The organism is Kribbella sp. NPDC058693, from assembly GCF_042715335.1.
Taxonomy (GTDB): Bacteria; Actinomycetota; Actinomycetes; order Propionibacteriales; family Kribbellaceae; genus Kribbella; species Kribbella jiaozuonensis.
This window is the reverse complement of the sequence record NZ_JBHXSQ010000002.1, coordinates 1,307,101-1,364,771: the sequence shown is the minus strand read 5'-3', so window position 1 is coordinate 1,364,771 and position 57,671 is coordinate 1,307,101. Positions and strand designations below refer to the sequence as shown.

Sequence of the window (57,671 nt, the reverse complement as noted above, 5' to 3'; positions counted from 1 at the left end):
GTTGGGTGGAGCTGCCAGTACTACCGGCCGGCGGCTCCGTTCTCCAGCAACTACGTCTACCGCCTGTGCTTCGCCGACGGCGCGCTGGTCGCCAAAGCAGTCGTCCAGAGCGGCTCGGTCGCACCAACCCCGGAGGCCAACGGATGATCAGGGTGATGCTCGCCGACGACGAGGCGATGGTGCGGGCCGGAGTCCGCGCGATCCTCGGGACCGACGACGAGATCGAGGTAGTTGCCGAGGCAGCCGACGGCGTCGAGGCCGTCGACGCGGTACGCCGTCATCGGCCGGACGTCGCCGTACTGGACATCCGGATGCCGCGGATGGACGGACTGGCTGCGGGCGCAGAGATCCGGAGGACCGTGCCGGAGACTGCCGTCGTCATCCTCACGACCTTCTCGGAAGATGCCTACATCGCCCGCGCGCTCGGCGACGGCGCGAGTGGGTTCCTGCTGAAGTCGGGGGACCCTCGCGAGCTCATCGCCGGTCTCAAGGCCGTGGCCGACGGCGCCGCCTACCTGTCTCCTAAGGTCGCGCAGCGGGTGATCGCCGAGCTGAGCGCCGGGTCCGGCGGTGGCGCGATGGCGCGGGCGGCGGCTGCCAAGGAGCAGGTCGCCGTACTGAGCCCGCGGGAGCTCGACGTACTCGGACTGGTCGGTGCGGGCCTGTCGAACGCCGAGATCGCGGCCCGGCTGTACCTGGTCGAGGGGACGGTGAAGGCCTACGTCAGCGCAGTACTGCTGCGGCTCGGTGTGAAGAACCGGGTGCAGGCTGCGATCGTGGCCCACGAGGCCGGACTGGTCACCTCCTGACCTCGGTCACGTGAACGCTCCGGGTGGTGACGTTGTGAGGACACCGGGTCATGGGATAGTGGTGCCTCCCGGAGCCCTCACCCTCCGGACCACCCAGCAGCCTCCAGGGGCCACCGCCCCCTCACAGAATCGGGGATCCAGGTCGTGACCGACTCGCACAACTCCGGACAGCACAAGGACCGGGAAGCGGCGGCGGCCGAGGTCCGGAGAATGTGGCAGCCGACCCCCTCCTGGACCCAGCCGGACCCTAACGACACCGAGACGGCCGAGGAGAAGGACGAGCAGCAGCCCGACGCTCTGTCCCAGGAGTTCCCTGCCGACACGTGGTCCACACCGGCCGCCGACGAGCCCGTCGACCAGCCCGCGCCATGGACACAGCCGGCACAGCCGACCCCGCCGGCCCCGTCCTGGACGCAGCCGGTCGCCGAGTCCGCCGCGGCGTCGTGGACGCAGCCGGAGGAGTTCGACGAGGAGCCTGTCCACGAGTCGCCGGCAACCGACGCGACCGAGCAGTCCGCCGAGAGCCCGGAGCAGACCCCAGCAGGCCCGAACAGCCCGGTCTTCGGCGGTTCCTCCTTCCATGGCTCGGGTTCCGGCGCGCCTGGGCAGCCCCAGCCCGGTCAGCCGGCTCAGCCCGCGCCGCAGCGTGGTCCGGGTGGTCAGGGCGGTCAGCCGCTCTCCCCGGCGGCGCAGCACTTCTTCCCGCAGGGCATCCCCGGCCAGCAGCCCCAGCAGCCGCCGCAGAACCTGTCGTTCCGCACGGACGACCTGATCCAGGCCCTGCCGCTGCCGCGGGAGGCTCCTGCCGAGCGTGGTGTCCGGAGCATGCTGAAGCTGCGTCCGGGCAGCTCGGAGCGGTCCGAGCGGATCGCGCGCGCGACCGCCGCGACGGCGTTCCGGCGTCCGGTGACGATCGTCGTGGCCAACCCGAAGGGCGGCTCCGGCAAGACGCCGACCACGCTGCTGCTGTCCGGTGCGCTCGGGCAGGCCCGTGGTGGCGGTGTGGTCGCGTGGGACAACAACGAGCTGCGCGGCAACATGCACCTGCGCACCCACGACACGAACTCCCGGTCCACCGTGACCGACATGCTGCAGGCGATGCCGATGCTGACCCAGCCGGACGCCCGCCTCGGCGACGTCGCGGCGTACCTGCGGCACCAGGTGTCCGGTCAGTACGACGTGCTGACGTCGGCGACCACGACGTACGCGCAGATCGAGGCGAACGACTTCGACCTGATCCACCGGTTGCTGAGCCGGTTCTACAAGGTGCTCGTGATCGACACCGGGAACAACGAGGGCTCCAGTAACTGGCGCGAGGCGATGAAGGCGGCCGACGCCCTCGTCATCCCGATCAAGTGGAAGAGCCTGTCCTGCGCGGCCGCCGTGCAGATGCTCGAGGAGCTCGACAACCAGGGTCCCGAGGCGCAGCGGCTGATCCGCCGGGCCGTGATCGCGGTCTCGAACGGCCCCGGCGACGTCAACAAGGAGGTCGAGAAGCAGCTCCGCCCGTACTTCGAGTCGCGCGCAGCCGCGGTCATCGACATCCCGACCGACATGCACATCGCGGCCGAGGGGCCGATGGACCACTCCGCGCTGCAGCCGGCCACCCGGCGCGCTGCGCTCGAGCTGGCGGCCCGGGTGTCGGAGCAGGTGACGATCGCGCTCAACGCTCCGCGCTGAGCACCGCAAGACTCAACCGGCTGAGGCGGTCCGGATCGGCAACCACGTCGTACGACGTGATCCGGTCCGCCTCACTGGTGAAGGTGATGGCGAGGAACAGCTTGCCCCCTGGCGCGAGCACAACGCCGACCTCGCCGTTGACCAGAGCGAGCTCGGCCAGCTGAGAGCGGTCCGATAGGGCCGCAATACCCTCGGCGACCGCGCGTGCTCCACGCAGTTCGGCGGCCATGCCGGGCGCCAGTGCTGCGGCGTCGACCCGGCGGACGACATCCGGGTCCAGCACGTCCAGGATCGCTGGTAGGTCACCGGCTCGAGCAGCGTCGAGGAAGGCCGAGACCACGCGCCGCTGCCGGGCCAGCTCAGCAGTCGGCACCGATGGCGTGCCCTGTACCTTCTGCCGAGCCCGGCTGGCCAGCTTCTTCGTCGCGACCGGGTTCCGCTCGACGATCGGTGCGATCTGCGCGAACGGTACGGCGAACATGTCGTGCAGCACGAACGCGATCCGCTCCGCCGGCTCCAACGTGTCCAGTACGACGAGCAGTGCGCGGCTGACCGAGTCCGCGACCAGTGCCTCGTCCTCGGGCGTACGGCGTACTGCTGGTAACTGCTCCAGCTGATCGGGATCCTCCGGCGGGGCCTTGCGGCCGCGCAGCATGTCCAAGCAGATCCGTGTCACCACAGTGCGGAGCCAGCCGCCCAGATTGTCGATGCCGTCCGTGCGGTCGAGCCGGATCCAGGCCTCCTGCACCGCGTCCTCGGCCTCACTGTGCGAGCCCAGCAGCCGGTACGCCACCGCCTGCAGCTTGCTGCGCTCCGCCTCGAAGGCCTCGGTCAGCCCGTCCACCTGGTCACCTTTCCGCACCACCCGCCGTCACCCAGTCTGACGACCACGAGACGACGAAGGTGACCATGCTGTTGCATCTGGATTCCAGTGCCAATCGCTCCGACGAGTCGGTGACCAGGAGGCTGACCGGACTGTTCGCAGACCGCTGGCGGTCCATCCACGGCTCGACCGGCTATCGATACCGCGACCTCGCCGCGGACCCGGTGCCGCCCATCGACACGGCGTACTGCCAGCTCGGTCGGCGCTCAGAGCGAGAAGGAGTCGTACCGCTCGACCTGGTCGGTGCTCTGATCGAGAGCGAGGCAGAAGCCGATGCGTGGGCGGTGACCGAGCCGCTGATCAACGAGGTGATCGCGAGCAGCACCATCCTGATCGGAGCGCCGCTGTACAACTTCTCGCTGCCTGCCGCGCTCAAGGCCTGGATCGACCGCATCACCTTCCCCGGTGCATTGGCCCTGGGCGACACAGAGGTAGTGGTGATCACCAGCCGCGGCGGCGCCTACGGTCCGGGGACGCCGCGGGAGGGCTGGGACTACGAGCTGCCCTACCTGCGCGCGTACTTCACCAGCTACGGCGTCCGCGACGACAACATCCGGTTCATCACCGCCGAGCTCAGCCTGGCCGGGCTCGTCCCGCACCTCGCGCACCTGCGTCCGCTGGCGGAGCGGTCCCTGGCTGAGGCCATCTCATGCGTCGCGGCGGGTCAGCACGCGGCTGCCGAGCGCTAGGCCACCCACAGCCCACAGGACCAGGACGAGCGCGCTCAGGGTGGGGGACAGCGGGTCAGTGGTGCCGGTCAGGTAGTTCTGGCCGGCACCACCTGGCAGCAGCGCCCCGATCCAGACCAGTGCGCGCAACGAGCTCTGGCCGAGCATCAGCGGGACGACGAGGAGCAGCAGGAAGGCAGCCGTCAGCGTTCCCGCCGTACTGCGGACCACCCAGGCGATGCCGGCGGCGAACAGACCGGCAACGGTCGCATAGAAGGCGACCGACAGCAGATCGGCAACGAGTCCACTCGGGTCCCACTCGGCCCAGGAGCCCGCGGCCAGACCTCCTGTCACCGAGGCGATCGCAGCCAGCAGGAGTCCGTAGCAGAACAGGACGGGCGCCAGCACGACCGCCTTCGCGAGTACTACGTTCCGCCGTACCGGGGTCCACTGCAGGGTCGAGCGGATGCTGCCGGTCGCGTACTCGGACGTCACGCTGAGCAGCGCGAAGGCGGCCACGACCACCTGCACGATCAGGATCACCGAGGCGCCGAACTCGCCCACCGGCTGCGACTCGGCGTGCGCGCGATGGGAGTTGTCGTACGCGAGGCTGAAGCCGTACTGCGCCCCGAGCAGCGCGGTCAGCAGGACAGCCGCCACGATATTGAGCCAGCTCGACCGGACCGTCCACAGCTTCGTCCACTCCGACCGGACCGCGTTCATCGCCTGCCTGCTTCCACTGGTTGAGGGTCTACTTGAGCTTGAGGCTTTCGCTTGCGCAGCCGGCGCCGGACCAGCTCGACGATCACCGTCACGAGAAGCGCCAGTCCGATCCCGAGTACGACGCCCTTGAGCGGGTTGTCCTCGAAGGCTTTGCCGCCGATGAAGCCGACCAGCGTGCAGTACGCGCCCCAGCTGATCGCAGCGAGAGCCGCGAACGGGGTGAAGCTCCGGAGCGGGTAGCGGACCGAGCCCATGGTCAGGGTGACCGCAGTACGGCCGCCGGGGACATAGCGGGCGACCACGAGGACCAGTCCGCCTCGCTCGGCCAGTGAGCGCCGAGCCCAAAGCACTGCGGCCTGCCGCTTGGTCCCCGGCTTCACCCGGTCGAGGAGCCGCCCGCCGGCGCCGCGGCCGAGGGCGTACGAGACGTGGTCGCCGATGAAGGCGCCGACCGCCGCGACCACGATCACGGCGTACAGGTTGGGCTCACCGCTCGACGCGGCGAACTCGCCGGCCGTGACGACCAGCGTCTCGCTGGGGATCGCCGGGAAGAAGCCGTCCAGCGCCGCGAAGCCCCACAGCGCCAGGTAGATCCACCACGAGGACATCAGCTCGCCTGCGAAGTGCAGGATCGCGTCGCTCACGAGGCCACCCCGTACTCGACACTGTCGGCGGTCAGCTCCATGTACGCCTCCTCGAGCGACGCCCGCTCGGTGTGCAGCTCATGCAGCCGCACGCCGAGCTCGTGCGCGAGATCGCCGATCCGCTCGGCCGGTACGCCGGTCACGATCAGCCGGTCGTCGACGGACTCCACCCGCTCGGCCTCAGCCGTCAGCCGCTCCCGCAGTACTGCGTAGTGCTGCCGATCGGGGACGCGGACGGCGACCGTACTGCGGGACGAGCCCGCGATCACCTCCGCGACCGGTGCGTCGGCGATCAGCCGGCCGCGCCCGATCACGACCAGCTGGTCGGCGGTCAGCTGCATCTCGCTCATCAGGTGGCTGGAGACGAAGACCGTCCGGCCCTCGGCCGCGAGCGAGCGCATCAGCTCGCGGACCCAGCGGACGCCGTCCGGGTCGAGACCGTTCACCGGCTCGTCGAACATCAGTACTTCGGGATCCCCGAGCAGCGCGCCGGCGATCCCGAGGCGCTGGCCCATGCCGAGCGAGAACTGTCCGGCCCGCTTCCGGGTAACCGGGCCCAGGCCGACGGTCGACAGTACGGCGTCGACGCGGCTCACCGGGATGCCGTTGCTGCGCGCCATCGCGATCAGGTGGTTGCGCGCGGTCCGCCGCGGGTGCAGGGCCTTGGCGTCGAGCAGGGCGCCGACCTTGGTCAGCGGCGCGGGCCAATCGGCGTACGGACGGCCGTCGACGAGCGCGGCACCCTCGGTCGGAGCGTCGAGGCCGAGGATCATCCGCATCGTGGTCGACTTGCCGGCGCCGTTCGGGCCGAGGAAGCCGGTCACCCGGCCGGGGGAGACGGTGAGGTCGAGCGAGTCCACCGCACGGGTGCCGCCGTAGGTCTTGGTGAGTCCTTCAAGGGTGATCACGCTGTCGAAACTACGAATCCGGGCACCCTCGGCACATCGGACCAACGGCTGGCCCGACCCCCGACTTTCGTCAGGTACGGCGGGCCTGTGGATACGCCGTCGGGTCGGCGTCGCGATGTCGATACCATCTGTGGCGTGACCGGCAATCGGCCGGGAACCCGCATCTAAGGAGTGCACCGTGTCGGAAGTCAAGGTCCATCTGGTCGGCGTCGAGGGCGAGGCTGAGCGGAGTGTGACCGAGACGACGACGATCGGGGAGCTGTTCGCCGAGATCTTCGGTCAGGACCGCTCCGCCATCGCCGCCCGCGTCAACGGTGAGTTGCGCGACCTGTCCCGGGTCGTCGCCGACGGCGACCAGATCGAGCCGGTCAAGGCAGCGTCCGAGGACGGCCGCGCGATCATCCGGCACTCGACCGCACATGTCCTCGCGCAGGCGGTGCAGGACCTGTTCCCGGACGCCAAGCTCGGCATCGGCCCGCCGGTGGAGAACGGGTTCTACTACGACTTCGACGTGCCGACGCCGTTCACGCCGGAGGACCTGACCAAGCTCGAGAAGAAGATGCAGCAGATCATCAAGGAGCGGCAGCGGTTCAGCCGCCGGGTGGTCACTGACGACGATGCCCGCGAGGAGCTCGCGAGCGAGCCGTACAAGCTCGAGCTGATCGGCATCAAGGGCTCCGCGGCCGACGCTGCCGAGGGCGCAAGCGTCGAGGTCGGCGGCGGCGAGCTGACGATCTACGACAACGTCCGGCGCGACGACAGCGTCGCCTGGAAGGACCTGTGCCGCGGCCCGCACGTGCCCGCGACCGGATACCTGGGCAACTTCAAGCTGATGCGGACGGCGGCGGCGTACTGGCGGGGGAGCGAGAAGAACCCGCAGCTGCAGCGCATCTACGGCACGGCGTGGGAGTCCCGCGACGAGCTGAAGGCCTACCTGAACCGGCTGGAGGAGGCCGCCAAGCGCGACCACCGCAAGCTCGGCACGGAGCTGGACCTGTTCAGCTTCCCGGACGAGATCGGCTCGGGCCTCGCGGTCTTCCATCCCAAGGGCGGCGTGCTGCGGAAGGTGATGGAGGACTACTCCCGCCAGCGGCACGTCGAGGACGACTACGAGTTCGTCTACTCGCCGCACATCACCAAGGCGCAGCTGTTCGAGACCTCCGGCCACCTCGACTGGTACGCCGATGGCATGTACCCGCCGATGCACCTGGACGAGGAGCGCGGCGCGGACGGGCAGATCCGCAAGCAGGGCCAGGACTACTACCTGAAGCCGATGAACTGCCCGATGCACAACCTGATCTTCGCCGCCCGCGGCCGGTCGTACCGCGAGCTGCCGCTGCGGCTGTTCGAGTTCGGCACGGTCTACCGGCTGGAGAAGTCCGGCGTCGTGCACGGCATGACCCGCGCCCGCGGGTTCACCCAGGACGACGCGCACATCTACTGCACCCGTGAGCAGATGCGTGACGAGCTGCGCAACCTGCTGACATTCGTGCTCGGGCTGCTCGCCGACTACGGCCTCGACGACTTCTACCTTGAGCTCTCCACCAAGAACCCGGACAAGTTCGTCGGCTCCGACGAGGTCTGGGAGGAGGCCACCGAGACGCTCCGGGAAGTTGCCGAGGGCTCCGGTCTCGAGCTGGTCCCGGACCCGGGCGGCGCGGCCTTCTACGGCCCGAAGATCTCGGTCCAGGCCAAGGACGCCATCGGCCGGACCTGGCAGATGTCGACGATCCAGCTGGACTTCAACCTGCCCGAGCGGTTCGAGCTGGAGTTCACGGCTCCGGACGGTTCGCGGCAGCGGCCGGTGATGATCCACCGGGCGCTGTTCGGCTCGATCGAGCGGTTCGTCGCGGTCCTGACCGAGCACTACGCCGGCGCGTTCCCTCCGTGGCTCGCCCCGGTCCAGGTCATCGGCATCCCGATCACCGACGGGCATGTCGACTACCTGTTCGAGGTCGCCAAGCAGCTGAAGGCGCAGGGCATCCGGGTCGAGATCGACGCCTCCGACGACCGGATGCAGAAGAAGATCCGCAACGCGCAGAAGTCCAAGGTGCCGTACATGCTGATCGCCGGCGACGACGACATGGCGGCCGGCTCGGTCTCCTTCCGCTACCGCGACGGCGAGCAGAAGAACGGCGTACCGATCGCCGACGCCGTGGCCGAGATCGTCGAGGCCGTCAAGAAGCGCGTCCAGGTATGACACCGGACCACCCGGACTCGCCGTACCAGCCGGAGGAGCTGGTGCGGCAGGACGGGGTCGGGGAGCCTGACGAGTTCATGCGGCTGTGGACGCCGCATCGGATGGCCTACATCGAGGGCGAGAACAAGCCGACGAGTTCGGAGGCCGGCTCGGGCTGCCCGTTCTGCCGGCTGCCCAGCCTGCCCGACGCGGACGCGCTGATCGTGCACCGAGGCGACGCGGCGTACGCAGTACTCAACCTGTACCCGTACAACCCGGGCCACCTGATGGTCGTGCCCTACCGGCACGTCGCCGACTACACCGAGCTGACCGCCGCCGAGGTCACCGACGTCGCCGAGCTGACCCGCCAGGCCATGCAGGCGGTCCGCACGGTGTCGGGCGCGCAGGGCTTCAACATCGGCATGAACCAGGGCGAGAGCGCCGGTGCAGGCATCGCCGCGCACCTGCACCAGCACGTAGTCCCGAGATGGTCCGGCGACATGAACTTCATGCCCGTAATCGCCGGCACCAAGGTCCTCCCACAACTCTTGGCCGACACCAGAGCCCTACTCGCCAAATCCTGGCCCTAGTCGCCGGCCAGCCGCTCACCGCTGAACAACTGCCAGTGGAAGTAGACCGGGTCGGCGAAGGTCCCGGGCACCTTGCGGATCATCCTGATCGTCGTTGCGGCACCGTTGGCGTGACCAATTGAATACAGGTACGCGGACTTGGTGTCCTTGTCGATGCCGAGGAGCAGGACGCCGTTCCCGCACGTCGCCGCTACCAGCGATTCGAACCCTTGCCAGGTCGAGCCGCGCACCTGCTTCACGACCCCCGGGATGATGTGTCCGCCGGCCAGCGGGAGCCGCGCCGTGTAGAGCTTGCCGGACGTCAGCGTCATCAGGAACGTGTCGTATGTCGCCGTCTGGCTGATCAGCGTCATCGCCTTCACGCCCTTGTAGCCGGACTGCCACCCGGTGATCTGCCGGCTCGGCACCCCGTCCTTGTAGGTGACGTTCCGGCGATAGAGCGTGCCGTCGGTGTGCAGCGAGTACTCCGTGTCCCGCTGCTTGGTGGCGGTGACGTACGTCGACCGGTCCAGACTGCGGTACACCTGCCAGCCCGGCCCGACCCGCGTGACCGTCTTCTGCGAGACCGCCCCGGTACCGTCCGCCGTCAGGTAGCTGGTGTCGTACATCGTCGACCCCATGATCACCGGACCCTGATGAGCCATCCCGCCGACCTCAGCCGGCCCGTACCGGACCGTCGCGCTGAGCCGGACCTGCCCGTCCGGATAGATGTTCTTGGCAACGATCCGGTCGTCGGCGACAGCGCCTTCGGCCTGGATGGTCTGCATCCGGTGATCCCCGCCGGCAGTCACCGAGCCCAGATTCAGCAGACATTCACTCGGCGTGCTGCCGACCCTGCTCGGCTGCGCTGCTGCCGTCCCGCTCGCCAGCATCCCGGCGACGAGAGCCCCGGCGGAAAGAACCCCGCCGTACTCGAACCATCTCCTCATGACTTCCCCCAGTTCAACCCGCCGTACCTGAGATGGGTGTGCATTGCTACCACCCCCTTGGGAATGGGACGCCGGACTGGACCGGAAAGTTCTCAGCGCAGGAAGAGCGGCAGCATCGGGTCGACGATGTTGGTCAGTGCGTCGAGGGTGACCTCGCGTGGCGGGTTGGTCAGCGCGGACACGCGGACCACGCGCCGGCCCTGCCGGAACACGAGCTCACCCGCCTCGGGAATGTAGTACCCGGGCTGGCCGAGCGGGGCGAACCGCGGCGGCGGCACCCGCTGGGACTCCGGGATCGTCGCCTGGTCGAACGCCTCGACGATCGACACGGTCGCGTCGAACGTTCCCCAGATGCACGTCAGCGCACCCTTCACCCGATAGTCGCGCCGCAACTGGACATGCAGCTGGACGAACCGCTCCGCCTCCGGAGTCGACAGCTGACACGTCGAGTCCGACTGCCGGGCCGCACGCAGATTCTTCGGTACGGCGTCCCGCACGGCCAGCGCGATCGCAACCGCCTTGGCCCGGTCGATACCGTCCGCGTTGCTGCGGTCGATCCCGCCCGCCGGCGTGACCCGCACCGCGCGGTCACCCGCATGGAACACCAGTCGCGAATCGGCGATGAACGCGTCCGGCCCGAGCTCCGGCAGCGCCTTGAGGGCGCCCGCACCGTCCATCAGCCGGCTGACTGTGTCGGTCTGGCTGGGCAGCGCGCTGACGCCGACCGTCACGGCCCGGTCCTCGAGCATCAGCGTGCACAGGTCCATCGCGGGCAGGCCGCCGTCGTTCCAGGAGTTCGGCTTAGCGGTGACCGGGACCCGGAGCTTGGCGGCCAGCGTGCGGGTGATCGACGTACAGACCTGCGGTCCGGCGGCTCCCGCCGTACCGTCGAGGCCCTCGGGTTGCGGGGGAGCGATGACGGTGGGCACGACCGCCGTCGGGGGCGTCGGCGCCGGATGTGAGTCGTCGGCGCGCTGGGCGACCGTACAGCCGCTCGCCACCAGCACAACCGCGACCACGAGCAGACGCATGCACACCTCCTCACCTGGCTCCAGCATCGCGCGATTCCAGGTCTTCTGCAGGTGGAATCGGGTGGCATGTCACCGGAAGGTGATGCTTCTCGACTACGATCGCGCTGCCATGCTTAACAGATTCCGGCAGTTCTGGACCAAGGTGATCACGCCGATCGCCACCCTCCTGCTCAAGCTCGGCGTGAGCGCCGACGCGGTCACGCTGGTGGGCACCATCGGGGTGTCCGCCGGTGCGCTGATCTTCTTCCCGCGCGGCCACCTGTGGCTGGGCGTGGTCGTGATCACCTGCTTCGTCTTCTCCGACCTGATCGACGGCTTCATGGCCCGGACCTCGGGTACGTCGTCGAAGTGGGGCTCGTTCCTCGACTCGACCCTGGACCGGATCGCCGACGGCGCGATCTACGGCGGCCTGGTGATGTTCTACGCGAACTCGCGGGCCGGCAACTCGACGCTGATGGCGGCCGTGACGCTGTGGGCGCTGGTGATGGGCGCGGTCACGTCGTACGCCCGGGCCAAGGCGGAGAGCCTCGGCCTGAAGGCGAGCGGCGGCCTGGCCGAGCGCGCCGACCGGCTGGTGTTTACGCTGATCCTGGCGTTCTTCTCGGACGTGTTCAACCTGCCGATCCTGCTGGAGATCGTGATCTGGTACGTCGCCGCCGCGAGCACGATCACCGTCGTACAGCGGTCGCTCTCGGTCCGTAAGCAGGTCCTGGCCGACCCGGCGAACGCCGGCCTGGACACCCCGCCGCCGCCGCCGGCGGAGCCCAAGAACGACTGACGATGGACGGTCTGCGGCAGCGGGCGATCGACCTGGCCTTCGCGCTCGCCTGGACCCTGGTACGGCGCCTGCCCGAACGCACGGTCACCTGGCTGTTCCGGCAGGCCGCCGACCGCACGGTCCGTCGCAACGGTCGCGGCGTACGGCGTCTGCGCGGCAACCTGGCCGTCGTACGCCCGGAGGCGACCGAGGCTGAGCTGGACGCGCTTGTCCTCGCCGGAATGCGTTCGTACCTGCGCTACTGGCAGGAGACGTTCCGCCTGCCGGAGTGGTCGGACGAGGAGATCGTCGACACCGTCCGTACGGTCAACGAGAAGCTGCTCCGCGACGCGCATGCGGCCGGCCGCGGCGTCATCTGCGCGCTCCCGCACCTGGCGAACTACGACCACGCCGGAGCCTGGGCCGGCCTGACCGGGATGCCGGTCTCGACCGTCGCCGAACGGCTCAAGCCGGAGTCGTTGTTCGACCGCTTCATCGCGTACCGCAAGAAGCTGGGCATGGAGGTCCTCCCGCTGACCGGCGGTGACGACGACGTGACCGCCGTACTCGCGGACCGGCTGCGGGCCGGTGGCTTCGTCTGTCTGGTCGCCGACCGCGACCTGTCCGAACGCGGCATCCCGGTCACGTTCTTCGGCCGCGAATCGCGGATGCCCGTCGGCCCGGCCGCGCTGAGCCTGAAGACCGGCGCCCCGCTGATCCCGGCGACGCTGCACTACGACGGCCCGGACCTCGTCATCACGTTCCACGACGCGATCGAGCCCGACGACGGCGCGGCAGCGATGACCCAGCGCTGCGCGGACGCGTTCGCGATCGGCATCGCCGCTCACCCGCAGGACTGGCACATGCTGCAGAGGATTTTCCTGAACTAGCAACAACGGGGTGAGAATCGTCCTGTGAGGATCGGCGTGGTCTGCCCGTACTCGCTGGGCATCCCCGGCGGAGTACAGAACCATGTCCGCGATCTCGCCGAGGCGCTGCTGTCGCTCGGCCACGAGATCTCGGTCCTGGCACCGGTCGACGACTTCGACACGGCCCCGCCGTACGTCGTCTCGTCGGGCCGCGCGGTCGGCGTGCCGTACAACGGGTCCGTGGCGCGGGTGACCTTCGGCCCACGTACGGCGGCGCGGGTGAAGGGCTGGTTGGCGGACGGCGACTTCGACGTGGTCCACGTACACGAGCCGACCACGCCGAGCGCGTCGATCATCGCGCTCTGGTCGGCCGAGGGACCGTTCGTCGCGACGTTCCACACCTGGCAGGTCCGGTCGCGGGCGATGAGCGTGGCGTCGAGCCTGCTCCGGCCGGCGCTGGAGAAGATCGACGCCCGGATCGCGGTGTCCGAGAACGCCCGCTCGATGATGGTCCAGCACGTCGGCGGCGAGGCGGTCGTGATCCCGAACGGCCTCTACACCGCCCGGTTCAAAGGGAGTCCGCGCCCGGAGTGGATGGGCCCGGACGGCACGATCAGCTTCCTGGGCCGGTTGGACGAGCCGCGCAAGGGCCTCGGCGTACTGCTGAACGCCGTACCGCTGCTGCTTGCCGAGCGCCCGCACCTGAAGGTGCTCGTCGCAGGCTCAGGACAGGCGGACGAGGCGCGACGCTCGCTGCCCCCGCGGTACCGCGAGAACGTCCTGTTTCTCGGCGCGATCGACGACGAGGCCCGCGCCGACATGCTGGCCGGCTCGGACGTGTACGTCGCCCCGCACCTCGGCGGCGAGTCCTTCGGCATCGTCCTGCTGGAGGCGATGGCTGCCGGTGCACCGGTGCTGGCGAGCGACCTGCCCGCGTTCCGCCAGGTCCTTGACGGAGGCCGCCTCGGCGAGCTGTTCGACCCCGGCAACTCCGCCGAGCTCGCCACCCGCGCCCTGCGCCTGCTGGACCGCCCGCACGAACGCGAACACCTCCGGTCAGCGGGCCTCGTCGCCGTACCGCAGTACGACTGGTCGGTCCTGCTTCCGGAGCTCCTGTCCGTCTACGAACTGGTCGCTAGGTGAGCGTCGCGGCTGTGGCGTTGATCTCGTCCAGGTCTCCCGGGGTCGGGTGCCAGGGGAGCTGGAGGGGGTCGTCCTTGTAGCGGGGGATGACGTGCAGGTGGGTGTGGAACACCGACTGCCAGGCGTCGGCCCCGATACAGCTGAGCAGGTTGGCGCCGTCGGCGTCGAGACGCTCGATGACCCGGCCGACGAGCGACTGGGCGAGCAACGTGGCGGCCGTGAGGTCCTCGGAGGACGCCTCGCGCAGGTCGGTGGAGTGGGTCCGTGGGATCACCAGCAGGTGGCCGCGGGTCGCCGGGTTGATATCCATGAACGCGATCGCGCGGTCGTCGGACGCCACCTGGGTCGACGGGATGGTTCCGGCCACGATCCCGCAGAAGATGCAGTTCTCGCTCATCGGCACAGGCTATACACTGCGCGAGCATCACAGATTGCGGAGCCTGTCCACCCGAGGAGCCCGATGCCGGACGAACTTCTGCGCCCGACGATCGGCGCGGGTGTGGACATGTCCGTGCGCCCGTGGCGGTTGATGTCGCAGGCGTACGTCGCGTTCTTCGGCGGCGTGATCGCCTCGACGGCCGTTGCCTTCCTCAACTCGCGCCGACTCGGTGTCGACGCGGCCAAGCGGCGCCTGATCTTGCTGACCGGACTCGTTGGCCTGATCGCGGTCGTCGCGCTGTTCGTCCTGCTCGACGGCGACAGCCTGCAAATCAGCTCTCGCGTGGTGGCTGTGCTGTGCTTCCTGGTCCAGCTCCGGCTCCAGCGCCCGATGGATCGGGCGTTCCAGCTTCGCGGTACGGACTACGGATCGCTCTGGGTCGTGGGCATCGGGCTCACGATCGGCGGCGCCGTGTTCGAGGCTCTGATCCTGCTGCTGGTGACGGTGATCCGGTGAACGAACCGAGCGAAGCACGCCTGCAGATGGCGGCGCACTGGCTGCGGATCGGCCACCCGCAGCGCACTCTGGACGAGTTGCAAGGGCTGAGCGGCGAGACGGCCTCGACTACCGGGCGTACCTGTTCCGCGGTGCCGCTCTGCACTCGCTCGACCGGAACGCCGAGGCTGTCGACGTACTGCGTGACGGTTTGGCGCAGCATGGTCCGTTCCCGGCGATGCTGCATGTGCTCGGTTCGGCCCTGCGCTCGGAGGGCCGCCTGCCCGAGGCCGAGGCCGCGTTCCTCCAGGGCTTGAGCCTCGACCCGAACGATCCCGATCTCCTGCTCGGCTACGCGCGCGTCTGCCTGGCGGCCGGACAGGCCGAGAAGGCGGGCGCGCTGGTCGAGCGTGCCGCGTCGCATGCGCCGGAGAGCGCGGCCGTTTCGGCGGCTCGTGCGCAGGTGGCGTTTGCGCTCGGCAAGGACCGCGACATGCACCGCCACAGCACGGAGGCGTTGGCGCACGACCCGGAGGACCCGAACGCGCGAGCCCTGCACGGTACGGCGTCCATGCTCACCGGCGACTCGCGCTCCGGGTACACATCGCTCGCGTCCGCGGCGGCGTCCCAACCCGATGATGCGGACCTGCGCGCGGCGGCCCGTCAGGCGAAGCTGATGAACCATCCCCTGATGCTTCCGCTGCGTCCGTTCGCCCGGGTGAATCCGCTGGTCGTCTGGATCTGCGTCGTCGCGGTCATCTACGGTCTCCGCGCGGTCGGGCTAGGGCCGCTGTCCTTCGCGTTCGCCATGATCTGGTTGGTGTTCTGCGTGTACTCGTGGGTGGTCCCACCGCTGGTCCGCCGCTGGATCAACAGGAAGTGGGGTTCATGAGTAACGACCGCATCGACGCGCTGCGGAAGGCCGTCGACGCCAGCCCGGACGACGTGATGCTCCGGCTGCTCCTGGCCGAGTCGCTCGCCACTGCCGGCGAGAACGAGGAGGCGCTCGACCAGTACGTCGTACTGCTCGATCAGCGTGGCCTTCCGGACGACCAGTTCGTGCCGGTGGGCGAGCTCGCCGCGGCGAACGGGCGGCTGGCCCTGCTGCGGAACCTGCTCGAAGCGGCCCGCCAGCAAGGGGTGGTCGAGGGCACCGGCCGGCTGCAGCAGCTCGTCGACGGCATGATCGCCGAGCGCAGCGGCGTACGGATCAAGGTCGGTCCCGAGGCGGAGCCGGACCCGCTGGGCACCGACGCGCCGAAGGAGACGGCCACCTTCGACCAGGTCGGCGGGATGGAAGAGATCAAGCGGGTGATCCACCGGATGGTGATCCTCCCGCTGAGCCGGCCGGAGCTGTACGAGAAGTACGGGCGCAAGTCCGGCGGCGGCGTGATGCTCTACGGCCCACCCGGCTGCGGCAAGACGCTGCTGGCCCGAGCGACCGCGGGGGAGTGCGGTCTGCCGTTCATCAATGTCCGGATCGAGGACGTGATGGACCCGTACCTCGGGGTGTCCGAGCGCAATCTGCACGCCGCCTTCGAGCGTGCCCGCGCCAACGGTCCGTGCGTGCTGTTCCTCGACGAGTTGGACGCGCTGGCGTTCGCGCGGCACAAGCACGGTGGATCCGAGGCGCGGCGGCTGGTCGACGTACTGCTGCAGGAGCTGGACGCGATCGGCTCCGAGAACGACGGCCTGCTGGTGCTGGCCGCGACCAACGCGCCGTGGGACGTGGACGAGGCGATGCTCCGGCCGGGACGCTTCGACCGGGTGATCTTCGTACCGCCGCCGGACGAGCCGGCCCGCGCCGACATCCTGACCGTGCTGACCAAGGACGTGCCGGCCGACGGGCTCGACCTGAAGGGACTCGCCGCCCAGACGCCGATGTTCAGCGGCGCGGACCTGCGGGCGCTGATCGAGCGCGGCGTGGACAAGGTGATCGACGAGGCGCTCACCAGCGGTGGCGAGCCGCCGCTGGACATGCGTCACCTCACCGAGGCGCTGGCCGCGGTGAAGCCGTCCACGCTCGACTGGTTGCACCGCGTCCGCTCGTACATCGAGTTCGCCAACCAGAGCGAGCGGTACGACGATGTGGCGGCGTACCTCAAATCCCGCGACGTACGCCGCCGCCTGAAGCCCTGACTCACTTGAGTTTGGACGCCACCGAATCCGGCATCGCCTCGTACCTGGAGAACTCCCGGCTGAAGGTCGCCGCCCCGTGCGACAAGGACCGCAGATCGATTGTGTAGCGAGTGATCTCCACCTGCGGTACTTCGGCCTTCACCAGCGTCCTGTCGTCGCCGACCTTGTCCGTCCCGAGCAGCCGCCCGCGCCGCCCGGACAGGTCGCTCATCACCGCACCGACCAGGTCGTCCGGCACCAGGACCGACACCAGGTCGACCGGCTCGAGCATCGCGACCCGTGAAGCCGCCGCGGCCTCGCGCAACGCCAGCCCACCGGCCATCTGGAACGCCATGTCGGACGAGTCGACGCTGTGTGACTTCCCGTCCAGCAACGTGACCCGGATGTCGACCATCGGGTATCCGGCCGCGACGCCCTTCTCCATCTGCGCCCGCACGCCCTTCTCCACGCTCGGGATGAACTGCCGCGGTACCGCCCCGCCGACCACCTTGTCGACGAACTCGAACCCGCCACCCTGCGGCAGCGGTGCGACCTCGATGTCGCAGACGGCGTACTGACCGTGGCCGCCGGACTGCTTCACGTGCCGCCCGTGGCCCTTGGCCGACCCGAGGAACGTCTCCCGCAGCGGCACCCGTAGCTCGACGGTGTCCACAGTCACGCCGTACCGGCTGGACAAGGCATCCAGGACGACGTCCGAGTGCGCCTCACCCATGCACCACAGCACGATCTGGTGGGTCTCCGGGTTCTGCTCGATCCGCAGCGTCGGATCCTCGGCCGCGAGCCGCTGCAACCCGACGCCGAGCTTGTCCTCGTCGGTCTTCGCGTGCGCCTCGACCGCGATCGGCAGCAACGGCTCAGGCATGTTCCACGGCCTCAGCAGCAGCGGATCCGTCTTGTCGGAGAGCGTGTCACCGGTCTCCGCCCGAGTCAGCCGGCCGATCGCGCACATGTCACCGGCGACCACCTGACCCGCCGGCCGCTGCGTCTTGCCGAGCGGGAACGACAGGGAGCCGATCCGCTCGTCCTCGTCGTGGTCCTCGTGCCCGTGGGACGCACCGTTGTGCTCACCGAAGAACGACGTGAAATGGCCCGACACGTGAACCGTCGTGTCGGGCCTGATGGTGCCGGAGAACACCCGCACCAGGCTCACCCTGCCGACGTACGGGTCCGACGTCGTCTTCACCACCTCTGCCAGCAGCGGGCCGTCGGGGTCGCAGGCGAGTCCCTTGCGGGCGACACCGTGCGGGTTGAAGACGTCCGGGATGGTGTGCTCGGGCGGCGACGGGAACCCGCTGGTGATCACCTCGAGCAACTCGAACGTGCCGATACCGGACGCGCTGCAGACCGGGATGACCGGGAAGAACGAGCCGCGGGCGACCGCGCGCTCGAGGTCCTCGATCAGCACCTTCTGGTCGATCTCCTCGCCTTCGAGGTACCGGTCCATCAGGGACTCGTCCTCGGACTCCTCGATGATCCCCTCGATCAACGTGCCGCGCAGTACCTCGATCTCGTCCGCGTAGGCCGGGTCCGGCGCCGAGGTCGAACGTTTGCCTCCGGAGTAGGAGAAGAACGACTGGGAGAGCAGTCCGATCAGCCCGTCACCAGCGGGCAGATAGAGCGGGAGGACCTTGTCGCCGAACGCGTCCTGCGCAGTGGCGAGCGCGTTCTGGTAGTTGGCCCGGGCGTGATCGAGCTTGGTGATCACGACGGCTCGCGGCATCCCGACGTGGGCGCACTCCTGCCAGGCGGCCTTGGTCGGCTCGTCGACGCCCTCACTGGCCGAGATGACGAACAGCGCACAGTCCGCGGCTCGGAGGCCGGCGCGCAGTTCGCCGACGAAATCGGCGTACCCCGGGGTGTCGATCAGGTTGACCTTGACGCCGTCGTGCGGCAACGAGGCGAGCGACAGGCCCACCGAGCGCTGCTGCCGGAGCTCGGCGTCGTCGAAGTCGCACACGGTGGTTCCGTCCAGGACGGTGCCGGGTCTGTTCAGGACTCCGGAGGCCACCAGCAGGGCCTCGACGAGGGTGGTCTTGCCGGAGCCCGACGGGCCGACCAGGACCACGTTGCGGATGGCGTCCGGGCTGTCCACAGCGGGCGCGGCTCCGGTGCCTTGGGAAGCATTCGTCTTGTCTGCCATGACGTTCCTCCTGGTCCACCCACGATTCCCCTAACGGACACTTCGCACAAGAGTCTTCCGGTAGCGGATTCGTCCCGGAGGTCCCACGCCCGGACCCTCGCGCTCTGTAGTGTCCGGGGCATGCGTAGGGCACTCGGGGTCGTCATCACCATGCTGTTCGCCGTTCTGGCGCTGGCCGGTTTCGCGGTTCCGGCGTCGGCGGACGCCGGTGACGAGATCAGGAACTTCAAGATCGAGTACGTCGTCTCCGCCGACGGCGTGCTGCACGTCAAGGAGACGATCGACTACGCCTTCGGCAGCACCGGCCGGCACGGCATCTACCGGGACCTGGTCACCCGCGAGCCGTACAAGGACGACGACTCGAAGGACCAGGAGTACCAGGTCTCGAACATCGAGGTCTCGACGCCCACCCCGAACGTCTCGGCCGAGTTCACCACCGACACGTTCAAGGCGAACAACGACCGCAACGAGAACACCCAGATCAAGATCGGCTCCGCGAACAGCACGGTCCCCGGCGACGAGGCGACGTACGTGATCTCGTACGACGTCCGCGGTGCGCTGCGGAACTTCGCCGACCACAGCGAGCTGTACTGGGACGCGACCGGTAGCGCCTGGTCCGCGGTGATCAACCAGGTGACCGTCAACGTCACGGTCCCGCAGGGTGTGACCCAGGTCGACTGCTTCTCCGGCGAGGCCGGTTCGACGCAGACCTGTCCGCAGAAGTCGGTCGTCGGCCAGCAGGGTGTGTTCGGCGCGTCCCAGCTCGAGCGCGGACAGCAGTTGACGATCGTCGCCGGCATCACGGCAGGCGCCGTACAGAACGACACCCCGATCCTGGTCGACCCGCCGAACTGGCTCGAGCGCAACGGCCTGTCCTGGCTCTCGCTGATCGGCGCCGGCGTGGTCACCGCGATCTCGATCGTCCTCGCCGCCGCCTACGCCAAGTTCGGCAACAAGGACCAGCGGTACGCCGGGATGCCGCCCGGCACGTTCCCGCCGGACGGGGTCGCGGCCGAGCCAGTGAAGGACGAGCTGAGCAAGGACCAGCTCCCGGTCGCGTTCTCGCCGCCTCGCATCCCGGTGGCAGAGGGTGGGCTGCTGATCGACGCGAAGGCCACCACGGTCGAGACGGCCGCGACGCTGATCGACATGGCGGTGCGCGGCGGCGTACGGATCGACAACACCGGTGACTCGCAGAAGGCTGTCCTGCTGAACCCGGCGGTTGCTACCGCACCGCACGAGCAGGCCCTGATGTCAGGGCTGTTCCCGACGCTGCAGCCGGGCTCGGAGGTCCTGCTCAAGCGCGGCGCGGTCGGCGACAACACCATGCGGACCGCGCACACGTCGATGATCACCGCGCTGCGGGAGCAGGTGAAACAGCGCGGGTGGTACCTGCGGATGCCGCGCGCCGGTGGTGGATCCGTGTTCAAGAACGGCTTCGGCTGCGCGTGCATGGCGATGATCGCGATCTGGGTGTTCGGCGCCGGCTTCGCCGGGACGATCACCGCGGCGGCGACCGGCGGCGCGGGCCGGGCGGTGGTGATCGCGATCCCGGTGATCGCCGTGATCGTTGCCATCGGCATCTGGATCGGGATCCGTGGCCGCGGGCAACGGAACCCGGCCGGGCGAGCGGTGACGGATCAGCTGGTCGGCTTCGAGAAGTACCTGGCCACGGCCGAGGCGGACCAGCTGCGGTTCGAGGAGGGCGAGGACATCTTCTCGAAGTACTTGCCCTGGGCCATCGCTTTCGGGATCGCCGACCGCTGGCAGAAGGTCTGCGAGCAGCTGGTCGCCGCGGGCCGGCTGACTCCGGATCCGGTCTGGTACTACGGTCCGTCGTACTACACGTCCGGCTGGACCGCGGGCGCGGTCGGCGCGACCGTCGCGAGCACGTTCGACCCGCCGCCCACACCGTCCAGCTCGGGCGGTGGAGGCGGCAGCTCGTCCGGCTTCAGCGGCGGCTCCTCCGGCGGCGGTGGCGGCGGTGGAGGCGGCGGCAGCTGGTAGAGCAGCTGGGCGGGGCTGCTCGCGGCGCCGCTGGCTGGGTCAGACCGTTCCGCCGGCGGCCGGGGGAGCCGTCGGATCGGCGGCTGCGTCGCCGACGACCTCGCGGGCGAGGAAGTCCTCGAGGTGGAACAGGTTGTCGCCGGCGCGGTTGGCCACGTTCACGAGGGTCTTCATCGCGGCGACCTCCTCGACCTGCTCCTTGAGGAACCACTGCATGAATTGCTCGCCGATGTAGTCGCTCTCGTCCCGCGCGGTCCGGGCCAGCGTCTCGATCTGCTTGGTGACGGTGATCTCCTGCGCCAGCGCGAGCTCGAGCGGCTCGAGCGCGGTCTTGAAGTCGGACTCGACCTCGCCTACCGAGGGGATCTGCGGCCGGATGTCCTTGTCCAGCAGGTACTGGACCATCATCATCGCGTGATTGCGCTCTTCCAGTGACTGCTTGTAGAAGTGCGCGGCCAGTTGCGGAAGATCCTGGTCGTCGTACCAGACAGCGACTGCCACATATTGCTGTGACGCGGTGAATTCGTTCCGGATCTGCTCGTGCAGAAGCTTTTCGTACGTGCTCATCCCGTCAATCTACTCTGCCCCAACGCGATCACCGGGGTGTCACCGCCGGGCAGTCCGATCCGGACCGTTGTGTCCGTCACCGCCACATCGATGCCCTCGGCAAGCGCCTGCGGTCGCAGCCCGTCTCGCGTGAGCACGACGGCGTTCACCAGCACGAGCGGCCGACCATGGTGCCGAGCAGTCAGGTAGGGCGTCGCCGAGTGCGCACCGAACGGGTTCACCCCGACGGCCCGATGGACCCCGGCGGCCTCGTACCCGTGCAGCCCGACAACCGCCGACACCAGACCGTCCGCGTTCCGCGCCGAGGCCGCCAGACCCGCCTCGGTGCTGCTGGTCGCCCCGGTGCTGCTGTCCGCCCCGGTGCTGCTGGTTGCCTCGGGCAAGGAATCTCCGGCGACGGCGAAGCCCGCGCTGCGGACCTGGGCGCCCTCCGGCCCGTCGACCAGGGCGCACCGGATCTCCCAGCCGTTCCACACGACAGAGGCGACCTCGATCGCCCACGGTCCGTCGTCACCAAGCCACGCCTGGTGCCACGACGATGCCGTACGCCCCTCGACGCCCAGCCGCCGGATCCGGCCCCGCCCGCTGGCGACGCCGTCCGGCGACACCAACGAGATCAGGTTGTCGATCCCGGGCTCGTGGTCGGACAGGTCCGGCCCGGCGTGGTTCGCGTACGCCAGCCGGTTGTAGTGCGGATCGCCCGCGGGCTCCACACCCTCCGGCTCGGCGACCGGCGCATGGTCGGCGCCGTGGTTCACCAACTGCACGACCTGGTCGTGCCGGCTCGCGTGCAGGATCCATCCCGGCTTCGGCATCGCTCGTAGTTGATCAGCGTCGTCGAGCGGGATCGAGTCCTCCGGGTCAGCCCAGACCGGGTGCTCCGGCGGCAGGATCAGCCCGACGAACCCCTTCGACGCCCAGTACGGCGATCCAGGACCGGAGTACTGCTGCGTCGTCGGCAGGAAAGTGTCGTACCACCCGAGCGTCAGCACGCCACGCTCATCCGGCACGCCGTGCTGCACGAAGTGCCGTGCAATGCCCGAGCACAGCCGCCGCGTCTGCCCCGGCGTCAGGGGAGTGGAGTCGAGCAACGCGCCCATCCAGTACGGCGCTGCCGCGGCCATGCGATAGGTGAGCGACCGCCCCTGGTAGATCGGCGCGCCGTCGTTGCCGACGAGGTGCACCGCGTCCTCGAGGAACAGCCTGATCCGCTCGCGATACAGCTTCAGCCGGTCCTCGTACTGCGCACCCGGCGTCGCGGCGGCCATCCGCGCCCACAGTCCGGGGTAGAGGTGCATCGCCCAGCCGATGTAGTTGTCGAAGTTCTGCCCGTCGCCGTCGGAGTACCACCCGTCGCCGACGTACCAGTCCTCGATCCGGTCGAGCCCGCCGTCGATGTCGTCCTGCGAGTACGGCGCTCCGACCGAGGCGAGGAACTGCTCGCTGACGACCTGGAACAGCCGCCAGTTGTTGTCGTGCGTCGTGGAGCCGATGAACCCGCCGAGCCATTCCGCGACGTGTTCCTGTGCTCGCGTATCGAGGCGGTCCCAGATCCACTCGCGGGTCTCGTGCAGCGACACCGCGATCGCCGCGGCCTCGACCATCTGCTGCGACCGCTCGGTGAGCCGCAGCCACGACTCGGGGTGGTCCGGGTTCGCGCCGTTCGCGACGCCGCGTGCGTACCGCTCGATCAGGTCCTCGCAGCCCTTGCCCTGCACGCCGGCGATCCGGAACGCAGCCAGCATGAACGATCGGGCGAAGCCCTCCAGCGCGTCGGACGCCGTACCCGATCGGCTCGGCCGCCCGGGCAGCTCGATCAGCGAGGCGGCGGGGGAGAAGTACGGCACCAGCGAGTCGAGCAGATGATCCGCCAACGCCTCCCAATGCTTACGGCTCCAACCGGTCTGCCGCGAGAGAACACGGTCGGTATCGGGCAGGACGAGGCGGGTCATGCAAGCCTTCCGAGTTCATCCGGGGTGATGGCGTGTTCGAGGGGTTGGCCGGCAGCGAGGTGTTCGAGTTCGCTCACGGCCATCTCGCCGAGGCGGGCGATCTCGTTGCCGACGGCACCGGCGACGTGCGGGGTGACGAAGACGTTCGGCAGGTCGAGCAGGGGCGAGTCCGGCGGCAGCGGCTCGGGATCGGTGACGTCGAGTACGGCGTCGATCCGGCCGGAAGCGCACTCGGCCAGCAGCGCGTCGGCATCGATGATCTTGCCCCGCGCGGTGTTGATCAGCACCGCGCCGTCCTTCAGCAGACCGAGGAGCCGGGCGTCGACCAGGCCGACGGTCTCGGGAATCAGCGGCGCGTGCACGCTGAGGATGTCGCTGCGCGTGAACAACGCGTCGTTGTCGACCAGTTCAGCACCGAGCACCGCCGCCTGGTCCGCGGTCAGGTACGGGTCGCTGATCAGCACCTCGAGGTCGAATGCGCGCAACCGCTCCGCGACCATCTTCCCGATCCGTGACGCTCCGAGCAGGCCGACCGTCGTACCGTAACTGCCCGGCATCGCGTGCGGGTCGCCCTTCCGCCGTTCGATCCGGTACTGCGCCGCGAGCCGGAACGCCCGCTTCCCCGCGAGCACGATCGCGGCGACCGTGAACTCGGCGACCGGTTGCGCGTTGGCGGTGGCCGCCGACGAGACCCGGATGCCGCGGTCGAACGCGGCCGGGTCGACGATCGCCTTGACCGAGCCGGCCGCGTGCAGGATCGCCTGCAGCTTCGGCGCCGCGTCGAGGACCTCCGGACCGATCCGCGGGCAGCCCCAGCCGGTGAGCAGTACGTCGACGTCCGGCAGCGCCGCGCGTACGGCGGGGTCGGCGAGGAAGCTGGTCCCGGGGCCGACCGGGAGCACGGTGGCGATCGCCTCGAGCCGCTCCCGGACCCGCGGCACGAGGACGCGGGTCCTGGCGTCGTCGTGCATCGCCAGCATGACGGTCAGGGCGGAATCTGGTTCGCTGCTCACGACGAACAACCTAGCAAGCGCTTTCCCAACCTGTCTCTCCGACCGCCGAGTCTTGGAACATCCTGAAAGTTTTGCCCAGGCCGGAATGTGTCCGGATGCGTTGGGCGTTGTCTACCTCAGAGGGCAGGATAGAGGTGCCTACCCGCCCTGATGGCAACCGCGAAGGAGAACGACGATGCTGCGACCGGACGACCTCTACGAGATCGTCGACGAGTCGGTGGCGACCGGCCCGGCGGCGACGCCGAAGGTCATGGTGCACTCGCTGGACGGGTTCATGGACGCGGGTCAGGCCGGCCGGGTGACCGCCGACCACCTGCTCGAGGTGCTCGACCACCGGCTGCTCGCGCGGTTCGATATCGACCTGTTGCACGACTACCGGGCCCGGCGGCCCGAGGTGACGTTCGCCGAGGACCGGTTCACCGACTACACGCCGCCGCACCTGTCGCTGCACCTGTTGACCGACGATGCCGGCGTCGAGTTCCTCTTGCTCGAGGGCGCCGAGCCGGACAACCACTGGGACCGGTTCGCCGCGGCAGTGCGTCAGCTGATCGAGCGCTACAACGTGACGCTCACGGTCGGCGTCCACGGCATCCCGATGGGCGTGCCGCACACCCGGCCGCTCGGCCTGACCGCGCACGCGACCCGGCCCGAGCTCGTCACCCGCTCGAACATCTGGGACGGCGAGATGGTGCTGCCCGCGAGCGCCGGCACGATGCTGCAGGTCCGCCTGGGTGAGGCCGGCAAGGACGCGATGGGCTTCGCGGTCCACGTTCCGCACTACCTGGCCGAGAACCGCTTCCCGGGCGCCGCGCTGGCGCTGGTGCACGCGATCTCCGCCGCGACGGGCCTGCTCCTCCCTAGCAAGGCCCTGCTCGACGAGGCCGCCGTCACCGGCCGGCTGGTCGACGAGCAGGTCGAAGCCTCCGACGACGCAAGCGCAGTGGTCAAGGCGCTCGAAACGCAGTACGACGCGGCCGAGGGTTCGCTGTCCCGCAAGAGCCTGCTGGCTGATTCGACCCCGTCCGCCGACGAGCTCGGCGCCGAGGTGGAGCAGTTCCTGGCCGAGCTCAACCGCGAGGACAACGAGTAGGAGCCCGCTGCGGGTTCGGCGTACCGGCCTGTCAGGATGAGGCATGCCTGAGTCGCTGGAGGATCTGGTCGAGCTGCTCGACCTGGAGATGATCGACGTCGACCTGTTCCGGGGTCGTCAGCCGCAGACCTCGATGCAGCGGGTGTTCGGCGGCCAGGTGCTGGGTCAGGCGCTGGCCGCCGCGAGCCGCACCGTCGACCCGGAGCGGATCGTGCATTCGCTCCACGGGTACTTCCTGCGCGCGGGTGACACGTCGGTACCGATCGTGTACCGGCCGGAGCCGACCCGTGACGGTGGCTCGTTCAGCAGCCGGCGGGTGGTGGCGTCGCAGAACGGCAAGCCGATCTTCTACATGTCGGCGTCGTTCCAGCGGCCGGAGCCCGGCCTCGATCACCAGGATCCGATGCCGGACGACGTCGTACCGCCGGAGGAGGCGCCTCGGTTGGCGACTGTCCTGGAAGCGCGGTCCGGTCGCGCGGCAGCGGACTGGGATCGCGAGTGGGCGGCGCTCGACGTACGCCTCGCTGGGGTGACCGGTCGGCAGTTCTGGATCCGTGCCGCAGGCAAGCTTCCCGACGATCCCGCGCTGCACGCGTGCGTGCTCGCATACGCGAGTGACCTGACGCTATTGGGCGCGAGCCTGCTCCCGCACGGCATCGTGATCGGCGACCGCCGCATCCAGCCCGCTTCGCTCGACCACGCGCTCTGGTTCCACCGGCCGTTCCGCGCCGATGAGTGGTTGCTGTACGACCAGTCGTCGCCGTCAGCGTCGGGCGCCCGCGGCTTCGCGACCGGCCGGCTCTATGCCCAGACCGGCGCGCTGATCGCGTCGGTGGCGCAAGAAGGTCTGATCCGGCCGGTCGGTCTGGACTCTGATCTGCTAACGTAGAAACGTGATCAAGCGCGCAGTAGTGACGACGACGCCGAGGTTCGTCCCGGCGCGCTGACATCTGACTGTCTACCGAAGCCCCGGGGCGAGTGCCCCGGGGCTTTGTTGTGTCCGGTGGTCGCTCGCTCCAAAACTCTTGGAGGAATCATGTACGACCACCGCAAGCTCGGCCGCGAGCTCGGCCTGTTCGACTCCGACCCGTTGATCGGCGCCGGCCTGCCGTACTGGCTGCCCGCGGGCGCCGCAGTACGTCGTGCGCTCGAGAGCTACATCTCCGAGGTCGAACGAAGAGCCGGCTACCAGCAGGTCTATTCACCCGTGCTCGGCAAGCGCGAGCTGTACGAGATCTCGGGCCACTGGGCGAAGTACCACGAGGACATGTACCCGCCGATGGATATGGGCGGTGAGCAACTGATCCTCCGGCCGAGCATCTGTCCGCACCACGCGCTGATGTATCGCTCCCGCTCGCACAGCTACCGCGAACTCCCACTCCGGTACTCCGAACTCGGCGGCCAGTACCGCGCCGAGCTCTCCGGCGCGATCGGCGGTCTCAGCCGCGTCCGCGCGATGCAACTCAACGACGCCCACATCTTCTGCCGCCTCGACCAGGTCGCCTCTGAGGCTGCGTCCGCGCTGTCCCTGATCAACCAGGCGTACGCCGATATGGGGATCAGCGCCTCGCGTTATGTGCTCGCGCTGCCCGCGGAGGACGCGAAGTTCGGTGACCCGTCCAGCAAGTACGTCGGTGATGCCGCCAGTTGGGCCCAGGCCGCTTCGTTGCTCCGCGATGTCTTGGAGGCGGCCGGTATCGACTACGAGGAGGCGCCCGGCGACGCGGCGTTCTACGGGCCGAAGATCGACATCCAGCTGGAGGATTCGGCCGGGCGGGAGTTCAGTCTGTCGACCGTCCAGATCGACTTCCACCAGCCGGCGGCGTTCGGGCTCGAGTACATCGGTGCCGATGGCAACAAGCATCGTCCGGTGATGGTGCACCGCGCGATCGTCGGCAGCATCGAGCGGGCGATGGCGCAGCTGATCGAGGTACATGGCGGAGCGTTCCCGGCGTGGCTCGCGCCGGTGCAGGTCGTCGTACTCCCGATCTCGGACGACGAGGAGAAGCGTGCCGCCGAGGTGGCTCGTCGCGCGGTGGATCGCGGGCTGCGGGTGGAGATCGCGCATGCGGACGAGGGGAGTCTCGGCGCGCGGATCCGCGAGAACCGGTTGGCGCCATACCAGGCTGTCATCGGGGCGCGTGAGGACGATGCTGGTTTGCTTGCGGTCCGGGAGCGCGACGGCGGTCGGTGGGAGCCGGCGCCGATCGGGGAGGTGCTCGATCGGATCGCGGAGCTCAGTTCTCCTGCAGCTGTCCGATCAGGTGAGTGACCTCATGCGACTCGTCGTACAGCGCGAAGTCGGTCGTCTTGCCGGTCTGCTGGTAGCCGAACTGGACCCGGGAGGGCAGCAGTAGTGGCTTACGGAAGTCGACGCGGACCGTGAACGCGTCCGGCAGATGACCGGCGCGCTGGATGGACGCGAGCGCGGCGGCCTTGGCCCACATGCCGTGGGCGATCTGGCGCGGGAACCCGAACGCCTGAGCGGTGAGCTTGAACAGGTGGATCGGGTTCCGGTCGCCGGACGCGCCGGCGTACCGGCGGCCGAGGTTGCCGCGCAGGTCCCACCAGGCGTCGGCCGAGAGGACCGGGTCGGTCAGCAGGTCCGCGTGTGCGCTCGGCGAGCCGGCCGTGCGGCTGAGCAGCGTGGTCAGATCGCTCCACACCAGCTCGTGGTCGACGAAGACCTCGCTGATGATGTCGAAGACGGTGCCCTTCGGGTGCGGGCGTTCCGGCGTACTGTGCACGCGGATGGCCGGCTCGGCGTGGATCGGGATCGGCTGCTTCTGCGTGATCGTGTTGGACAGATGCACGATCCCCATCGGCTTGTACGGGAACGAGGGGTCGGACATCAGGTCCAGGTGCAGCGGGAACGCCAGCACATGCGGGTACGTCGGCGGCAGCGCCGGGCCGGCCTGGAACCCGGTGACATCGCGGTACGCCGTGAGGTGGTCCTGGTCGATCGCCGATCGGGGCAGCTCGAGCGTCAGGCCGTCCTCGTCCGGCTCGTAGTCGGCTCTCCTGAGGGTTGCGCGGACCGTCCGGGCGTAGAGCTGGCCGAACTTCGGCGAGTCGTCGTACCGTCGGGTCGGCATGTCAGGCGCCCAGCATGCTCTGGCCGCAGACCCGGACCACGTTGCCGGTCACGCCGGCCGACGCCGGATCCGCGAACCACGCGATCGTCTCGGCGACGTCGATCGGCAGCCCGCCCTGCTGGAGCGAGTTGATCCGGCGGCCGACCTCGCGGATCGTGAACGGGACCTTCGCGGTCATCTCGGTCTCGATGAACCCGGGCGCGACCGCGTTGATCCGGATGTTGCGATCGGCCAGCTTCGGCGCGAGCGCCTGGACCAGGCCGATCACGCCGGCCTTGGAGGTCGCGTAGTTGGTCTGGCCGTTGTTGCCCGCGATACCGGCCATCGACGAGACCCCGATGATCGAGCCGCCGTCCTTCAGTGCTCCGGACTCGATCAGGTGCTCGGTGATGCGCTCCGGGGCGCGCAGGTTGACGTCGAGTACGGCGTCCCACGCGTCGGTCCGCATGTTCGCCAGCCGCTTGTCGCGGGTGATACCGGCGTTGTGGACGACGATGTCGAGCCCGCCGTGCTGCTCCTGGGCGTGGGCCGCGATCCGTTGCGGGGCGTCGACCGCGGTGACGTCGAGCAGGAGCTCGGTGCCTCCGAGCCGGGTCATGACCTTGCGCAGCGGGTCCGCGTTCTGCGGTACGTCGACGCCGATGATCGTTGCGCCGTCGCGGGCGAGCGTGTTCGCGATCGCTTCGCCGATGCCGCGGGCGGCGCCGGTCACCAGGGCGATCCGCCCGCTCAGCGGCCGGGTCGGGTCGTTGCTGACCAGCGGGCCGGTGCCGATCCGCGCGACCTGGCCGTCGACGTACGCGGACTTGGGGGAGAGGAAGAAGCGGAGCGTGGAGTCGAGCTGCTCGTGGGCGTCCGGGGCGATGTACACGAGGTTGACGGTGGCGCCGCGCTTCACCTCCTTGCCGAGGGAGCGGGTGAAGCCCTCGAGCGCGCGCTGGGCGACGTGCTGCTCGGTGGAGGTCGCGAGCTCCGGCGTACGGCCGACGACGATCACGCGGCCGGCCGCGGAGAGCTGGCGGATGACGGGGGAGAAGAAGCGCTGCAGGCTGGTCAGGTCAGCGGTCGTGGCGGCGCCGGTCGCGTCGAAGACCAGTGCCTTCGGGCGGATGCCGATCGACGCGACGCCTTCGGTCGCCGTACTGAACGAGGCGCCGATGTCGCGCAGCAGGGCCTGGATCGCCTTGCCCGCGTCGGTCTCCCCGATCGCGCCGAAGACGACCGGCCCGTCGATCACCGGCGACCCCTCGACCCAGCGCTGCAACGGCGTCGGGTCGGGCAGGCCGAGGTTCTTCACCAGGGTCTGCCCGAGCGGTGTGCGGGTGAAGGTCTGGTAGCGGTCCGTCATCTCAGCTCCTACTTCTCGAGGATGGCGACGACACCCTGGCCGCCCGCGGCGCAGATCGAGATCAGGCCCCGGCCGCCGCCGTTCTCGTCCAGTTGCTTGGCCAGCGCGGCGACGATCCGCCCGCCGGTCGCCGCGAACGGGTGACCCGCGGCCAGCGAGCTGCCGTTCACGTTCAGCTTGTCCCGGTCGATCTCGCCGAGCGGCGCGTCCAGGCCGAGCCGCTCCTTGCAGAAGATCGGATCCTCCCACGCCTTCAACGTCGACAGCACCTGGGAGGCGAACGCTTCGTGGATCTCGTAGTAGTCGAAGTCCTGCAGCGTGAGCCCGGCCCGCTGGAGCATCCGGGGCACGGCGTACGCCGGAGCCATCAGCAGACCCTCGGCGCCCTTCACGTAGTCGACCGCGGCCGTCTGCGAGTGCGTCAGGTACGCCAGCGGCCTGAGCCCGTGCTCCGCCGCCCACTCGTCGGTGCTGAGCAGAACGGTCGAGGCGCCGTCGGTCAGCGGGGTCGAGTTGCCGGCGGTCATCGTCGCGGTCTCGCCCTTGCCGTACACGGTCTTGAGTTTGGCCAGCTTCTCCAGGCTCGTGTCGGGCCTGAGGTTCTGGTCCTTCTCGAGACCGAGGTACGGCGTGATCAGGTCGTTCTGGAAGCCGCGGTCGTACGAGGCGGCGAGGTTGAGGTGGGACTTGAGCGCGAGCTCGTCCTGCGCCTCGCGGGTGATGCCCCACTCGAGCGCGGTCAGCGCGGCGTGGTCGCCCATCGACTTCCCGGTCCGCGGCTCGGCGTTGCGGGGGATCTCCGGTACGACGTCCTTCGGGCGAACGCGGGCGAGGACCTTCAGGCGGTCCGGGTACGTCTTGGCGCGGTTGAGGTCGAGGAGCACGTTGCGCAGGTGGTCGTTGACCGCGACCGGCGCGTCGGACGCGGTGTCGACACCACCCGCGATGCCGGCGTCGATCTGGCCGAGCGCGATCTTGTTGCCGACCAGGATCGCCGCCTCGAGCCCGGTGCCGCAGGCCTGCTGGATGTCGTACGCCGGGGTGGTGGCGGCGAGCTTGGAACCGAGGACCACCTCGCGGACCATGTTCCAGTCGCGGGCGTGCTTGAGGACCGCGCCGGCGACCACCTCGCCCACCTCCTGACCGCCGAGGCCGGCCCGGTCGACCAGACCGTTGAGCGCTGCGGTGAGCATGTCGGAGTTGGAGGCGTGCCGGTACGTCTTGTCCTGCCGGGCGAACGGAATCCGGTTTCCGGCGACGACGGCCACCTTGCGGGTCTCGGTCACGATGTCTCTCCTTTGGACTTTCGTGCGGTGGCGGAGGGTCGCTTGAGTGCTTTGCGCCCCACAGCGGTCGCCAGGGTCGCGGTGATGGCAGTCTCTCGCACGGTACCGACATCCGCGTGATGCACCACCGGATGCCCGGGCTGGCCGCTCGACACGATCAGCCCGACCCTTGCCATATGCAACGACCCGAGGGTCTGCGTGTACAGGTGATTGGCCAGGTAGGCGGTGTCGACCTCGTCGAACACGCCGGTCCGCTGGCCGGCCTTGAGGATCGCCGCGATCCGGTCGAGCGGCGCGGCCATCGCCGTACCGAGTTTCATCATCACTGGCTCGGTGATCTCGCCGAAGAGCTCCTCGCCGGTCCTTCTCAGCAGGCTCATCGCGCAGTCGGTGAAGGCCGGGTAGGTCAGGCAGAAGTCGACGAACGTTTCACTGAGCGCCTTGAGGCGGTTGAGCGGGGCTTTTCTCGGATTGTCACTGTTGCTGAGCTGGTCGTTGAGCTCGCCGAGGTAGTCGACCAAGGTGAGGGCGAACAGCTCTTCCTTGCCGGCGAAGTGCCGGTAGATCAGCGCCTTGTTGATCCCGACCCGCTTGGCGATATCGTCGATCTGGGCGTCGATCGTGCCGCGCTCGTCGAACAGCTCGCGGGTGGCCCGGATGATGTCCCGCTCCCGGTCGCGCCGACGCTCCGCCGTGGTCCGGCGGCGTCCGATCGCGAGCAGCGCGGAGCTCATGGATCGATCTTAGCCACAGCGGTACCCTCCGGTGCAAACGACGGTTACACTCGTCGGTAACATCGTACTGCCCCTTCCTGTTCGCCGGAGGATGTTGATGACAATGACCGATCCGAAGTCCGCTGTCTCCGCCGACGTGATGGCGTTGGCCGGTGAACTCGGCGCCGAGCGGTCCCAACCGGGCTGGAGCTCGTTCTCGCTCGGGCTGAACGACGAGCAGAAGGAGATCCGCGACTGGGCCCACTCCTTCGCCGCCGACGTGATCCGCCCGGCCGCGGCCGAGTGGGACGAGCGCGAAGAGACCCCCTGGCCGGTGATCCAGGAGGCCGCCAAGATCGGCCTGTACGGCCTCGACGCGAACATCAACCTCTTCATCGACCCGTCCGGCCTGCTGATGCCGCTCGTCCACGAGGAACTCTTCTGGGGCGACGCCGGCATCGGCATGTCGCTCAAGGGCACCGGCCTGGCGTCGTCCGCGATCTTCTCCAACGGCACGCCCGAGCAGTGGAGCGAGTGGATGCCCCGCTGCTACGGCACGCCGGACGACGTACGCGTGGCTGCCTTCTGCTCGTCCGAGCCCGGCGCCGGCTCCGACGTGTCGGCGATCCGCACGCGGGCTGTCTACGACTCGTCCTCGGACGAGTGGGTGATCAACGGCCAGAAGGCGTGGGCCACGAACGGCGGCATCGCCGACATCCACGTCGTCGTCGCCACCGTCGACCCGTCGCTGGGCACCAAGGGCCAGGCCGCCTTCGTCGTACCGCGCTCCGAGGTCCGCGGCCTCGAGCAGGGCACCAAGCTCCGCAAGCACGGCCTCCGCGCCTCCCACACCGCAGACGTCTTCTTCGACAACGTCCGCATCCCCGCCGCCAACGTCCTGGGCGGCAAAGAAAAACTGGACGAACGCCTGGCCCGAGCCCGCGAAGCTACTGGCACCACGGGCCGGAACGCCTCGATGGCCACCTTCGAAATGACCCGCCACATCGTCGGCGCCCAAGCCATCGGCATCGCCCGAGCCGCCTACGAGGTAGCCCTCGACTACGCCAAGACCCGCGAACAGTTCGGCCGCCCCATCATCGACAACCAAGGCATCGCCTTCAAACTCGCCGACATGGCCATGGAAATCGACGCGGCCAGGTTGCTGGTCTGGCGAGCCGCCAACATGTCCGCCGCCCTCATGCGAGGCGAAACCCCCGACTACCGCCACGGCGAAGGCTCCATGGCCAAACTGAAGGCCGGCGAGGTCGCCGTAAAGGTCACCGAAGAAGCCATCCAAATCCTCGGCGGCAACGGCTACACCCGCGAATACCCAGTAGAACGCATGCACCGAGACGCCAAGATCTACACGATTTTCGAAGGTACGTCGGAGATCCAGCGCCTGGTCATCGCCCGAGCCATCTCCGGCATGCGAATCAGGTAAGGGGAAAGCCCCCGCACGCTACGCAGGCGCTACTCTCGTCGCTCCGCTCCTCAAACGCACCTGCTACGCGTGCTGCCCACCCACCCCCGGGCTTATCGCCCGGAGCACCCTTTCCGGCTACCGCCGGCGACCTGCGGCTGCCGCCGCGTTGCGCTCGCTATCGCTCGCGAGCGACCGCCCCGTGGCTACGCCTGACCGGCATCAGCAACGGAACCCTCCCCGCGGCAGCCGGTGCCAATTCGGCCCCGCAGCTCTTGCGTCAACCTTGACCCGACGCGACCACTCCACCGCAGCTGACGAACCTTGCGGTCAAGGAGCCGCCAGGCCGATCGGTGATCTGTACTGAGCTTGCTGCCTCGATGTAAGGGGTCTACACCGGTGCAGGTGCGGGGCGGCGGCCACTGAGTTCTGACAAGGTGTCGATCCGCGAGGGCTGGCCCGCGGGGCTACTTGTGAAGTTGTCAGTGCGTCGCGTTGGCTTCGATGGTGAACCGGTTATCGCCGGTGTGCGTCAGGCGAATCGCAGGCGGGTTGCCTCGTGGCCACGGAGCCTGGTCCGACCGAAGTAGCCACCGTCCGACCGCGGCGCTTCGGAGCTCGCTGCAGGTCTGCCAGAACGAGGCGGATAACGTGATTCTGACCTGACCCTCACCCGGGACAGTCAACTCAATGTGCGACCAGTTCGGATCGAAGACGTTGTCGCGGTCGGTGATGCGAATCTTCAGACCGTACCCGGCGCCCGATCGATGGTGTGCGCCGTTGTTCCACGCTCGGACCTGCATCGAACACACCTCCTGGGATCGCGCGAACCTGCGCGGAGCAGACGAAGCTCCGTCAGGCTGGGTGGCCGTCGTGGAGGTATGCCACCGTCTGCGACTCCGCGGCCTTGAGGGCGGCTTCCAGGCGGAGCCAGACGTACGGACGCAGACGTTGCTGTGCTTGCGCTGGTTCGACGAAGCTGTACCGCCGTAGCTCGTCGCGATCTGGTTCCAGCTGCGCAATCTGGTCCGCGAGCAGACGTCCGGCATCGAAGATGAACATCAGCGAATCGTCCCAGGGGCCGTGCGGCGACACCCAGTCTATGCAGGAGAGCGCGAGCTGGTCCGGCGCCAGCTCGAGGTTGAGCTCTTCTTTCAGTTCACGGAGGAGGCCGTCGAGGGGTGGCTCGTTGGCCTCGATCATGCCGCCGGGAAGGTCCCAATCGGGCTTGTAATCGGGATCGACGAGGAGGATCCGGCCTTGCGGGTCGCGGAGGATCGCGTCCGCGCCGACCCGCTTACGAGCCTGCTTGGCGTTGCCCTCGGCCAGGTGTTGTCGCCAGGCCTCGGGATCGCGGCGGTACAGCGGTTCGTCGGCGGTCATCGGCTGGCCTGTGCTTCGAAGGCGTCTGAGGCGATCCACTGCTGGAGCCAGGTTCGCTGGCGCATGGTATCCGCGAGGAGCTGTCTGGTTTCGCTGACGTTCGGTGAGTCCGCGTACGGCGTGAGCTGGTCGTGGATTTCTTTGAGTTGCTGAACGACGAGATGTGATCCGAGCGACTGGGTTGATCCGATGACGTCGTGCGTGATCCGACATGCCTCTTCGGTCTCGCCTTGTTCGATGAGAGACATGATGAGGAACAGCTGTCCAAATGTGTGACTCCGGATGCGATTGGACGGGCGGAGTTCGAGGATCAGCTGCGCGTGCTTCTGCGTGTCGGCCGACTTCCCGAGTTGGCGCATGCACCGCGCGGCCTCGCTCGCAAGGCTGCCACGGTCGAAGTGGCTGACCCATTCGGAGGGTGCCTCGGCGTGGGATCTATCTAGTGCAGCTTCGGCCTGATCCAGTAGCGAGCGGGTCTCTTGATCTTCTCCAAGCGCGGCTCGACCACGGGCCTGCATCGCGAGAAGGCGGGCTGCCAACTCCGGATTCTCAGCGCCGTCGGCGAGTGCTGCTTCGCCTGCTTGGGCGAAGCGGATGGCGCCGTATGGATCGACTCGATGGTGTGCGAGATGGCTGAGGCTGGCGAGTATGTGGATGCCAAGTTGGCGATCCTGGCCGGCCTTTGAGAGGTGGAAGGCGCGCAGGAAGTGGCTGTACGCGCGGTCATCACGCCCCGCGTCGTGAGCCATCCAACCGGCCATCTCGGTCAGTCCTGCCGCAGCTGTGAAGATGGCAGGGTCCTCGACTTCCAGATCGCCGCCGAACAGACGCGGTCCTACCTGCGTGTGCAGGTACCTGACGACTGATGCGTACAGATGACCACCACCGACTTGTCGATCGGCGGACCGGAAGGATTGCATCGCGAGTACGTCAGGCCCGTCGGTGCGCTTCGGCAATCGTCCGGTAGCGGCATGTCGGTGTGGACGCAGATCGACGGAAGCTGGGGGAGTGGGGTTGGTTGGAGTGGTCTCGGGCTCGGACGTGGGCCGTGGAGCCGCGAGGGACTCCAACCGCGCCGCGAAGCGGGACCTCTCGTCCGCGCTCGCTGTCGCAAGGAGCGTGTCCAGACCTTCCTGATTGATCGGTCTCGGGCGGATGCTGCCTCCGCCGGCCTCCCAGCGGGACACCATTCGCTCGCTCACGCCGATCCGTTGGGCGAACTCGCGAATGCTCAGGCGCTGCGATTCGCGCAGCACCCGTACTTCGCGCCCGGACCAGGTCTGGACCATCACAGGCTCAGTCTCCCACTGCCCAAGGTGCCACTCCACTTGAACCTCGCCGTGCTGGTTCGGCGGAAGTTCAGTGCTGTGTCAGCGGCAATCCATGGTGGGTGCTGTACCTCCTGCTCGACGCTTATCCGTACCGAGCGGCAGTCAGATATCAACGGGGTTAGAGACCAATGCGAGTGGCCTTCGGGTACTTCAAGAAGCACTTCCTGATGAGCGATCCCGAGATCGCAGCGCGTCGGCGAGCGATCGTCGACTGCGCGGGAGCCAATGATTGCGCGCTTGTCGCGATCTTCATCGACGAGTTGGAGACCGCGCCGGAACAGCTGCACAAGGCGCTCCGAGCCCTGATGGAGGCCGATGACGTCGTCCTGATCCTGCCGAACCTCCTCCATCTCGCGGCGGCCGGGAACCCGCTGCAGCTTCGCCAGCACCTTCTCGCCAGCCACGTCGAAGTTCTGCTGTCGGAGGTTCCCAAGCAGGCGGGGCGGACGTGCTGAGAGGGGTCCTCTCCTCAATGACCCTGGAACTCCGCGTCCGTTCCGCCCTCCACCGGGCCCTCGCCCCCTGATCTCCTCACGGATCACGGCTGAGGGTCTGAGCCCGGTTCGGTTGGCGCTGACACCTCTCAGCACCAACCGAACCAGGCAGAACTAGAGTCAGACGGCTGCCTGGAAGTCCGCGAAAGTGCATGGTCGGAGACTCCAGATCTCACGCGCGAGGCCACGCCGGCCTTGCACATCAGACCCATCTACGGAACAGGTTTTGGGCGGACAAGAGGCGGGTCTGCACTCCCTTCAGAGCCTCACGGAGGATGGCGTTGACGCGCTGAAGCTCAGCGACTTGGTGCTGCAATCGGTCGACCTCCGCGAGGAGAACGGCGACGTGTTCGGCGTCGATCGCCTCGGCCGAGCGCACCCGTTTTCGGCTTCGCCAGTTGCGCAGACGACGTCGGTCTGAGCAGAACCGTTGATCGGATCTGGCCGCTGCGTACGCGTCGCCGCAGTGCTCGCAGACATGTTGGCGAGCGGTCAGATCGCACCCAAACGCCGATGGCAGGTCGTCCATAAGTACTCCACGTGCGGCCCGCGAAGGTGCCAAATGCTCGTTGCAGATTGCTGACACGCCTCGAGTGCAAGATGTGTAACGGTTTGCAACTCCGTCGCTGCGGCGGCGAATGAGAATCATGAGGTGCCGTCCGGCGACGTCGAGTCACACTGGTGCGGGTGAGCCCGCAGATGTGTAAGGCGCGGGGTCTTCGGGTGCCGGTGGATTGTTGCTGCGAGTACGTGGGTCTGTGTCTTGGCAGAGGGCCCTCCGGGCGGCGCGTGGCCCGTGGGTGTCGCGGGTCGAAGTCGTGGCCGGAGGGAGTGCTCGATGGAGGTCTTGTTCGAACGGGTTGCGGGGTTGGATGTCGGTAAGGCGTCGGTGACTGTTTGCGTGCGTGTTCCGGGCCGGCGGCAGGGGAGTCGTTCGTCGGTGACGAGGACGTTCAAGACCACGATCGGGTCGCTGTGGGTGATGCGCGATTGGCTGGTCGAGTGTGGTGTGACGGTCGCGGCGATGGAGTCGACGTCGACGTATTGGAAGCCGGCGTTCTATTGCCTGGAGGAGGTGATGGAGGTCTGGCTGCTGAACGCTGCGCATATGAAGGCGGTGCCGGGCCGAAAGACCGACGTGCGTGACGCCGAGTGGATCGCCCAGCTGCTCGAACACGGATTGCTGTCTCCATCGTTTGTCCCACCGCCGCCGATCCGGCGGTTGCGGATGCTGACCCGGTACCGGGTGCAGTTGATGGGGGATCGGACGCGTGAGGCGGTCGGTTGGAGTTGATGTTGGAGGACGCGTCGATCAAGTTGTCGTCGGTTGCGTGGTCGGTGACGACGGTGTCGGCGCGGGTGATGCTGCGCGCGATGATCGGCGGTGAGCGCGATGCGCGGGTGCTGGCCGAGATGGCTAAGGGCAAGATGCGTTCGAAGATCCCCGATCTCGCCCAAGCGCTCGAGGGGCACTTCGATGATCACCATGCGCGGATGGCCGCCGCGATCTTGGATCGGCTCGAGCTGGTGGAGCGTGCTCTGGCTGATCTTGATGAGGCGATCCGGTTTCAGTGTCTTCCGTGGGCGCACGAGATCGAGTTGTTGCAGACCATCACGGGCGTTGGGGAGAAGGTCGCGCAGGTGATCGTCGCCGAGACTGGCGCGGACATGTCGCGGTTCGGTTCGGCTGCCAGGCTTGCTGCCTGGGCTGGGGTGGCGCCCGGGGTCTATGAGTCGGCCGGCAAGCGGACTCCGACCGGGAAGCGGCACGGGAACAAGTGGTTGACTGCGATGCTGGTCGAGGCTCCCGGTTCGGTCGCACGCATGCGTGGCAGGAATTACCTCGCCGCGCAGCATGCACGCCTGACGAAACGCCGCGGTGCTGGCCGGGCGCAGATCGCTGTCGCGCATCCCATTCTCGTAGTGGCCTATCACATGCTTAGTCGCGACGAGCCCTACCGCGATCTTGGTGCGGACTGGCTCGCTCGGCGCAACGACGAGGCTCACACACGCCGGCTCGTCGCCCAACTCGAGAGGCTCGGACACACCGTCCAGCTCGACCCCGTCGCCTAGCTGCAGTTACCAAAGAACGTGTCGGGCAAGCCCGACGCGCTGACGCGCCTGCGCACCAGCAGCTCATTCACGGGTCTGTGACGGTTTTGCGTGCTGCGTTTCGGTGGGGTTGGGATGGCAAGCGGGATCGGAGCAGCCGGCAAGCCATTGAGCGTTCAGCTATACATCAGTGCGACGCTGGACGGTCGAGGAAGCCGAAATGTTGTGCGGTCGGGGCGATATCTGCGAAGAGTGCAGCGAGTGAGGTAGCCGCCGCATGCGTGATCGGTGGGATACTCATGCAAGTAGCCTGGGCGGAAGCCGACCCGATGCCTATCGCGGCCGCCTCCAGTCACGTAGCTCGCGACGTCGATACTAGGTGCGAGGTCTATCCACGATGAAGCGGTGGTGAGTTGCGAATGGAGAGACCGACACGGCTTCGGTGACGGGCGAGGGCACTGGCGCGCTCCGCAGGTGACTCGATGCGCGGACCGTCGAGCCGATCATCCCGCAGACGTTCTGGAGTCGGTTTGGTGTCGATGCCGACGGTGAGCGCCTCACTCGTTTCCGGACGATGCGCTGCCATCGACACCATCAGGCGACCAGAATTCTCCCCTCACGCATCGAAACGATGGAACTCATCGAGGCCTGCGAGCCGGTGACGCGAAAGACACTGGGTCGCGACTGGGGTGTCGATGACCCCCTAGTGGCGCTTGCGCGCGGCTCTGGGATGTCGGGCGCCGGGATAGCAGCGACACCTCCTTCGCTGCTTCGGAACGAACGGACCTGTGCGCCAGAGGTGTTCGCGTGGGGTTGCGTGCCGCGGAGTGATGGGAATTGGGCCGCCGCCGTGTGCGGGTCAGAGAGTGGCGTAGAACCTGCGTGAGGAGTTCGGTTAGCACCAGCCGTGATTGTGATGGTGTCGGCGAGGGCAATCGGCCTTCGGACAGATAGCTGCGGACGGTTTGGGTATGTTGCCGATCGGGCTTTCCGCGCGAGCGGCCAGTCCAATAGCGCCACGTCGACACTCACGGTACGGCCGTTCCCAGTAACACGCCTCGTCTCGGGCGCGATGCGAGGATGGGGCATAGTGTGCTCGGTCCTGCAGCCGAGCACTGGTGAGTTACGGCGGAGGAAGCCTGATGGTGGAGTACGTAAATGAGACAGGTGGCGCAGATCGAAGCGGGGCACTCTTGTGGGCTGCGCCTACCGGACCGATTCCCGCGCCACCTGTCGACACCAAGGCTCAAGCGCTGCCTATTGGTGACCTCCACTGGCCGGATGCTGAGCGTCTGTTTCTCAGGCTCCTGCACACGGTTCGCCCGGTACAGTTCGCCAAGCTGTTCGGAGTCCCGGGTCAGGCCCAAGCGGGGATCGATGCCTACGCCCGCCTTCCGCTGGACTTGACGAGCGGTGATACTGGCGGCCGGAACTACATTACCCTGCAGTCCAGGCGCGTAGAGTCACTAACCCCGGCCAAAATTGAGAAGGCTGTTGACGACTTACTGAAGGGCGAATGGGGTGCCAGGACTTCGGCCTTTCACTTTGCGACCTCGTTCGACCTGCAGGACACGAAGTTGGATACCGCAATCCGCGAACAGACGGAACGCCTGGCCGAACTCAAAATTACCTTCGTCCCGTGGGGTGTGCAGGAGGTCTCCACCCTGCTGAAAGACCTTCCGCGCGTCGTCGACGACTTCTTCGGCCGGCCTTGGGTCGAGCGATTTTGCGGCGAGGAAGCAGCACTTGGTCTCTCCAAGAACCTGCTCCGGCAGGACATGAGTGAACTACGGTCGGGCCTGCGTGATCTGTACCAGGCTGTCTTCTCAGCGCAGGGCGGAATGCAATCCGCCGAAGCCCCACAGTCCCATCAACAGTTTGTGATTTTGGACGTCGATCCCAACCGCCAGCGATCCGAGCTCCTCGAGATTGAACCGCCTGAGGCCAGCGTTGGAGACCAACCTACGACGCAAGGTCCCGTCGACGGGCAAACCTACGTCACCTCTCATATCGGTGCCCGCAGGCAGTCGTTCAGATCCGCCCGGACGCTGCTCGACCGCACAAGTCAGACACGACCGACAACAGTTGGCGCCCTCCCGGGCGACGAGTGGCTAGCGGGAGGCAAGTACCGGTTGCTTGTCGGCCGTCCAGGTGCGGGTAAGTCCAGCCTTCTGCGGTTCGCAGCCACGGACCTTCTCTCGTCTCAACCGCAATCGGTCGCCTTTCAGCGGGAGCGCGGCACCGAACTGCCGATCTGGCTGCCGTTCGGCTTCCTGTGCCGCCATCTCAAGGCATCGACCGAGAACTCGCTTGTCTCCGCCGCCGAAGCCTGGTTGAAGTCGCAGAGCGCCGCACATCTGTGGCCGCTGGTGCAACGTGCGCTCGAAGACGACCGCTTGCTGCTCCTCATAGACGGAATCGACGAGTGGAGCGATGTCGGCGCGGCCGACCGCGCCCTCGGGATCCTTGAGGCGTTTCTCGGCCGCACTAACGCCTCAGCGATTCTGTCCACCCGGCCGTACGCGGTTGACAGGCTCAACTGGAGGCGCCCGTGGGTGCAGGCGGATATCAGCCCGCTGAGCGACGATCAACGCCGCACCATCGCAGCCGAAATCCTCGTGCCAGCCACTGATCCGGAACCTGCCGTTGCAGGACGATCCACATGGAATGCAGTCGTCGAGCCGTTTCTCGACCAGCTCGTGGCCACCCCGGAACTCGCCGAGCTCTCCCGATCCCCACTCTTCCTGACATTGCTGGCTGCGACATGGCAAGGTGAGCCCTTGCCGCGACAGCGGTTTAGGATCTACGCCAGGCTCGTGGAGTTGCTGATCGAAAAGCATCCCCGGATGCGCCAGCGAGCTTCACACGCCGACACGGGACTGCTGACGGCCACCGAGGTGACCACGCTGTTCGCCGCGGTGGCCTACCGCCTTCGCGTCAAGGACCCCACCGGCGCAGTGTCCAAACCGGAGATGCGCAAGCTCATCGTTGCATCGATGACGGACGACGAGGTCCTCGGCTACGAGCAACCTGCAGCCCGCAGAGCCGCGGACGCGGTACTCGCCCTGGCCGAAGACGAGTTCGGCCTCATCGTGTCGCAGGGGGCCGGTACCTTCGGCTTCCTCCACCGCGTCGTGCTTGACCACCTGGCTGGCCAGTACCTCGCCACCCGGCCGGCCGAGGAGCAGGCCGAGGCGGTGCGGCGTTTCGTGCACGACCCAGCCTGGCGTGACGTGCTCCTCGCACTGCTCACTGCGCAACTCAGCCCCCATGCAACCGACGACCTGCTCAGGGCGGCGCTTGGCGCCGGCGGCCGTCCGTGGGCAGACATCAACGGATACGAACTGCTGGCAGAGGGCCTCGCCGCAGGTATCAGGCTCACGCCACGCGCTCAGACCGAGTACTCGAAAAGCCTGGTCGAACGCGTCGAGACTCACCCGTCACTGCGTCATCGAGCAAACCTCATCGCCGCCATAGTCGGAATGCTCGTGAGCCACTCAGCCCGCACTCACCTGCTTCCGATCATGAAACGGTGGCTAACGGCGCCGCGCCCCGACCCGTCACCAACCATGTGGGCGCTGCGTGACCTCGACCTCGGTGACGACGTCGTGGCCGAGTATCTGATCTGGGGCATTCGGCACCCCGACGATCGTGTGAAGATCAACGCGGCGATGGCCATCGGAGACCGATTCGCCGGACAACCAGGCATGGTGGACCGGTTGGTCGCGTTCACTGAGACCGGTCCATCATCGGCAACGCAGGCCGCCGCCCTCCTCGCCCTTGGCAAGGGCTGGATCGAGACGAACACCACCACCCGCCTGATCGACTGGGCGCGCCGCCAGCCATCGGTACCGCTGCGGCTGGTCGGCCTCCACCTCCTGCAACCCGGCACTCCGCCCGACCTCACTGCGCTGTTCCGGCCGGAAGAACGCGACTGGCTGCTTACACTGCTCCGCCACGAACACTACGGCCTCGGACCGTGGCCCGCAGCAGATCTCATCAACACCGCCGCCACCGGTGACCTGCAGGTAGCCGATTTCGCGCTAGAAACCTTGAGGACGAACGGACGCAATGGCGGCGACCGAGGGCTTGCGTGGAAGCTCGCCTGCAAGGCCTTCGCCGACGACAGCCGCTTCAAGGAATGGGTAGCCGGAGAGCTCGCCGAGCCCGAGGGACGCGGCCTGATCCTGTACGACGTCGGCATGATTCCCCAGCAATGGCACGAGGATCCGGCATTCGCTCAGGCACTCGCCCAGTATGTGGACGCGAGCCTCCGGAAGTTGGGAGCAGTGTCGACCGCCGCCCTTGCCACCACGCTGGCACCCGACGATGCCCGGACGGTTCTGCTGCGCGGCCTCGACACCTGGCGGCCCTACGCCATTGCCCGAACGCTCGTCGAACGGTACGCAGACGACGATCGCGTGCGTGCAATCCTCAGCGGCCGACTTCGCGGTGACTACGTCCACGCTGCGCCCCTTGCGGGCATCGCAATCGACGTACTTGGCCCAAACGAGGGGTTTGACCTCCTGGTGAACCTTCTACGTCGGCCGGACGAAGCTGGGCGCTTTGAGAATCAGGTCGTCGTCGCCGAGGCGGTGGCCGACGCGTGGAAAGATTTTGAAAACATCGCCCGGGGACAGGGGCGGGATGGCGACGTCGAGCGTGAAGTGCTCGCCCGCTACGATCCCGCCGAGCTAGCGGCCTTATGCACGGCGATCGATCCTCATCCCTTGATGTGGCATGCCCCGGCCGTCATTGAAGCATGGCCTGGGCAACCGGCGGTCCAGCAGTTCGCTGAGAAGCTTATCCTCGACACAAGGCCCATCGCCTCAGGCATCCCGGACACGATCCCGCCGGCAATCCTTAGAGCGTACGGTGGCAGAGGGGACGAGTCCTCCCGCCGAATCCTCAACAAGACCCTCGGCATGTTCAAACATCTCGAACCAGAGCTGCGTGAAGTCCTGGCCTTCGAACTGGCGCGCAGCTCGCTCGCGGCAAACGAGCTCGTTGGCGTGATGTCGGAGTGGCGGAACGAGCCCGACACCGAGGTTCGCCGCAACGCCTTCATCGGGCTAGTCCAAATGGTCATGCGCCACGAGCAAGCGCACCTCGACGTCGCAGGCGACGGTGCGGTGACCGCCGAAATGGAATGGCTCCGCCAGGAGATCACGGATGACCTTTGCGCGTACGGCCCTGAACTTGACGAGCGCCGGCAACTTGCATGGATCGGCATGCTGATGCTCGGAGACTTCACACTGATCGACGGTATCCGGGAAACAATCGGCCACTCTGGGCAGCCACCCGGCGTCGAGCTCGAATCGCTCTATGACGGTGAAGTCGACGAGATCCTGGTAGACCTGATAGCTGAGAACTGGGAACGCTTGCAAATCCACTTCGGGAACGAGCTCTTTGGGCGCCTAAATAGCACCTCGGACCGGAAGCGTCGGGATTCCAGCGAGCAGCGCCGCCATGTCATGTCGGCGCTCGCGGTTGTTGCATCGCGATACCCCGCTATCGCTGACATGCTCCGCCGTGAGGCCGACACTGATGTCGCGCTGCGGCAGGATCCGCGCTTCCTATTGTGGGCGAAGGAAGAGAACAGAGGCAACGAAGAGGTCCTCCGGGCCCTCGTAGCCAGGCTCGGCGGACCGCACCACCACCGGCAAAGGCACGTCCTCGACTCAGTGCTGGACCGGGATAGCTGGAACGTGCCCGACGAGGTATTCAAGGCCATCCTCACTGCGGATGCAATCGACGCCCGTTCTGGCCGCATCTACGACAGCGAGAGACTTGCCACATATGCCCAGCTCTTTCCAGCGGACCGCCTGTCCTCGGATGTGCTTCGCGACCTCGAATCCTGGTTCCGAACGGACCGCGCGACTCGCGCGAGCCGCGATTGGGAGGCCACGTTGGCTATTGCAATCGCCACAGTTGCTCCGCAAGACCTACCAGCGATCATGATCCGCGCGCACACCCGCGTCCGGATGGCGATGTCCGATGCCTACCTGCCCATGTTCACTAAGCCACTAATTCGGCGGCTACGGCTTGACTCCGTCGCCGTCGACGCGGTCACGACCGCGCTCCGCGAACCGATGGGCATCCGAGACGACAGCCCTCTATTTGCGGGCGTTTGGGACCCAATTTCGAATGCCTGCCGCGACCTGCAACCTCCTCAACGCATGTACCTCCTCGGCCTCACGCTGCGTCAAGCTGGCGCGTTATCTCAGCAGGATGCGTCGGCGACTAGCGACGCCCTGGCCACGGCGTCACCTGACGCGGTCGTGCACAACCCGTTCACCAATCACGAAGGGCCGCTCCGCCTCGCCGCACTGGACCTCGACGCGACCTGACGACCTGCTATTTGCCGAGCTAAGCCCGTGCACTTGCCGGAGAAGGTCGCGACACTCGTCGGCCAGTCCCGACCACCGTTGAGCCAGTATCGACCCAAAAGCAGTGCCGCCGCATTGTCGATGTTGTGCTCTTGACTGGAGTAGCCATCACGCGTGGTCGATGGCGATTGGGGAGGGCCATGGAACGCCGGAAGCGGACGCAGGCAAGACCCACGGGACGGCCCGAGGGCGAATCGCGCTACAAGAAGCTGACCTTTCCGGGCAGTCGCGCGATGCTTGATGGGCGAACAATGATGGTGGAGATGGACGCATCTGCAGGCTCAGCTCCTCGTTCAGCTTGCGTAGAAGCCCGTCGAGCGGCGGCTCATTCGCCTCGATCATCCCGCCTGGGAGATCCCAGGCGGACTTGTAGTCGGGGTCAACGAGTAGGATTCGACTGGCCGTATCTCTGAGCATTGCTTCGACGGGTTCTCGACGCCAGCGCAGCTCGCGGCAACTGGCGGCGGTAGGTCGGTCTGGCGATGGAGTTGATCGATCGGCCGGTTGTAACACCGGCGGCGCCGGCCGATATGTCACACAGCAACGAGGTTTACGTCGAGCTAAATACGCGACATAGTGGGGGTTCGGGCCAAACGCCTCGCACGCACGACGCTGATCAGGTGAGTATTTGGCATGAATACGGCGGGACGCAGCGAATACTTAGGCGTGAGGTGTGGCGGCGCATAGTTATCTGACGATTGGTGAGACTGGCGTGGTCGTTGGCGTGACTCGGGAGAGCTACTCCGAGGCATACGCAGCGCTTTTCCTTGACTCCGAGGACGATGGAGCTGGTTCCTACTCGTCAGACGTGCTCAGTCGTCCCATCAGCCAGCTTCACCGGCCGAGTCCACCGATTCTTCACAAATGCCATCCGCCTGTCCTCGCACGAGCCCGATGCGGCCTACCGCCGTACCGTCGAGCTCTGCCTTGGCGGCGGCCAGTCCCGACTCGCTGAGGCTGGCCAACTGTCGCGGGACCGTGGAACCATGGGCCGAACGGACTGGCGGGGGAAGTTGGGGTGCTGATGGATACCTGGTTTGGCCGGATGGCTGATATTCCGGGGATTCAGTTTCAGGGCAGTCCGGGAGTTGATCGATCTCGCCTGCCTGAGGCAAACATGAGGCCGACCACGGAGTACGGCTACCTCCACTGGCCAACGTCGGATGGGACGACATCTGTTTCTCCCGCGCAGCGACGGTGGACTGGGGACACGCGTTCGGTGGCTCTGGATGATCTAGTGCGATGGGTGTGGGAGGGCCTTGAGTTGCCTGGGCAGCCGCTCGACTACCACTTCGTCCTCCAGGGAGCGGTCGACCGGTTGTGGGCTGCCCGGGCGTCCTATCCAGCAGGCCTGCAGCACGTCGAGATCTTCGCCGCCGCGGATCTGGCGCTCCTTGAGGCCGTCCCCCAGATCGCTCTGAGGGACCGAGCCCGCCCGGCCGAAGGCTTCCTGCGCATTACTTCGTTGACCGTTCTGCTGACACTGTTGGAGCAGGAGGGCGCTGTGCGTGAAGCGCTTGCATTAAGCCGGAGGGCGCAACGGATCGGCGGCGAGGCCTTTGTACGTGATGATCTCGAGGCCAAGGTTGCTGCGCTCGACGGAGAAGACCGGTGAGCGGAACCCGGCTCGTGCAGACGATCTCCGGAGCGTCCTTCCTCGAGGACGCGTTCGTCCGATGGGTCCTGACGCCGGCTGTCACCGAGGGGATCCTTCCGCACATCGTCGGTCAGCAGCCGGTTGCGATCGACGATCGCAACTATGTGCTGGACTTTGTGATCGCCGGGTCAGGCCGACCGATCGTAGTCGAGCTCGACGGCTTCGAGTTTCACAGCAGCCGCAAAGCATTCGTGCACGACCGCAGCAGGCAGAACGACCTGGTGGCCCTTGCCTATATCGTGCTGCGATTCTCCTACGACGCGATCCGGGATGACACGGCTCGCTGTGTCTCACAGTTGCAGTCGGTTCTGGCAGCAGACCCGCTGCTCGCCGTGCATCTGATCGCGGACCCGATCGTGCCGGTCCCTGACGACATGGACGCCAACCCGCTCTGGCTGGCCACACCGCCGCCCGCGCCGGCTCCGTCGAACCTGGCGTATTTCGATGAGGTCAGGCAGCGCTTTGCGATGACGCCGCTGCGCGGTTGCCAGCGGGAGGCGCTGACCGCGTTGGCCGACTACTACCGGCGAGGCGGCGCGAACGCGGCATGCGTAATGTCAGTCGGTGCAGGCAAGACAGTTCTGGGTGTGGCGGCGGCGCTGGCCTTCAGCAGACGCAGGGCGTTGATCGTGACCCCGGGCCGGGTGATACGAGGTACCTTTGCCACTGCACTGGATGAATCGTCGGCCGCGAATGTGATCTACACGCTGAGGGACGGTCCGCTCATCCCCGGGTGCCGTCCTCCGAAGACGACGGTTCTGGATCGCCAGGACGGCCCGATCCGCGACGTGAGCCGCGAGACGCTGTTGTCGTCCGACATCATCGTCACGAACTTCCACTCGCTCAGCAGCACGCGGGATGGCGAAGGACTGCTTGGTGTCCTCGGGCCGGACGACATCGACTTCATCGTCGTCGACGAAGCCCACATCGCCGCAGCGACGTCGTACCAGAAGCTGTTCGACTACTTCCCGAACGCTCGCCGGCTCCTGATGTCGGCCTGTTTCAGTCGGGCCGACGGCAAGAGCATCACGGCAGATGTGGTCTACCGCTACCGGCTGATCGACTCGATCGCCGACGGTCACGCCAAACATCTTCGGGCCCATCGATTCAGTCCTGAGGTCGAGCAGACCGAGTACGAGATCACCTGGCCCGACGGCACCCGCGAGGAGATCGTCGGCAAGCAGGCGCTTCTCGAGATCATGGACGACGAGCGCAAACTCGCTCGGATCACGGCGACCTCCGAGCAGCCCATTCACCGGATCATGCAGATCGTCAGCGAATCTCTGGACTCCCAGAAGGTTGCGCTCGCCCCGGTGCGGCCGCGAGTCCTGTTTGCCGCGCTCGGGCAGAACCATGCCGAGCAGATCGCACGGATCGCGAACGCTCACGGCATCACTGCCCGTACGTTGCACCACTCGATGAGCGACACCGAGATCGCCGCCACGAGGAGGCGCTACGAAGCGGAGTCCGGGGCGCTGCAGGCCGTCGTACAGCTCAAGATGCTCGGTCAAGGGTATGACCTGCCTGCCATCAGTGTGGTCGTCCCGATGCGGCCGTATGGCAGCTTCGGGGAGTTCTACCAGTTCATTGGGCGCGGCATCAGGATGATCCATGACCCTGAGCTGGCCGCTCGCGAGCAGGAACAACATCTGGACGTGGTCTACCACGGCGAACTCGGCCTGGACACCCACCTGGAAAGTCTGCGTATCGAGAACGACATGGACCCGAACCCAGAGACCGACGACGCCTTCGGTGACGCGCCGGTGCCAGACCGTGCAGCGGCCGACGCGGGCCTGACTGCGGAGATCGCTCAGGCAGTCGTCCTCGAAGAACAGGGGGACTCCCGGCAGCAGTTCCTCCATACCCCTGACCAGGTCGAAGCCCGCAGAGAAGAACGAGAGCTGCACGCCCTCGCCCAGCGGTACGCCGCCTATGCGGCTAGCACGGCCATTCCCCGATCATTCGAAGACTTCGTTGCGGTGATCCGGAGCATGCATGGATGAGTCCGCCTTCGCCGCCGTCGACCAGTTCGCAGCCGTCCTCCTCGGAAGAGCGTTGCACGGCACCAAGATCATCGACATCGCTCGTGAGCATCCGGACCCGATCCGGCGAAACCACGTGGCGATCGTGGCGGTCGGGCCCGACGAACGGGCCTTCATCGACAGAAGTTTCAGCCTGGCGGAGCAGCAATCCCGCGGCGCGTGGTTCCTGCCGGAGCAGGCCTCTCTGAAGTGCAGGTCCATCAATCTCGCTGCCCATCTCCGGCACAATCCCTGGCACGCTCTGACCGTCGCCTCCGAGGACCGCGCCAGCATGCCGCTGGCCGCCGGCCCAGACGCACTGGCAACCCTCGCACTACTCATCCCGCTCTTCGACACGATTTTCGCGCCAGTCTTCCTCCGTGCGGCAGGCTCTCCGGACCCTGCCGGGGCTCAGCGAGCTGCCTGGGCCGACCTCGACCTACTCGGCATCAGGCCGGCCCCGGCCTTCGCTGTCTTTCAGTACGGCGGAGGGTGGAGCCGTCTCGACCGCGGCGGTCAGGTACAAGCCCGTCTCGCGTTCCTCGAGGCACTCGCCGCGCAGGACCTGGCTGAAATTGCCTCACGGTTCCGGGCCCAACGGATCCACGCACTGGCGGCCAGAACCATGCAGAAGGCGCGTCACACGACGCCACTGGCCCGCCAAGCTATGACGAAGCCTCTCCAACTGACGCTGGCTGCCTACTTCGGTGGCGACTGGATGGCGTTCCTCGACCATCTCGGCCTGCCTCCGAACCCCAATGAGGAGGTCATGACTGCTCTCCCCACTCCGAAGCTGTTCGTCGGCGGTGCCGCAAACGCGACAGCGGCAGCGGCTGAGCACGGACTCGACGTGAGCGACGCGCACGCCATGCTCGCGGCATTCCTGGGGCAGACCGACTCTGTCTCTCCCGTGGACCGCAGAGTCGAGGTTCTCCGGCAGTGGTGGGTGGAATTCGACAGCGAGCACGCAAGGCAGACACCACAGATGGGCGCACTTTGGGGCCTTGTCGAGGACACCGACTACGCGATCGGATTTCAACAAGGCCCGTCGTCCGAGCTCTATCGGCGCCTGTTGTCTCCGGGCCTCCTCGAAGACATCGCGCAGCACTGGGAAGGCGCCATACTCCCGCGATGGCCGAACGCGATTGTCACCGAGCCCTATCCACACAAGATCATGGCCGAGGCGTTCGGACCGGCCGTCTCACTCTGGCACGGCATTGCCCTCACCGCGTGGTACATCTGCGAGGGCCCGTACTCGCGGACGTCCCTTGAAGGTCTCCGCAGTTATCACCAACGAGATCTTGCCGCGCTCGCAGACGCAGGCGCGCCGATCCATCCAAGCCTCTTCGACGAACTCATCGCCGCCGAGCAACACCTGGGCAAGCCGCAGAGCCTCGAGACGTACACCCACCAGCTGGAGCTGGCGAACGGAACCGTCGGGTTCCGGATGAGCGGCGGAGGGGAACGCCGCGACGGCTTCGAGTTCCTCCGCGACATCATTACCCGGCACCGCAGAGGCTGGGCTGAGCGCTACCTGGCCGAATATCTGCAGCAGCGCTGGACCACCGAACTCTCCCAGGTCTTCCAAGAGGTTCATCGGACCATCGCCGTCAAGGGCAAGCCGCCGACCTTCAAGCAGTTCGCGCGCTTGGCTGCCACAGCCGCCACGCACTGGTTCGGCGGGGATCTCACTGCGCTCTCGACGGCCATCGGCGAGAAAGCGCCTCCGGCCATGCCGCGCGTCCGCCTCTTCTCGATGCCGACCCGCGAGCTCATCGAGACGGTCTACGCAGCGCTGGGCGGCGAGCCGTACGAAGAGAACCTCAGGATCACCGATTTCCCGAAGGCTGACGGCTATCGGCAAATGTCTCGTCTTGCGACCGCCAGCGTGAGATACCTGCAGCTCATGGAGGCTCTCGGCAGACCGCCCGAGCCCACAGAATTCGGAGCCAACCGCTTCGAGTGGGAATGGGCCGGAGACCTGGACCGAGGATGGCCCATCTACAAGAAAAGGGTCGAAAGCACGCTGAACGGACGCAGCCGGTGAAGCTGGAGAGCCGATCTGCAGTCGCGTTCCGCGGCGTCGTGCTGCCTGCGGACGCCGCGTTGGCTGCAACACGGCTCGGTTTGGAGCCGTCCGAGCTGAGGGCTCGCCATCTCGACGGCGCGTTCTGCGCCGCGCTCACCCACGACTCCTACCTGTACGAGCATCAGGCCGATGCCCCACACCTCACTCCTGGCGTTCTGCGAGCGTTGCTGATCCTCGGCAGCCGATGGATGACACGTGAGCTCGCGGTCTCGGCGTACCGGCGACGTCACTTCGAAAAGGTCGGGCCGCTGAGCGATGTCGTCGCCTACGCCCGCCCTCGAATCGCGTCGTGGGCGAGCACGCTCGACTGGCTGCCGCAGGCGGGCCTCTATGGTCGTTCACTTGAGGTCACGCAGCTCTCCGGCCGCATCGTAGAGCGGATCCTGCTGCAGCTGATCGGGCTCCTGTGCCTGATGGGCGAGGACGAGAAGGTACGCCGGTTCGTCGCACCCTTCCTGGACCGGATCCATCGCGAGGCAGCCGGCACACCCTTGCTCGACTCGACCTCGACTCTGCAGCAAGTTCTGCATCAGACGACTCTCTCGGTCGAGTGGTCGCAGGACGCGACCGGCCCCGACCACGCACGGCAGTTCGCCGCGCGATTGACCGACTCGCGCGGGCGGACGGCGTACGGCAACGCGCTCAGTAAAAAGGGCGCACGTGCCGCCGCTGCCGACGAGTATCTGAAACGCTACTTCCCAGATGCACTGGCACCGCTGCCAGTGCAAGCACCGCGGAGGCCGCTTGGGGTGCCCCCGGAAGCCACTGCCGCTCACCGCCGAACTGTCGCTCGGATCGTGGCCGACTTCGAGCTGGATTCCAGCAGCACCCCACTTGTCAGTCAGGCCTTCATGCATTCTTCCTGGACATACGAGAACCAACGTGGTGTCCGTGCCTGCGGGCAACGGGACAATCAGATTCTCGCGTTCGTGGGCAGCCATGTCCTGGACTACGAGTTCGCGATGAGCCTCGCTCAGCGAGCCGTCGTTAACCCACCCGAGAACAGCGACATGCACAACCTGCGCAACGACAGCTACGCCGAGGCGTTCAACGAGATGCGTTTGGGACCGGCGCTTCTGCTCAGCGTCGGCCAAGTCGGCAAGATCGAGACCGAGATGGCCGCCAATGCCTTCCAGGCCGCTATGGGAGCGGTCTTTCTCAGCCGACAGGCCCCGAGTACCTTGCTCGAACAATGGCCGGACCTCTGGAGAAACGCCACGCCGTACATTGCACCGGCCGTACCGACACGTGACGACCCGGCGACCCGGCTGCAGGAGCTGTCGAGTGCTGCGGATCTCCTCTGCGACTACGAGTACTCGATCACCGGTCCTGATCACCTCAAGCAGTACGCCGCGACGCTGATCGTCAGCAGCGCCGCCCTGCGTCGCAGACTGAGGATCAAGGGCGGCGGGACTACCAACAAGACCAAGGCGAAACAGGCTGCCGCCACCAAGGTGATCTCGGCGGCGAATCGCCTCGCCGAGCAACAACCTGCGCTCATCGGTCGCACCGATCGCTCCAGAGTCTCTCCGGTCGTCATCAGTTTCCTGGCCCAGCACTTCGCCGAAGTCGCCGGCTTGGCGCCCGCGAAGGCACGACTGTGGAGCAACCGCCAGATCTTCGGTGCTCATCACGCATCCAGGCCTGATGAGCTTGCGCTGTGGGCTAGTGCGGTGGATCAACTGCTGGACGAGACCGGCGAGTCGCTCAACGCCGACCACCTCGCGCAGTACTTCAGATCGGCCATGGCAAGCGATGAGACCACGCAGGGGTCGCTCCGGTCCGAGCTCAGATGGACCTTGGAATGGCTTTCTGAGCTGGCGGCTCCGGCTGACATCGACGACCACGAGGTAGCCCGCCTGGTTCAGCTCGCCAGCGCGTATCGCGCCATCGGCGCCGATCAGGCTGATGGCTCGCTCCGGGAACTCATGCTCACCGACTGGCCGGTCCTGTACCGCAACAGGATCGATGTGGTCGGCGACGTACCGGACCTAATCCTTTCGACCAGTGAGCTGGCGCTGATCGACAGCATCGCGAAGGCCCTGCCCAAAGACCACGACGCGTTGACAGCCCGCGTCATGAACGGGGTGCTGACCTTCGGTCCCGTGCGAGTTCCACCTGATCAGGCGCGGCTCCTGCTCAGAGTGTGGGGCGAGGTCAGTCCTCGGATCCAGCTGAGCGTGGATGGCGAAGAAGTGCGATGCGCGCTGCCCGACAATCATTTTACGGATGCCGGGCCGCTCCTGACCGCCGTGCGGTCGGCGCTCAAACCATCTGCCCAACCGCTCGGCGCCGCCGTCGCGAATCTCCTGCACGACCTGAAGAATGAGCTGTCTGCTGCCCGGCAGGCTGCCAGGACAACCGGCGGCGGTCGGACTGCCGAGCTTCGCAGGCAGGCGGACGCCAGCGAACATCTCGATCAGTCAAAGGCTCTGGCGCTGCGGATCAGGGCTGCTACCTCCCTGCTTCGGGCGCCCGGTGACGAATCGGTCTGCCTGGCCGAGTTCCTGCGTAGCTACGTTGCCAGTGCGTTGCTGCGCCTGGACCCGAGGTTCACCCTGATCGCACCGCGTAGTTCTCATGACGTGAGCGTCGGTCTGGACGAGTCGGCGCTGCGGGCCGTTGTCGACAACCTTGTGAAGAACGCGCTCGAGGCGATGCCCGACGGTGGAACCATCAGCCTGGAGTGGATGCAGGTGGACGAGTACGCCGTTCTCGAGGTGGCCGACGACGGGCCCGGGCTGCCGCGAGGAGTGGCCGATGCGCTCGCCGGTGGACACCGGGTCACCTCGACCAAGCCGGGTGGCAACGGGCTCGGTCTCGTCGGGGTTCGGGCTCTGCTTCACCGGATCGGCGGAAGCCTGGAGGTAGGGCCCAGCAGGCAAGGTGCCAGGTGGCAGGTCACCATTCCGGTGGTAACGGACGCGACAGCAGGAGAGCCCGATGCGCCAGACCTTACGTGACGTGCGCATCCTTGTCGCCGACGATCAGATCGAAGTCGCCAGGACACTGTGCGAGCCACTCCGCTCCGCCGGAGCTGCAGTCCAGGTTGTGGCCGACGGGATTCAGGCGTACGAGGCCATCAGGCAAGGCGGCTTCGACCTGCTGGTCCTCGACCTGAAAATGCCACCGGACGACTGGGGCGGTCTCTGGGTCATGGAGCAGCTACGGCAAGCAGGCTTGAAGGTCCCGGTCGTCGTACTGTCGGGCGAGGGCGGAAAGCAGCAGACCATTCAGGCGATGCGGTTGGGGGCGAAGGAATGGATCGACAAGGAGGACGCCTTCACCGACCTGCTGCCTCGCTGTACGGCGGTTCTGGAGGAGGCAAACGCCGAGGCTTTCGAAGGAATCGCTGGGAGCGGGCCGAGCCCTTTGGCCCATCGATTCGCTCGCTACCGAGCGGCATCCGAGGAGCGCGTCGCGGCTGAAGGACTACGGGTCTTCGAGGAGCTGATCCGCTTCTCGGCACTGATCGGTCTCGCGACGCTCGATCGTCGTACTGCAGGTCCCCTCCGCGTCACAGCCGATCAGATGGCCCGCCCGAGTCTGGGGACCTGGTTCAATCTGCTCACCGCCCTCGAACCTGGCCGCGAGCCCAGGTCACCGTTCTCGGTGCTGTCGCGGGCGTTGATGCCACAAAAAAGTTCGACCCAGCGAGCGCGGGAGATCATCAAGATCCGCAACGATGTCGCCCACGGCGGCTATGAGCCTTCCGCCGCGGATAGCGCCGTGTTGCACGCCTTCCTCAGGGCCGCGGCACACCGCATCGGTACGATCTGGCCGTGGCAGCTCGGAGCGGTGACCTCGATGGAGTACGACGGCACGACCTTCGCCGTACAGGTTCTGCGCTTCATCGGACTCGGCGAAGCGCAACCGGCCATCGCACGGTCCGAAACGCCGGCGCGGACTGCAAGCATTGTCCTCGTCGGTGTCGACCAGGCTGCTCCCATCGCACTCGATCCATGGTTTCAGTCGCACAATGGAGCGCTCTGCTTGTTCGACGGGGTGAAGTCGCAACAGCGTGGGCTGTACGACGCGACGGCACCGCTGCTCTTCGCCGACCCAATCGCCGGCACACGCGGTATCGAGGCCGCCGCCTGGGCAGACATCTCCGGGTGCGTTGCCGGTTGAGCATTCAGAGGGAGCTGGCGAACCGGCTCATGTGGTAGGCGAGGGTGAGGGGGTCGGGGTCGCTGTCGACGTTCGGGATCACCGAGATTTGTTGTCGAGCTAGCGGAACAGGGCCTGGTGGAGGAGTTCGTTCTTGCCCTGGGTGGTCGACTTGTGGGCTTTTACCGGTGATCGGCTCGACGCCCAGGGCCATCCCGTGGAAGACGAGCTAATCCAGGAGATTATGCCGTGAAGGCTGAGTGCGGAGCGGTTGTCCGACAGCAGCCGTTGCGGCACGCCGTGGGCGGTTAAGTCGGCTCAAAACGGTCCCTTCGGGTAACTTCCTGCTCCGTCAGTGCTCCGTGAGACACTGACAAACGCTGGTCACCGTTGATCATTGACGAAAGGCGAAACCGCAGGTCAGGAGGCAGATACGCCTCTCCCGGTTGAGGTTGGCGCCAGGTTCGAAGAGATCTGCACCATCTACGAAGGCACCTCGGAGATCCAGCGGCTGGTGATAGCGCGAGCCATCTCAGGGATGCGGATCAGGTAGGTAGAACCGGGGGAGTGGGGTAAGAGGCCCTTGCCCAACTACGCAGGTGCTCCGTCGGTCCGCTCGTCCCGCACCTGCTACGCGTGCACCCACCCACCCCCGGCTCATCGCCGGTGCGTCCTTTCCGGCTGCCGGCGGGGCCTTCCGGCTATCGCCGGACTTGCGGGCTGCCCGCGGTGCGCTCGCTATCGCTTGCGTGCGACTGCAGCGTGCTGTCGCCCGACCGTGATCAGCACGCGATTCAGCGAGCGGCGGATGAGCGCGTTGCTCGGCCTGGCCGTCTGTTCGGTTGTCTGGACCACGTGCTCGTGCCGCACCGCATGCATAGCGTTCTCCCGGCCGGAGACGTGCTGGCGCCGCCCGCGTAGGGCTGTCTTCGGGACTGTCACGCGGTGTGGCTGCCGTGTGTCTTGGTGCCGCCGAGTTCGGTGTGTGGTCACCCTGCAGGGGTGATGCCGTGCTGCACCTCTCGGGATCAGTCTGGGGGTGTGCCCGTGAACCCGGCCCGCACTCTCGGGTCCGACATCATCGGTGAGGACTACACGGGCTGGTGGGTCTATGTCGCCGGACCGGTGATCGGGGCCGTCATCGCGGTGGCGATCGTCGGAGCGGTGCGTGGGCTGCCCGACAAGGACGAGGTCGAGGCTGCCGAGGGCGGCGTCCTGCCGATGACCGGCATCCCTACCGGCGACAGCGACTGACCGGCCTGCCGGCGAGGAGAGTGGCTGGCCGGCCGGCGAGGAGAGTGGCTGGCCGGCCGGTAGGCGAGTGGCGATGTACTAAGCGGGGTGGGTGCTACGGATGCTGTCGGCGGTGGGGAGTCGGGGCGGGCGGTTCGGGGTGAGGCTCGGTGGCCGAGTGTGGCCGCCGTGCTGGTGGGGATCTTGTTGACACTCGCGCGGCCGAAGGAGATGCGGTTGGCGCCGGTGTGGGTGCTGCCGGGGGTCGAGGTCGTGCTGCTGGCGGTGCTGATCGCACGGGACCCGGGGCGGATCGACAAGCGGTCGTCGCTCCTACGCGGGGTGTCGATCGTGGTCGTTGCCTTGCTGGTGCTGGACGCGATGGTGGCGACGGTGCGACTCATCGCGGTGCTGATCCGCGGCGGATCGATGACGAACTCACCTGAGAAGCTACTCGCGGCCGGCGGGGTGGTGTGGTTGTCGAACCTGATCGTGTTCGCCTTGCTGTACTGGGAACTGGACGCCGGCGGCGCTGCCAACCGCGCCCACCGGATGCCGCGGTACCTCGACCTGGCGTTCACGCAGCAGCTCAGCCCGGAGGTTGCGCGACCAGGTTGGCGGCCCGGATTCGGCGACTACCTGTACCTGGCGATGACAACGTCCACCGCGTTCAGCCCGACCGACGTGATGCCCCTCGCCCTGTGGGCCAAGATGGCCATGGGTCTCCAGTCGATGATCTCGCTGGCCGTGGTCGGCCTCGTCGTAGCCCGCGCGGTCAACGTCTTCACCTGACGCAGCGCACTCTGCTCCGCGAGAAGGGGACCGAGGACGTCGGGACCGCCCAATCATCACTGGCGGATGATTCATCGTTGGGCACTCCAGCGGATCGTGGAGGAGTTCTGCGACTGTGAAGGAGCACTGTGACCGCGCAGACGGACGAGAGCCCGCACGTCGTCGTACTCGGCGGCGGGCTGGCCGGGGTGGGGTGCGCGCACCGCCTCGCGGACGAGGGGGTCCGGGTCACGCTGGTCGACCGCAACGACTATCACCAGTTCCAGCCGTTGCTCTACCAGGTCGCTACGTCGCAACTGCCGGCCGAGGACATCGCCCGGCCGCACCGGACCATCTTCCGCGAGCACCCGACGGTCGGGATCCGCACCGCGGACGTCGCGGAGATCGACGTCGCGAACCGCACTCTGACGCTGTCCGACGGCGATCGGATCACCGGCACGCACCTGGTCGTCGCGGCCGGCGCCCGGCCCGAGTACTTCGGGGTGCCGGGCGCGGCCGAGCACGCGTTCCCGCTCTACTCGGTCGCCGACGCGGAGCGGTTGCGGCGGCACCTGCAGTCGACGATCCACACCGGCTCGGGAAGAGCGGGGGCCCTCGATGTCGTGGTGGTCGGCGGCGGCCCGACCGGCGTCGAGATCACCGGAGCACTGACCGAACTGATGG

At 67.3% G+C, this 57,671-nt stretch carries 47 protein-coding genes and 1 pseudogene (2 of these 48 only partly in view); 29 read left to right on the top strand and 19 right to left on the bottom strand.

Features of this window, described 5'->3' with window-relative positions:
• From ACFWUU_RS16090 to ACFWUU_RS16080, 3 genes are all read left to right on the top strand, one after another.
• Positions 1-147 carry the end of a sensor histidine kinase gene (locus ACFWUU_RS16090; RefSeq protein WP_380176339.1) on the top strand. The gene continues 1,410 nt to the left of window position 1, outside the view, so 147 of the gene's 1,557 nt are visible here — the last part of the coding sequence; the start codon falls outside the window, past its left edge; the stop codon is at positions 145-147.
• Positions 144-809 carry a response regulator gene (locus tag ACFWUU_RS16085; RefSeq protein ID WP_380176337.1) on the top strand — a complete coding sequence of 222 codons (666 nt, stop codon included), beginning with the start codon at positions 144-146 and terminating at the stop codon, positions 807-809. The genes ACFWUU_RS16090 and ACFWUU_RS16085 overlap by 4 nt, the downstream gene beginning before the upstream one ends.
• 144 nt (positions 810-953) lie before the next feature.
• The gene (locus ACFWUU_RS16080) at positions 954-2,489 is read left to right on the top strand and encodes a chromosome partitioning protein (protein ID WP_380176335.1); all 1,536 of its coding nucleotides are present in this window, start codon (positions 954-956) and stop codon (positions 2,487-2,489) included.
• Here the strand turns inward: ACFWUU_RS16080 and ACFWUU_RS16075 are convergent.
• Positions 2,473-3,333, bottom strand: coding sequence for a sigma-70 family RNA polymerase sigma factor (locus ACFWUU_RS16075; protein WP_380176333.1), 861 nt, complete (start codon positions 3,331-3,333; stop codon positions 2,473-2,475). The two genes, ACFWUU_RS16080 and ACFWUU_RS16075, sit on opposite strands and share 17 nt — an antisense overlap.
• Positions 3,334-3,398: 65 nt before the next feature.
• On the opposite strand from ACFWUU_RS16075, the gene ACFWUU_RS16070 reads away from it, so the two are divergent.
• The gene (locus tag ACFWUU_RS16070) at positions 3,399-4,061 is read left to right on the top strand and encodes an FMN-dependent NADH-azoreductase (protein WP_380176331.1); all 663 of its coding nucleotides are present in this window, start codon (positions 3,399-3,401) and stop codon (positions 4,059-4,061) included.
• Here ACFWUU_RS16070 and ACFWUU_RS16065 read toward each other — a convergent pair.
• The 3 genes from ACFWUU_RS16065 to ACFWUU_RS16055 are packed head-to-tail and all read right to left on the bottom strand — an operon-like array spanning position 4,020 to position 6,315.
• Positions 4,020-4,763: an ABC transporter permease gene (locus ACFWUU_RS16065; protein WP_380176329.1), complete on the bottom strand. Its 744-nt coding sequence runs from the start codon at positions 4,761-4,763 to the stop codon at positions 4,020-4,022. The genes ACFWUU_RS16070 and ACFWUU_RS16065 overlap by 42 nt on opposite strands.
• Positions 4,760-5,407: a DedA family protein gene (locus ACFWUU_RS16060; RefSeq protein ID WP_380176327.1), complete on the bottom strand. Its 648-nt coding sequence runs from the start codon at positions 5,405-5,407 to the stop codon at positions 4,760-4,762. Before ACFWUU_RS16060 ends, ACFWUU_RS16065 begins: the two co-directional genes overlap by 4 nt.
• Complete coding sequence (locus ACFWUU_RS16055; RefSeq protein ID WP_380176325.1) at positions 5,404-6,315, bottom strand: ATP-binding cassette domain-containing protein; 912 nt, start codon at positions 6,313-6,315, stop codon at positions 5,404-5,406. The genes ACFWUU_RS16060 and ACFWUU_RS16055 overlap by 4 nt, the downstream gene beginning before the upstream one ends.
• A gap of 178 nt (positions 6,316-6,493) precedes the next feature.
• Here ACFWUU_RS16055 and thrS (ACFWUU_RS16050) point away from each other — a divergent pair, with 178 nt between their 5' ends.
• Positions 6,494-8,515, top strand: a complete 2,022-nt coding sequence (thrS, locus tag ACFWUU_RS16050) for a threonine--tRNA ligase (RefSeq protein ID WP_380176323.1) — start codon at positions 6,494-6,496, stop codon at positions 8,513-8,515.
• Positions 8,512-9,084 carry an HIT family protein gene (locus ACFWUU_RS16045; RefSeq protein ID WP_380176321.1) on the top strand — a complete coding sequence of 191 codons (573 nt, stop codon included), beginning with the start codon at positions 8,512-8,514 and terminating at the stop codon, positions 9,082-9,084. Before thrS (ACFWUU_RS16050) ends, ACFWUU_RS16045 begins: the two co-directional genes overlap by 4 nt.
• Here ACFWUU_RS16045 and ACFWUU_RS16040 read toward each other — a convergent pair.
• A complete protein-coding gene (locus ACFWUU_RS16040) occupies positions 9,081-10,013 on the bottom strand; it encodes a hypothetical protein (RefSeq protein WP_380176319.1) in 933 nt (310 codons plus the stop codon). The two genes, ACFWUU_RS16045 and ACFWUU_RS16040, sit on opposite strands and share 4 nt — an antisense overlap.
• A gap of 92 nt (positions 10,014-10,105) precedes the next feature.
• On the bottom strand, positions 10,106-11,044 hold the full coding sequence (locus tag ACFWUU_RS16035; RefSeq protein ID WP_380176318.1) for a hypothetical protein: 939 nt from the start codon (positions 11,042-11,044) through the stop codon (positions 10,106-10,108).
• 109 nt (positions 11,045-11,153) lie between these two features.
• On the opposite strand from ACFWUU_RS16035, the gene pgsA reads away from it, so the two are divergent.
• From pgsA to ACFWUU_RS16020, 3 genes are read left to right on the top strand one after another with little or no spacing between them, the layout of a single operon-like run.
• Positions 11,154-11,822 (top strand): phosphatidylinositol phosphate synthase, encoded by a 669-nt coding sequence (pgsA, locus tag ACFWUU_RS16030; protein ID WP_380176316.1) that lies wholly within the window; start codon positions 11,154-11,156, stop codon positions 11,820-11,822.
• 2 nt (positions 11,823-11,824) lie between these two features.
• Positions 11,825-12,691 carry a phosphatidylinositol mannoside acyltransferase gene (locus ACFWUU_RS16025; protein WP_380176314.1) on the top strand — a complete coding sequence of 289 codons (867 nt, stop codon included), beginning with the start codon at positions 11,825-11,827 and terminating at the stop codon, positions 12,689-12,691.
• Between the two features lie 24 nt (positions 12,692-12,715).
• A complete protein-coding gene (locus ACFWUU_RS16020; protein WP_380176312.1) occupies positions 12,716-13,813 on the top strand; it encodes a glycosyltransferase family 4 protein in 1,098 nt (365 codons plus the stop codon).
• On the opposite strand, the gene ACFWUU_RS16015 is transcribed toward ACFWUU_RS16020, so the two are convergent.
• Entirely contained in the window at positions 13,806-14,210 is a 405-nt protein-coding gene (locus ACFWUU_RS16015; protein WP_380176310.1) for an HIT family protein, read from the bottom strand. The two genes, ACFWUU_RS16020 and ACFWUU_RS16015, sit on opposite strands and share 8 nt — an antisense overlap.
• A gap of 63 nt (positions 14,211-14,273) precedes the next feature.
• On the opposite strand from ACFWUU_RS16015, the gene ACFWUU_RS16010 reads away from it, so the two are divergent.
• From ACFWUU_RS16010 to ACFWUU_RS16000, 3 genes are all read left to right on the top strand, one after another.
• On the top strand, positions 14,274-14,708 hold the full coding sequence (locus tag ACFWUU_RS16010; protein WP_380176308.1) for a hypothetical protein: 435 nt from the start codon (positions 14,274-14,276) through the stop codon (positions 14,706-14,708).
• A 190-nt stretch (positions 14,709-14,898) separates the two neighbouring features.
• Positions 14,899-15,579 carry a tetratricopeptide repeat protein gene (locus ACFWUU_RS16005; protein ID WP_380176306.1) on the top strand — a complete coding sequence of 227 codons (681 nt, stop codon included), beginning with the start codon at positions 14,899-14,901 and terminating at the stop codon, positions 15,577-15,579.
• Complete coding sequence (locus tag ACFWUU_RS16000; protein ID WP_380176304.1) at positions 15,576-16,826, top strand: tetratricopeptide repeat protein; 1,251 nt, start codon at positions 15,576-15,578, stop codon at positions 16,824-16,826. The genes ACFWUU_RS16005 and ACFWUU_RS16000 overlap by 4 nt, the downstream gene beginning before the upstream one ends.
• 1 nt (position 16,827) lies before the next feature.
• Here ACFWUU_RS16000 and ACFWUU_RS15995 read toward each other — a convergent pair whose 3' ends face one another.
• Positions 16,828-18,966, bottom strand: a complete 2,139-nt coding sequence (locus ACFWUU_RS15995; RefSeq protein WP_380176302.1) for an elongation factor G-like protein EF-G2 — start codon at positions 18,964-18,966, stop codon at positions 16,828-16,830.
• A gap of 120 nt (positions 18,967-19,086) precedes the next feature.
• On the opposite strand from ACFWUU_RS15995, the gene ACFWUU_RS15990 reads away from it, so the two are divergent.
• Positions 19,087-20,973, top strand: a complete 1,887-nt coding sequence (locus ACFWUU_RS15990; RefSeq protein WP_380176300.1) for a DUF2207 domain-containing protein — start codon at positions 19,087-19,089, stop codon at positions 20,971-20,973.
• A 39-nt stretch (positions 20,974-21,012) separates the two neighbouring features.
• Here the strand turns inward: ACFWUU_RS15990 and ACFWUU_RS15985 are convergent, their stop codons facing one another.
• The 3 genes from ACFWUU_RS15985 to ACFWUU_RS15975 are packed head-to-tail and all read right to left on the bottom strand — an operon-like array spanning position 21,013 to position 24,505.
• Positions 21,013-21,540: a ferritin gene (locus tag ACFWUU_RS15985; RefSeq protein ID WP_137255042.1), complete on the bottom strand. Its 528-nt coding sequence runs from the start codon at positions 21,538-21,540 to the stop codon at positions 21,013-21,015.
• The gene (locus ACFWUU_RS15980; protein WP_380176298.1) at positions 21,537-23,492 is read right to left on the bottom strand and encodes a DUF2264 domain-containing protein; all 1,956 of its coding nucleotides are present in this window, start codon (positions 23,490-23,492) and stop codon (positions 21,537-21,539) included. Before ACFWUU_RS15980 ends, ACFWUU_RS15985 begins: the two co-directional genes overlap by 4 nt.
• A complete protein-coding gene (locus tag ACFWUU_RS15975) occupies positions 23,489-24,505 on the bottom strand; it encodes a hydroxyacid dehydrogenase (RefSeq protein ID WP_380176296.1) in 1,017 nt (338 codons plus the stop codon). Before ACFWUU_RS15975 ends, ACFWUU_RS15980 begins: the two co-directional genes overlap by 4 nt.
• 175 nt (positions 24,506-24,680) lie before the next feature.
• On the opposite strand from ACFWUU_RS15975, the gene ACFWUU_RS15970 reads away from it, so the two are divergent.
• From ACFWUU_RS15970 to thrS (ACFWUU_RS15960), 3 genes are all read left to right on the top strand, one after another.
• The gene (locus ACFWUU_RS15970) at positions 24,681-25,595 is read left to right on the top strand and encodes a proteasome assembly chaperone family protein (RefSeq protein ID WP_137255044.1); all 915 of its coding nucleotides are present in this window, start codon (positions 24,681-24,683) and stop codon (positions 25,593-25,595) included.
• Between the two features lie 43 nt (positions 25,596-25,638).
• Positions 25,639-26,484, top strand: a complete 846-nt coding sequence (locus ACFWUU_RS15965; RefSeq protein WP_137255045.1) for an acyl-CoA thioesterase II — start codon at positions 25,639-25,641, stop codon at positions 26,482-26,484.
• 147 nt (positions 26,485-26,631) lie between these two features.
• On the top strand, positions 26,632-27,867 hold the full coding sequence (thrS, locus tag ACFWUU_RS15960) for a threonine--tRNA ligase (protein ID WP_380176294.1): 1,236 nt from the start codon (positions 26,632-26,634) through the stop codon (positions 27,865-27,867).
• On the opposite strand, the gene ACFWUU_RS15955 is transcribed toward thrS (ACFWUU_RS15960), so the two are convergent.
• Genes ACFWUU_RS15955 through ACFWUU_RS15940 form a run of 4 tightly spaced genes read right to left on the bottom strand, consistent with a single transcriptional unit; the run spans position 27,833 to position 32,058 of the window.
• Positions 27,833-28,690 (bottom strand): MaoC family dehydratase, encoded by an 858-nt coding sequence (locus ACFWUU_RS15955; protein ID WP_380176292.1) that lies wholly within the window; start codon positions 28,688-28,690, stop codon positions 27,833-27,835. The genes thrS (ACFWUU_RS15960) and ACFWUU_RS15955 overlap by 35 nt on opposite strands.
• 1 nt (position 28,691) lies before the next feature.
• Entirely contained in the window at positions 28,692-30,038 is a 1,347-nt protein-coding gene (locus tag ACFWUU_RS15950) for a 3-oxoacyl-ACP reductase (protein WP_380176290.1), read from the bottom strand.
• 8 nt (positions 30,039-30,046) lie between these two features.
• The gene (locus tag ACFWUU_RS15945; protein WP_137255049.1) at positions 30,047-31,324 is read right to left on the bottom strand and encodes an acetyl-CoA C-acetyltransferase; all 1,278 of its coding nucleotides are present in this window, start codon (positions 31,322-31,324) and stop codon (positions 30,047-30,049) included.
• Positions 31,321-32,058, bottom strand: a complete 738-nt coding sequence (locus tag ACFWUU_RS15940; RefSeq protein WP_380176288.1) for a TetR/AcrR family transcriptional regulator — start codon at positions 32,056-32,058, stop codon at positions 31,321-31,323. Before ACFWUU_RS15940 ends, ACFWUU_RS15945 begins: the two co-directional genes overlap by 4 nt.
• Before the next feature lie 97 nt (positions 32,059-32,155).
• On the opposite strand from ACFWUU_RS15940, the gene ACFWUU_RS15935 reads away from it, so the two are divergent.
• Complete coding sequence (locus ACFWUU_RS15935; protein ID WP_233714769.1) at positions 32,156-33,478, top strand: acyl-CoA dehydrogenase family protein; 1,323 nt, start codon at positions 32,156-32,158, stop codon at positions 33,476-33,478.
• A gap of 834 nt (positions 33,479-34,312) precedes the next feature.
• On the opposite strand, the gene ACFWUU_RS15930 is transcribed toward ACFWUU_RS15935, so the two are convergent.
• Positions 34,313-34,840 (bottom strand): NUDIX domain-containing protein, encoded by a 528-nt coding sequence (locus tag ACFWUU_RS15930; RefSeq protein WP_380176286.1) that lies wholly within the window; start codon positions 34,838-34,840, stop codon positions 34,313-34,315.
• Positions 34,837-36,129: a helix-turn-helix domain-containing protein gene (locus tag ACFWUU_RS15925; RefSeq protein ID WP_380176861.1), complete on the bottom strand. Its 1,293-nt coding sequence runs from the start codon at positions 36,127-36,129 to the stop codon at positions 34,837-34,839. The genes ACFWUU_RS15930 and ACFWUU_RS15925 overlap by 4 nt, the downstream gene beginning before the upstream one ends.
• A gap of 170 nt (positions 36,130-36,299) precedes the next feature.
• On the opposite strand from ACFWUU_RS15925, the gene ACFWUU_RS15920 reads away from it, so the two are divergent.
• Positions 36,300-36,626 (top strand): hypothetical protein, encoded by a 327-nt coding sequence (locus ACFWUU_RS15920; RefSeq protein WP_380176283.1) that lies wholly within the window; start codon positions 36,300-36,302, stop codon positions 36,624-36,626.
• Positions 36,627-36,867: 241 nt separating this feature from the next.
• On the opposite strand, the gene ACFWUU_RS15915 is transcribed toward ACFWUU_RS15920, so the two are convergent.
• Entirely contained in the window at positions 36,868-37,194 is a 327-nt protein-coding gene (locus ACFWUU_RS15915) for a hypothetical protein (RefSeq protein WP_380176280.1), read from the bottom strand.
• A gap of 309 nt (positions 37,195-37,503) precedes the next feature.
• On the opposite strand from ACFWUU_RS15915, the gene ACFWUU_RS15910 reads away from it, so the two are divergent.
• The 3 genes and pseudogenes from ACFWUU_RS15910 to ACFWUU_RS15900 all read left to right on the top strand — a co-directional run.
• Positions 37,504-37,959 carry a transposase gene (locus ACFWUU_RS15910; RefSeq protein ID WP_380176277.1) on the top strand — a complete coding sequence of 152 codons (456 nt, stop codon included), beginning with the start codon at positions 37,504-37,506 and terminating at the stop codon, positions 37,957-37,959.
• Positions 37,959-38,738 (top strand): transposase, encoded by a 780-nt coding sequence (locus ACFWUU_RS15905; RefSeq protein ID WP_380176276.1) that lies wholly within the window; start codon positions 37,959-37,961, stop codon positions 38,736-38,738. Before ACFWUU_RS15910 ends, ACFWUU_RS15905 begins: the two co-directional genes overlap by 1 nt.
• Before the next feature lie 1,121 nt (positions 38,739-39,859).
• Positions 39,860-41,317, top strand: a pseudogene (locus ACFWUU_RS15900) (NACHT domain-containing protein); the annotation flags it as partial.
• A gap of 3,897 nt (positions 41,318-45,214) precedes the next feature.
• Here the strand turns inward: ACFWUU_RS15900 and ACFWUU_RS15895 are convergent.
• Positions 45,215-45,523 (bottom strand): NUDIX domain-containing protein, encoded by a 309-nt coding sequence (locus tag ACFWUU_RS15895; RefSeq protein WP_380176274.1) that lies wholly within the window; start codon positions 45,521-45,523, stop codon positions 45,215-45,217.
• Positions 45,524-46,325: 802 nt separating this feature from the next.
• On the opposite strand from ACFWUU_RS15895, the gene ACFWUU_RS15890 reads away from it, so the two are divergent.
• From ACFWUU_RS15890 to ACFWUU_RS15855, 8 genes are all read left to right on the top strand, one after another.
• Complete coding sequence (locus tag ACFWUU_RS15890; RefSeq protein WP_380176272.1) at positions 46,326-46,721, top strand: hypothetical protein; 396 nt, start codon at positions 46,326-46,328, stop codon at positions 46,719-46,721.
• Positions 46,718-48,766, top strand: a complete 2,049-nt coding sequence (locus ACFWUU_RS15885) for a DEAD/DEAH box helicase family protein (protein WP_380176270.1) — start codon at positions 46,718-46,720, stop codon at positions 48,764-48,766. Before ACFWUU_RS15890 ends, ACFWUU_RS15885 begins: the two co-directional genes overlap by 4 nt.
• The gene (locus ACFWUU_RS15880) at positions 48,759-50,831 is read left to right on the top strand and encodes a hypothetical protein (protein WP_380176268.1); all 2,073 of its coding nucleotides are present in this window, start codon (positions 48,759-48,761) and stop codon (positions 50,829-50,831) included. The genes ACFWUU_RS15885 and ACFWUU_RS15880 overlap by 8 nt, the downstream gene beginning before the upstream one ends.
• A complete protein-coding gene (locus ACFWUU_RS15875; protein WP_380176266.1) occupies positions 50,828-53,836 on the top strand; it encodes an ATP-binding protein in 3,009 nt (1,002 codons plus the stop codon). The genes ACFWUU_RS15880 and ACFWUU_RS15875 overlap by 4 nt, the downstream gene beginning before the upstream one ends.
• Positions 53,817-55,004 (top strand): response regulator transcription factor, encoded by a 1,188-nt coding sequence (locus ACFWUU_RS15870; RefSeq protein ID WP_380176264.1) that lies wholly within the window; start codon positions 53,817-53,819, stop codon positions 55,002-55,004. The genes ACFWUU_RS15875 and ACFWUU_RS15870 overlap by 20 nt, the downstream gene beginning before the upstream one ends.
• Before the next feature lie 984 nt (positions 55,005-55,988).
• On the top strand, positions 55,989-56,237 hold the full coding sequence (locus tag ACFWUU_RS15865; RefSeq protein ID WP_380176859.1) for an aquaporin: 249 nt from the start codon (positions 55,989-55,991) through the stop codon (positions 56,235-56,237).
• 87 nt (positions 56,238-56,324) lie between these two features.
• On the top strand, positions 56,325-57,008 hold the full coding sequence (locus ACFWUU_RS15860; protein WP_380176262.1) for a hypothetical protein: 684 nt from the start codon (positions 56,325-56,327) through the stop codon (positions 57,006-57,008).
• Positions 57,009-57,136: 128 nt separating this feature from the next.
• Positions 57,137-57,671 carry the beginning of an NAD(P)/FAD-dependent oxidoreductase gene (locus tag ACFWUU_RS15855; protein WP_380176260.1) on the top strand. The gene runs 860 nt beyond the window's last position, so the window shows 535 of its 1,395 coding nt (coding positions 1-535); the start codon lies at positions 57,137-57,139; its stop codon lies off the right edge, out of view.

Excerpts from the sequence above, each read along its gene's own strand:
- ACFWUU_RS15955 (WP_380176292.1), bottom strand. The coding sequence starts at position 28,690 with ATGCCGACCCGACGGTACGACGACTCGCCGAAGTTCGGCCAGCTCTAC.
- ACFWUU_RS15915 (WP_380176280.1), bottom strand. The coding sequence starts at position 37,194 with ATGGACGACCTGCCATCGGCGTTTGGGTGCGATCTGACCGCTCGCCAA.
- ACFWUU_RS15985 (WP_137255042.1), bottom strand. The coding sequence starts at position 21,540 with ATGAGCACGTACGAAAAGCTTCTGCACGAGCAGATCCGGAACGAATTC.
- ACFWUU_RS15870 (WP_380176264.1), top strand. The coding sequence starts at position 53,817 with ATGCGCCAGACCTTACGTGACGTGCGCATCCTTGTCGCCGACGATCAG.
- ACFWUU_RS16040 (WP_380176319.1), bottom strand. The coding sequence starts at position 10,013 with ATGAGGAGATGGTTCGAGTACGGCGGGGTTCTTTCCGCCGGGGCTCTC.
- ACFWUU_RS15920 (WP_380176283.1), top strand. The coding sequence starts at position 36,300 with ATGCGAGTGGCCTTCGGGTACTTCAAGAAGCACTTCCTGATGAGCGAT.
- thrS (WP_380176294.1), top strand. The coding sequence starts at position 26,632 with ATGTACGACCACCGCAAGCTCGGCCGCGAGCTCGGCCTGTTCGACTCC.
- ACFWUU_RS15970 (WP_137255044.1), top strand. The coding sequence starts at position 24,681 with ATGCTGCGACCGGACGACCTCTACGAGATCGTCGACGAGTCGGTGGCG.
- ACFWUU_RS16085 (WP_380176337.1), top strand. The coding sequence starts at position 144 with ATGATCAGGGTGATGCTCGCCGACGACGAGGCGATGGTGCGGGCCGGA.
- ACFWUU_RS16015 (WP_380176310.1), bottom strand. The coding sequence starts at position 14,210 with ATGAGCGAGAACTGCATCTTCTGCGGGATCGTGGCCGGAACCATCCCG.
- ACFWUU_RS15930 (WP_380176286.1), bottom strand. The coding sequence starts at position 34,840 with ATGACCGCCGACGAACCGCTGTACCGCCGCGATCCCGAGGCCTGGCGA.
- pgsA (WP_380176316.1), top strand. The coding sequence starts at position 11,154 with ATGCTTAACAGATTCCGGCAGTTCTGGACCAAGGTGATCACGCCGATC.
- ACFWUU_RS15965 (WP_137255045.1), top strand. The coding sequence starts at position 25,639 with ATGCCTGAGTCGCTGGAGGATCTGGTCGAGCTGCTCGACCTGGAGATG.
- ACFWUU_RS15990 (WP_380176300.1), top strand. The coding sequence starts at position 19,087 with ATGCGTAGGGCACTCGGGGTCGTCATCACCATGCTGTTCGCCGTTCTG.
- ACFWUU_RS15995 (WP_380176302.1), bottom strand. The coding sequence starts at position 18,966 with ATGGCAGACAAGACGAATGCTTCCCAAGGCACCGGAGCCGCGCCCGCT.
- ACFWUU_RS15925 (WP_380176861.1), bottom strand. The coding sequence starts at position 36,129 with ATGGTCCAGACCTGGTCCGGGCGCGAAGTACGGGTGCTGCGCGAATCG.
- ACFWUU_RS16045 (WP_380176321.1), top strand. The coding sequence starts at position 8,512 with ATGACACCGGACCACCCGGACTCGCCGTACCAGCCGGAGGAGCTGGTG.
- ACFWUU_RS15865 (WP_380176859.1), top strand. The coding sequence starts at position 55,989 with ATGCCGTGCTGCACCTCTCGGGATCAGTCTGGGGGTGTGCCCGTGAAC.
- ACFWUU_RS16035 (WP_380176318.1), bottom strand. The coding sequence starts at position 11,044 with ATGCGTCTGCTCGTGGTCGCGGTTGTGCTGGTGGCGAGCGGCTGTACG.
- ACFWUU_RS15880 (WP_380176268.1), top strand. The coding sequence starts at position 48,759 with ATGGATGAGTCCGCCTTCGCCGCCGTCGACCAGTTCGCAGCCGTCCTC.
- ACFWUU_RS15905 (WP_380176276.1), top strand. The coding sequence starts at position 37,959 with ATGTTGGAGGACGCGTCGATCAAGTTGTCGTCGGTTGCGTGGTCGGTG.
- ACFWUU_RS15950 (WP_380176290.1), bottom strand. The coding sequence starts at position 30,038 with ATGACGGACCGCTACCAGACCTTCACCCGCACACCGCTCGGGCAGACC.
- ACFWUU_RS15980 (WP_380176298.1), bottom strand. The coding sequence starts at position 23,492 with ATGACCCGCCTCGTCCTGCCCGATACCGACCGTGTTCTCTCGCGGCAG.
- ACFWUU_RS15895 (WP_380176274.1), bottom strand. The coding sequence starts at position 45,523 with ATGCTCAGAGATACGGCCAGTCGAATCCTACTCGTTGACCCCGACTAC.
- ACFWUU_RS16010 (WP_380176308.1), top strand. The coding sequence starts at position 14,274 with ATGCCGGACGAACTTCTGCGCCCGACGATCGGCGCGGGTGTGGACATG.
- ACFWUU_RS15935 (WP_233714769.1), top strand. The coding sequence starts at position 32,156 with ATGACAATGACCGATCCGAAGTCCGCTGTCTCCGCCGACGTGATGGCG.
- ACFWUU_RS15940 (WP_380176288.1), bottom strand. The coding sequence starts at position 32,058 with ATGAGCTCCGCGCTGCTCGCGATCGGACGCCGCCGGACCACGGCGGAG.
- ACFWUU_RS16000 (WP_380176304.1), top strand. The coding sequence starts at position 15,576 with ATGAGTAACGACCGCATCGACGCGCTGCGGAAGGCCGTCGACGCCAGC.
- ACFWUU_RS16070 (WP_380176331.1), top strand. The coding sequence starts at position 3,399 with ATGCTGTTGCATCTGGATTCCAGTGCCAATCGCTCCGACGAGTCGGTG.
- ACFWUU_RS15910 (WP_380176277.1), top strand. The coding sequence starts at position 37,504 with ATGGAGGTCTTGTTCGAACGGGTTGCGGGGTTGGATGTCGGTAAGGCG.
- ACFWUU_RS16065 (WP_380176329.1), bottom strand. The coding sequence starts at position 4,763 with ATGAACGCGGTCCGGTCGGAGTGGACGAAGCTGTGGACGGTCCGGTCG.
- ACFWUU_RS16025 (WP_380176314.1), top strand. The coding sequence starts at position 11,825 with ATGGACGGTCTGCGGCAGCGGGCGATCGACCTGGCCTTCGCGCTCGCC.